The organism is Flavobacterium lipolyticum, from assembly GCF_020905335.1.
Taxonomy (GTDB): domain Bacteria; phylum Bacteroidota; class Bacteroidia; order Flavobacteriales; family Flavobacteriaceae; genus Flavobacterium; species Flavobacterium lipolyticum.
Genome location: NZ_JAJJMN010000001.1, coordinates 2,422,203 through 2,479,873, shown reverse-complemented (window position 1 = coordinate 2,479,873; position 57,671 = coordinate 2,422,203). Strand labels below are relative to the sequence as shown.

The 57,671-nt window shown below is 36.7% G+C and carries 44 protein-coding genes and 2 riboswitches (2 of these 46 cut by a window edge); of the genes, 7 read left to right on the top strand and 37 right to left on the bottom strand.

Features of this window, described 5'->3' with window-relative positions; all coding sequences use genetic code 11:
- The 4 genes from pbpC to LNQ34_RS10920 all read right to left on the bottom strand — a co-directional run.
- Positions 1-1,148 carry the 5' end (the start) of a penicillin-binding protein 1C gene (gene pbpC / locus LNQ34_RS10935; RefSeq protein WP_229999696.1) on the bottom strand. 1,228 nt of this gene lie to the left of the window's left edge, so 1,148 of the gene's 2,376 nt are visible here — the first part of the coding sequence; it begins with the start codon at positions 1,146-1,148; its stop codon lies beyond the left edge, outside the window.
- A gap of 236 nt (positions 1,149-1,384) precedes the next feature.
- Complete coding sequence (locus LNQ34_RS10930; protein ID WP_229999695.1) at positions 1,385-7,054, bottom strand: alpha-2-macroglobulin family protein; 5,670 nt, start codon at positions 7,052-7,054, stop codon at positions 1,385-1,387.
- 265 nt (positions 7,055-7,319) lie between these two features.
- Entirely contained in the window at positions 7,320-7,952 is a 633-nt protein-coding gene (locus tag LNQ34_RS10925; protein ID WP_229999693.1) for a hypothetical protein, read from the bottom strand.
- Between the two features lie 12 nt (positions 7,953-7,964).
- On the bottom strand, positions 7,965-8,408 hold the full coding sequence (locus tag LNQ34_RS10920) for a nucleoside deaminase (RefSeq protein ID WP_017497260.1): 444 nt from the start codon (positions 8,406-8,408) through the stop codon (positions 7,965-7,967).
- A gap of 61 nt (positions 8,409-8,469) precedes the next feature.
- Here LNQ34_RS10920 and LNQ34_RS10915 point away from each other — a divergent pair, with 61 nt between their 5' ends.
- From LNQ34_RS10915 to LNQ34_RS10900, 4 genes are read left to right on the top strand one after another with little or no spacing between them, the layout of a single operon-like run.
- Complete coding sequence (locus LNQ34_RS10915; RefSeq protein ID WP_229999691.1) at positions 8,470-9,234, top strand: energy transducer TonB; 765 nt, start codon at positions 8,470-8,472, stop codon at positions 9,232-9,234.
- Positions 9,235-9,270: 36 nt separating this feature from the next.
- Positions 9,271-9,510: an energy transducer TonB gene (locus LNQ34_RS10910; RefSeq protein ID WP_229999689.1), complete on the top strand. Its 240-nt coding sequence runs from the start codon at positions 9,271-9,273 to the stop codon at positions 9,508-9,510.
- Between the two features lie 58 nt (positions 9,511-9,568).
- Positions 9,569-11,356 (top strand): 1-deoxy-D-xylulose-5-phosphate synthase, encoded by a 1,788-nt coding sequence (locus LNQ34_RS10905; RefSeq protein ID WP_229999687.1) that lies wholly within the window; start codon positions 9,569-9,571, stop codon positions 11,354-11,356.
- Between the two features lie 31 nt (positions 11,357-11,387).
- Entirely contained in the window at positions 11,388-12,389 is a 1,002-nt protein-coding gene (locus LNQ34_RS10900) for a DUF3078 domain-containing protein (RefSeq protein ID WP_202700701.1), read from the top strand.
- 204 nt (positions 12,390-12,593) lie between these two features.
- Here the strand turns inward: LNQ34_RS10900 and LNQ34_RS10895 are convergent, their stop codons facing one another.
- The gene (locus LNQ34_RS10895; protein ID WP_229999685.1) at positions 12,594-13,940 is read right to left on the bottom strand and encodes a deoxyguanosinetriphosphate triphosphohydrolase; all 1,347 of its coding nucleotides are present in this window, start codon (positions 13,938-13,940) and stop codon (positions 12,594-12,596) included.
- Between the two features lie 704 nt (positions 13,941-14,644).
- On the bottom strand, positions 14,645-15,223 hold the full coding sequence (locus LNQ34_RS10890; RefSeq protein WP_202700699.1) for an outer membrane beta-barrel protein: 579 nt from the start codon (positions 15,221-15,223) through the stop codon (positions 14,645-14,647).
- Positions 15,224-15,367: 144 nt separating this feature from the next.
- On the opposite strand from LNQ34_RS10890, the gene gldA reads away from it, so the two are divergent.
- Together gldA and LNQ34_RS10880 are read left to right on the top strand one after the other, a co-directional pair.
- Positions 15,368-16,264 (top strand): gliding motility-associated ABC transporter ATP-binding subunit GldA, encoded by an 897-nt coding sequence (gene gldA, locus LNQ34_RS10885; protein WP_229999683.1) that lies wholly within the window; start codon positions 15,368-15,370, stop codon positions 16,262-16,264.
- A 467-nt stretch (positions 16,265-16,731) separates the two neighbouring features.
- Entirely contained in the window at positions 16,732-18,855 is a 2,124-nt protein-coding gene (locus LNQ34_RS10880; RefSeq protein ID WP_229999681.1) for an outer membrane beta-barrel family protein, read from the top strand.
- 599 nt (positions 18,856-19,454) lie between these two features.
- Here the strand turns inward: LNQ34_RS10880 and LNQ34_RS10875 are convergent.
- From LNQ34_RS10875 to LNQ34_RS10780, 20 genes are all read right to left on the bottom strand, one after another.
- On the bottom strand, positions 19,455-20,612 hold the full coding sequence (locus LNQ34_RS10875; protein ID WP_229999679.1) for a PepSY-associated TM helix domain-containing protein: 1,158 nt from the start codon (positions 20,610-20,612) through the stop codon (positions 19,455-19,457).
- Positions 20,613-20,703: 91 nt separating this feature from the next.
- Entirely contained in the window at positions 20,704-21,948 is a 1,245-nt protein-coding gene (locus LNQ34_RS10870) for a DUF4374 domain-containing protein (RefSeq protein WP_229999678.1), read from the bottom strand.
- Positions 21,949-21,978: 30 nt separating this feature from the next.
- Positions 21,979-24,324, bottom strand: a complete 2,346-nt coding sequence (locus tag LNQ34_RS10865; RefSeq protein WP_229999677.1) for a TonB-dependent receptor — start codon at positions 24,322-24,324, stop codon at positions 21,979-21,981.
- 293 nt (positions 24,325-24,617) lie between these two features.
- On the bottom strand, positions 24,618-26,027 hold the full coding sequence (locus tag LNQ34_RS10860) for a pyridoxal phosphate-dependent decarboxylase family protein (RefSeq protein WP_229999675.1): 1,410 nt from the start codon (positions 26,025-26,027) through the stop codon (positions 24,618-24,620).
- 305 nt (positions 26,028-26,332) lie between these two features.
- The gene (locus LNQ34_RS10855) at positions 26,333-27,556 is read right to left on the bottom strand and encodes a dicarboxylate/amino acid:cation symporter (protein WP_202700693.1); all 1,224 of its coding nucleotides are present in this window, start codon (positions 27,554-27,556) and stop codon (positions 26,333-26,335) included.
- 165 nt (positions 27,557-27,721) lie between these two features.
- Entirely contained in the window at positions 27,722-28,381 is a 660-nt protein-coding gene (locus LNQ34_RS10850) for a class I SAM-dependent methyltransferase (protein ID WP_229999674.1), read from the bottom strand.
- 200 nt (positions 28,382-28,581) lie between these two features.
- The gene (metF, locus tag LNQ34_RS10845; RefSeq protein ID WP_202700692.1) at positions 28,582-29,538 is read right to left on the bottom strand and encodes a methylenetetrahydrofolate reductase [NAD(P)H]; all 957 of its coding nucleotides are present in this window, start codon (positions 29,536-29,538) and stop codon (positions 28,582-28,584) included.
- A 133-nt stretch (positions 29,539-29,671) separates the two neighbouring features.
- Positions 29,672-32,347, bottom strand: coding sequence for a methionine synthase (gene metH / locus LNQ34_RS10840; protein WP_229999672.1), 2,676 nt, complete (start codon positions 32,345-32,347; stop codon positions 29,672-29,674).
- A 127-nt stretch (positions 32,348-32,474) separates the two neighbouring features.
- Complete coding sequence (locus LNQ34_RS10835) at positions 32,475-32,906, bottom strand: hypothetical protein (RefSeq protein ID WP_229999670.1); 432 nt, start codon at positions 32,904-32,906, stop codon at positions 32,475-32,477.
- A gap of 19 nt (positions 32,907-32,925) precedes the next feature.
- Positions 32,926-33,930: a homocysteine S-methyltransferase family protein gene (locus tag LNQ34_RS10830; protein ID WP_229999668.1), complete on the bottom strand. Its 1,005-nt coding sequence runs from the start codon at positions 33,928-33,930 to the stop codon at positions 32,926-32,928.
- A gap of 242 nt (positions 33,931-34,172) precedes the next feature.
- Positions 34,173-34,287: riboswitch (SAM riboswitch) on the bottom strand.
- A gap of 144 nt (positions 34,288-34,431) precedes the next feature.
- Positions 34,432-34,725 (bottom strand): type II toxin-antitoxin system RelE/ParE family toxin, encoded by a 294-nt coding sequence (locus LNQ34_RS10825; RefSeq protein ID WP_229999665.1) that lies wholly within the window; start codon positions 34,723-34,725, stop codon positions 34,432-34,434.
- Positions 34,716-34,943, bottom strand: a complete 228-nt coding sequence (locus tag LNQ34_RS10820) for a hypothetical protein (protein ID WP_202700687.1) — start codon at positions 34,941-34,943, stop codon at positions 34,716-34,718. The genes LNQ34_RS10825 and LNQ34_RS10820 overlap by 10 nt, the downstream gene beginning before the upstream one ends.
- Positions 34,944-35,060: 117 nt before the next feature.
- On the bottom strand, positions 35,061-36,113 hold the full coding sequence (locus LNQ34_RS10815) for an NAD(P)/FAD-dependent oxidoreductase (protein ID WP_202700686.1): 1,053 nt from the start codon (positions 36,111-36,113) through the stop codon (positions 35,061-35,063).
- A gap of 372 nt (positions 36,114-36,485) precedes the next feature.
- On the bottom strand, positions 36,486-37,067 hold the full coding sequence (locus LNQ34_RS10810; RefSeq protein WP_070905877.1) for a precorrin-2 dehydrogenase/sirohydrochlorin ferrochelatase family protein: 582 nt from the start codon (positions 37,065-37,067) through the stop codon (positions 36,486-36,488).
- A 130-nt stretch (positions 37,068-37,197) separates the two neighbouring features.
- Positions 37,198-37,971, bottom strand: coding sequence for a uroporphyrinogen-III C-methyltransferase (cobA, locus tag LNQ34_RS10805; RefSeq protein WP_229999663.1), 774 nt, complete (start codon positions 37,969-37,971; stop codon positions 37,198-37,200).
- The gene (locus LNQ34_RS10800) at positions 37,964-40,054 is read right to left on the bottom strand and encodes a nitrite reductase (RefSeq protein WP_229999662.1); all 2,091 of its coding nucleotides are present in this window, start codon (positions 40,052-40,054) and stop codon (positions 37,964-37,966) included. The genes cobA and LNQ34_RS10800 overlap by 8 nt, the downstream gene beginning before the upstream one ends.
- A gap of 194 nt (positions 40,055-40,248) precedes the next feature.
- On the bottom strand, positions 40,249-41,493 hold the full coding sequence (locus tag LNQ34_RS10795) for a sulfate adenylyltransferase subunit 1 (RefSeq protein WP_202700682.1): 1,245 nt from the start codon (positions 41,491-41,493) through the stop codon (positions 40,249-40,251).
- Positions 41,494-41,630: 137 nt separating this feature from the next.
- Positions 41,631-42,548 carry a sulfate adenylyltransferase subunit CysD gene (cysD, locus tag LNQ34_RS10790; protein ID WP_202700681.1) on the bottom strand — a complete coding sequence of 306 codons (918 nt, stop codon included), beginning with the start codon at positions 42,546-42,548 and terminating at the stop codon, positions 41,631-41,633.
- Between the two features lie 280 nt (positions 42,549-42,828).
- Positions 42,829-43,539, bottom strand: a complete 711-nt coding sequence (locus LNQ34_RS10785; protein WP_070905880.1) for a phosphoadenylyl-sulfate reductase — start codon at positions 43,537-43,539, stop codon at positions 42,829-42,831.
- Between the two features lie 27 nt (positions 43,540-43,566).
- Positions 43,567-44,469: a sulfite exporter TauE/SafE family protein gene (locus LNQ34_RS10780; RefSeq protein ID WP_229999661.1), complete on the bottom strand. Its 903-nt coding sequence runs from the start codon at positions 44,467-44,469 to the stop codon at positions 43,567-43,569.
- 310 nt (positions 44,470-44,779) lie between these two features.
- Between LNQ34_RS10780 and LNQ34_RS10775 the strand changes: the two genes are divergently transcribed.
- Positions 44,780-45,562: a sulfite exporter TauE/SafE family protein gene (locus LNQ34_RS10775; RefSeq protein WP_202700679.1), complete on the top strand. Its 783-nt coding sequence runs from the start codon at positions 44,780-44,782 to the stop codon at positions 45,560-45,562.
- Between the two features lie 106 nt (positions 45,563-45,668).
- Here LNQ34_RS10775 and LNQ34_RS10770 read toward each other — a convergent pair whose 3' ends face one another.
- The 11 genes from LNQ34_RS10770 to LNQ34_RS10720 all read right to left on the bottom strand — a co-directional run.
- On the bottom strand, positions 45,669-46,079 hold the full coding sequence (locus tag LNQ34_RS10770; protein WP_008466594.1) for an RrF2 family transcriptional regulator: 411 nt from the start codon (positions 46,077-46,079) through the stop codon (positions 45,669-45,671).
- A gap of 207 nt (positions 46,080-46,286) precedes the next feature.
- Positions 46,287-46,814 (bottom strand): dienelactone hydrolase family protein, encoded by a 528-nt coding sequence (locus tag LNQ34_RS10765; protein ID WP_229999659.1) that lies wholly within the window; start codon positions 46,812-46,814, stop codon positions 46,287-46,289.
- A 67-nt stretch (positions 46,815-46,881) separates the two neighbouring features.
- Positions 46,882-48,054 (bottom strand): trans-sulfuration enzyme family protein, encoded by a 1,173-nt coding sequence (locus LNQ34_RS10760; protein WP_202700677.1) that lies wholly within the window; start codon positions 48,052-48,054, stop codon positions 46,882-46,884.
- 290 nt (positions 48,055-48,344) lie between these two features.
- The gene (locus tag LNQ34_RS10755) at positions 48,345-48,773 is read right to left on the bottom strand and encodes an OsmC family protein (protein ID WP_202700676.1); all 429 of its coding nucleotides are present in this window, start codon (positions 48,771-48,773) and stop codon (positions 48,345-48,347) included.
- Between the two features lie 225 nt (positions 48,774-48,998).
- Entirely contained in the window at positions 48,999-51,413 is a 2,415-nt protein-coding gene (thrA, locus tag LNQ34_RS10750) for a bifunctional aspartate kinase/homoserine dehydrogenase I (protein ID WP_229999658.1), read from the bottom strand.
- Position 51,414: 1 nt separating this feature from the next.
- Positions 51,415-52,404 carry an alpha/beta fold hydrolase gene (locus tag LNQ34_RS10745; RefSeq protein ID WP_202700674.1) on the bottom strand — a complete coding sequence of 330 codons (990 nt, stop codon included), beginning with the start codon at positions 52,402-52,404 and terminating at the stop codon, positions 51,415-51,417.
- Between the two features lie 71 nt (positions 52,405-52,475).
- A riboswitch (SAM riboswitch) is annotated at positions 52,476-52,584 on the bottom strand.
- Between the two features lie 188 nt (positions 52,585-52,772).
- Positions 52,773-52,973: a hypothetical protein gene (locus LNQ34_RS10740; protein WP_026110069.1), complete on the bottom strand. Its 201-nt coding sequence runs from the start codon at positions 52,971-52,973 to the stop codon at positions 52,773-52,775.
- A gap of 603 nt (positions 52,974-53,576) precedes the next feature.
- Entirely contained in the window at positions 53,577-54,665 is a 1,089-nt protein-coding gene (locus tag LNQ34_RS10735; protein WP_202700673.1) for a homoserine dehydrogenase family protein, read from the bottom strand.
- A gap of 178 nt (positions 54,666-54,843) precedes the next feature.
- Entirely contained in the window at positions 54,844-56,148 is a 1,305-nt protein-coding gene (locus LNQ34_RS10730; protein ID WP_229999656.1) for an O-acetylhomoserine aminocarboxypropyltransferase/cysteine synthase family protein, read from the bottom strand.
- A 70-nt stretch (positions 56,149-56,218) separates the two neighbouring features.
- Complete coding sequence (locus LNQ34_RS10725; protein WP_202700671.1) at positions 56,219-56,407, bottom strand: hypothetical protein; 189 nt, start codon at positions 56,405-56,407, stop codon at positions 56,219-56,221.
- 406 nt (positions 56,408-56,813) lie between these two features.
- Positions 56,814-57,671: the 3' portion of a TonB-dependent receptor plug domain-containing protein gene (locus LNQ34_RS10720; RefSeq protein ID WP_229999654.1), read on the bottom strand. Its footprint extends 1,989 nt past the window's final position; only the last 858 of its 2,847 coding nucleotides appear in the window; its start codon lies off the right edge, out of view; it ends in the stop codon at positions 56,814-56,816.

Here is a 57,671-nt window from a genome sequence, read left to right as displayed (position 1 = left end):
TGCGGAGTATACCCGGCAATCTGCGTTGGAATATCGGCAACTAAAGTATTCGGCAATAATTCACCATCGTCCAGCATTCCGGCATATAAAAGAGGTTTCAAGATACTCCCTGTACTTCTGGGTGCGTCAATAATATCAACATCTTTTTGATGGTCTTTATCGGTTGGAGCATTCCCTACGTAACTGATTACATTTCGATTGGAAACATCAATGACCAAAATCGCCAGATTGTATACTTCATTCTGTTTGTATTGATTGTAATAATATCTTGCAATTTGATTGACTCTGTTTTGCAGCGCATAATCAATCGTAGTCTTTACCCTTGTTCCTTCCTGATCTTTAGCGGCTCTTTGCAATAAATGAGGCGCTATCTGAGGCAAATCATACGGTTTTTGAGGCAAAGGTTCTTCAATAGCAAGTTCATACGTTTGCTGATCGATTACGCCTTCTTTATGCAGTTTAAGAAGAAGTCGGTTTCGCTTGTTCAATAATTTGATCTGATTTTTTCCCGGATAGATTAGACTCGGTGCATTAGGTAAAACTGCCAAAGTAGCGTTCTCTGCCCATGATAATTGATTGGACTGAACGCCAAAATAACGCCACGAGGCCATTTCGAGCCCGACAACATTGCCTCCAAACGGAGCATGGGCCGCATACAACTCGAGAATTTCATCTTTAGAATAGCCTAACTCCAATCGCGTGGCGAGAATCATTTCAATCAATTTTTCAAAATAGGTTCTTCCTTTTCCTTTTCGGGACAATCGGATGACTTGTTGCGTCAGTGTGCTTCCTCCGCGAACTACTTTTCCTGCTTTTTGGTTTTGTTTGATGGCATTTACCATCGCAACCGGATTAAAACCGGGGTGTTTATAGAAATACTCGTCTTCAAAATAAACAATACATTTTTTGAATTTATCCGGTACACTATCCTGTGCCGGAAAACGCCATTGCCCATCAGGAGCAATTTTAGCTCCCAGCAGTTCTCCTTCTTTACTTTCGATAACCGTTGAGTACGGCTCTTTAAACAATGTTCGGGGAATGGAGAAATAATAAATCAGCAAAAGCACAAATGCAATTGCTGATTTTATTTTGTTCTTTTTGATCCAGTTTATAATGCGTTGAAGAAACGCTTTCAATTTATTTTTCAATCTTGTAATTATTTAACCGCAAAGGCGCTAAGTTATTCGCTAAGTCCGCAAAGTTTTTTTGCTCGCAGATTCCACAGATTTAGCAGATTTTACTCTATCTGCCTGATCTGCAAAATCTGCGAGAAACTTTATTTTTTTAGCCACAAATTCACGAATCAAACTAATTTAAATCCCTGAATTACTTCACCTGTTTGCTATCGCTTGAGTCATGGCAAAAAAATCTGTGATTTACCATTTTATTTCACAACCTCAACCCAGAATCCTTTTGTTCGGGCCAGGAAGGTGTTGTCGTACATCGCTTCGCACTGCAATCCCGGTAAATAATAATTTCCTAAATAGGATGCATTTAACAGAATTCGGAATACTTTGGTCTCTCTGGATTTCATTCCAAAATAGAAGTTGGTTCTGTCGTCGCGAATATCAATATAATCTGCAATATTATTGGTCGCGTCACCGTAGTCTGTGAAACGGGTATTAACGATTTCAAATCCTGAAGGCAAGATTTGTGACAGTGCCACATTCTGAACGCTTTCATTTCTTTGGTTTCTAACTGTAACTTCTGCAACAAATTCAGTTCCCTGACTGATTTTCGAAACATTAATAACACTTCCTTTTCTGTTTTTGAAAACAATATTCGCAGATACATCACTCTGAATCGCATTTTCCTGTCCGATTGGTAATATTCCGGTATTTAAAACTCTAACGTAAACCGTGTTGTTTTTAAGATTCTTCAGGACAACACTATTGGCACCTGTCTGAACTGTTAAACTTCTGTCGGCAATTGTTTTTTGTGTATTTATGGTTTCGCCTTTTCCATTTTTGCTGAATTGAAGATTAATTCCTTTAGGTCCGTTGCCAACAGCAAATTTAGACATGGCATACAGACAATAAGCAGTTGTTTGCGTACTCATCCATTGGTTGGTCGACATTTCTTTAGCCAGTTTAGAAGCCATAGTGAATGCTTTTTGTTTTTGCCCTAAAAGCAGCATCGTTTCTAAAGCCATCGCTCTGTTTCTCTCGCTTGATCCATAATAGTAATAATTGTACTCGCTGGACTCGCTGTCAATACTGGTGCGTAATAATAAATTTTGCCCTGCCGATTTTTGTCCGGCCAAAACATAGGCAGCAGCCAGACGAAGCCTACTTTCGTTTGAAATGCCTTTTGTTTCGCGCAATCTGTTCATCGAAGACAAATCAGCATTGCCTGCCAGCGCCAGCGTATACAATCGGTAAGCCTGAGCAAGATCATTACCGTACTTAGGCTCAAAACGCCATTGTTTGGCTTCTCTTTGCTGATAAGAAATCCATTTTGATTTAAAATTAATCGGTAAAACGTATCCTTTTTTCTCTGCTTCAATCAGAAAATGTCCGGCATAAGAAGACCCCCAATCATCGGCAGTGGTACTTCCCTGCCAATAAGTTAAGCCACCTGACGGCAATTGAAAACTTCCTAACTTGCTAATTCCGGCCGTTATATTCTTTTGAATGATTCCTTTTCGGGTGTTGTCCAAATCAACAATATCGCTTAAAAACAACTGTGGAAAAACAGACGAAGTGGTTTGCTCTACGCAGCCATGCGGATACTGAATGAGGTATTGCAGTCTTCCATTAAGATTGATGGTTGGCATTGAGGAAACTTCCAGTCTGGCTTTATTGCTTCCTGAAACTCCAAAGGTCTTCCAGGTAATGGTTTTGCTGCTGTTTGGAGGTAAAACAACATCCGTATACGTATTTGTAACCGGATTAGGATTGGTCATATCGATCTCTACATCATATACTGATTTCTCTTTTCCTGATGTCGCAATTACCTGCACTTTTCCAATTCCGGTAGCAGAACCTACTACCAGATTGAAGTAGGCCATTTTTTCGTCAGGTTGGGCAAAACTCAGACTTTGAGCAGCACTTCCCATTACTTTTAATCCGCCGCTTGTTCTAAGCTGAATCGTTACCTTCTTAATATTCTTTTCCGTCGCAAAAACGGTTACCGGAATGGTTACTTTTTCTGAAGGCGATATTTTTCGAGGCAATGAAGCCAATACCATCAACGGGCTTTTAACCGGAGTTGCTTTTTCGACACTTCCGTAGGCACTTGTATTGGCATCACCAGCAACGACCATGGTACGAACCGAACCTATGTATTTAGGCAGTTTCAGCTGATGTGCTTTCGTTTGACCTTTTTCTAATTTGAATGGTCCGTAGTACAACACTACTGGTTTAAATCGGTTGGCTTTTTTGGCTTTACCGCCACCTAAATCCTGATCCCCACCAATACTGAAAATTTGATTTATTTTTCCTCCGTATGCTCCGATCACATCGTCATAAATATCCCAGGTTTTAACTCCTAAGGCTTCACGAACATAAAAACTGTCCCAGGCATTTGGTGTTTTAAAACGAGTTAAGTCTAAAAGTCCTTCATCTACAACGGCAATGGTGTATGTCATTTCTTTTCCGGTTTTCTCTCCCACTTTTACGGTAAAAGTCTGCTCCGGTTTTAAAACATCCGGCATGGAGAGGGTCGGTGCCAGAATGGTGTTTTTATCCACCACTTCTATCGGAACGATTCCGTACATACGAATAGGTGAATCGTTTTTAGTTGAAGCGTGCGGCTGCAAGAGTGTGATGTTAAAATACACGTTTGGTGCCATGGCTGCCGTAATCGGAATTTCGACTTTAGTTTCTCCCTGTTTTGTTTTGGCCCAGATGGTCTGCACCACTTTTGAACCGTTTTCGATCGAAATCAAAGCGCGGCCTCCTTCACTGGAAGGAAAAGATATCTGTGCTTTTTCGCCTACAGCATAATTTTTCTTATCGGTAGAGAATACCAGCATATTAGCTGTAGAGGCATCTCTGTTGCGGGTTTTTCCGGACCAGATTGGCCAGTCAATATTTACGGTTAAAGCAGTGGCGTGTCCGTCTGTGTGATCGGCAACACGTATCAAATAGCGCCCCCATTCTTCATCGGTTAAAGAAAACTGAATACTTCCTTTTCCGCTGGAATCTGTATTGATCACAAAAGATTTATAAGAAGTGGTCGCATCCGATGAGTTGTAATTTGAAAGATTATCACTGGAAGCGTCCCACCACCAGCGCCAATCTACTTTATACACTTTTACCTCGAGATTTCTCACTGATTTTGGTCTTCCATTTTCATCCACCGTAACAATATCAAAACGGTTGTTCGTTCTGGTTTCCAGCATTCCATATTTATTAGGTTCCGGTGCTTTTATCCCAACATAAGTTTTGTAGGGTGAATAAGTCGTCGAAATAACATCAGTACTAAAATCACCTCCTTCTTCATATACTTTTGTAATGAAGGCGGCACGCAACATACCGGGAGCCTGCCCTTGTAGTTTTGGGTGGATATCGACTGATGCTTTTCCATTCTCATTTAATTTTCCGGAGAAAACATTAATTTCTTCTGAACTAAACTGACGCACCAAATCGTCAAAATTAAACTTCTCATATCCTTTAAATGTGGTGGTCTGCTGCGAAAATTTTGCCTGCATTTCTACATTCAGATTTTTTGCAATGGCACCATGAAGCCAGGTCACTTCAAGTGTACTGGTATTTGGATAAGAGGATGATAGTGTTTTTCTGGAGAAATTATTTTTGATTTTTAAACGATTTGGTTTAATCGTTTCGATTTTAATGCTTTTGTAAAACTTGGCCCCTCCCACACTTATCATTGCTTCCCAATTTCCTGTTGGCGCGTCGGCACTTGTTGGAACGATAAAACTGTAATGATTCAGGTCGTTTGTTTTCTGAATCGTCTGATAAGTTGTTTTACCATTCGGATCGTTTAATCTAAATTTAATCGGGTGTGATTTTGGAAGTTTATTCGACGCATCGTTTAAGATAAAGGACAAATACACGTTATCTCCCGGACGCCAAACACCGCGCTCGCCGTAAATAAAACCTTTTAAGCCTTTTTGCAAAGTTTCACCTGCAACATCAAAATTACTTACCGATAACGAATAACCGTCATCCAACTTCACATAAGTAGACTGATCTCCTAAAGTAACAATAGCAAAGTAAGCAAACTTATTGAGCTGAAACGTAGCAATTCCTTCGCTGCTTGTTGCAGCAGTTGCAATTTTTTGCTGTTGAAAGGTATACAGATCCACTCTCGCATTTGAAACCGGCTCTGTGGTTACAATATTATTGACTGCAAAGAGATACGATTTATTTTCGCCTCTTTTGGCTATAACCCCTAAATCAGTTGCCAAGATATTTGTCGCAATTCTGGCATTATAGTAGTACGATCCTGTACAAGGATCCTGACTCTCTCTCCAGTCGTAATCGTCATAATAGTAATCATCATACGAATTGCCACTGTAGTTCACATCATTTTCATCTACCTCTTCTTCCTCTTCCTCCGAACTCTCATCGGAGGTTTCGCATTTATAAAGCGAATATTTCTTTTTGTACACAAATTCTACACGGTAAATTGCGCCTGGTTCCGGCGTGATTATTTTAGATAAATCAAGAGCAAAGGTGTTCCACTTCGCCGGATTTATTAGTTTGCTTTCGACTAAATTCAGTGTGGTTTTGGCTATGGGTTGTGCGACTTTTTTGAGATTCTGACTTCCGTTCAGTTCATTATACTGCAAAAACTGAAGAATATTGTTCTTGTAAATTTTATACACCTTTACATCAACCGCACTTAGATTGACTGCTTCAAAATTCAATTTCAGATTGTTTGAACTTGGCAGAATCGTTCCGTTTTTAACGAATCGAACGTTAGGTTTTATTTGGTCAAAATTGATTTTCTCGGTATAATTGGCGTCCATCTTTTTGCCGTACTGACTTTCGATTCCCTGAAAAACTTCAAGTAACAATTCTCCCGACAAAACTGGTTCCGGTTCCTGAGTCTCTTCCTCGTTCTGAACCACTACCACAGCACTACTATCCGTAACAACTGCCGCAGAATCAACTACAACTGCTGCCGAATCAACCGCTAAATCTACCGTTTCTTCTACAGGTGCCGGAACTTCTTTTTTCTCCGGAGCTGTATTGCTAAAATATACTTTCAGGACATTCCCCTGAGTCGAAAATTTCAAATTGTTTGTATTCTGAATAGAGACCAATCCTTTAAAATCCTGCCCTTTTTCTAAAGGTTCCGAGAAATTAATTAAAAGAGACTGATTACTTCCTTCGGGAATATCGACTTTTACAATTTTAAATTCTTTTAAACCCGTAACCGCATAATCCAACTGCCCTTTCTGGTCGATATCAAAATCACTTCCGTCGTATTCGATTTCCAGATTCGAAGCTTCTAAAAACCTCTGAATACTGTCAATTTTGAAACGAAATTCTTTGGCTGTTCCCGTTTGTTTTTCGAATTTAATTTTAAGATCCTTCCCATTCTGATGAGCCTCAACTAATTTTTTAGCTGTTTCAACATCCATATTATCAGCCGTTTTTAAAACGCAGTTCAGGTACTGGTAATCTTTACTATACGATTGAATATCCTCCGTATTAATAGTAAAATCCTGTTTGATGGTTTTAACGGTAAAGTTGAACTTTGAAAGCTCCTTCTCTTTTTCCTTTGGAATGGTGATAAGTTTATCTAAGTTTAAAGTCACCTGATATTCTGTTCCTGCTTCCAGTTTTTTCTCCGGGATAAAAGCAATCGTATTGGTGGAGAGTGCTACTACTTTTCCACGTACATTTGGCGAGATATCAAATAAATCGTCGTCTAATTCCTGATTGACTTTCCATTCTTTTTTATCAAAAGCCAAAACAACTCTAATATCAGATTCCGAAGAGACGATGCCTCCCGTAAAACTAACAATGTACTCTTTGAATAATGAAAAATCGGAATTGAAATCGGCAGCTGATTTGCGACCACAAGATTGAAAAATAAAAAACGTACAAAACACGAGAAATAGTCCTTTTACTTTCACTTTTATTTAGAATTACAGGTTTACGAATTTGAAAATTGACAATGTACTTTAGCTTTTACCACTCTATAAATAAACTAGTGGTGTGTCAATTATATTGCATAAATATAATGTATTTTTCTAAATCTTTTAAGAGGAAAATTCTCCAAGGCAAAATATTTAAATGCTCTTAAGGGTAAAAATGATTACAGCATTTTCAGAGACTATTTGAGATTAGCCCTTTCATTTTTTAGTACTTTAGGAAGCCCTCTTTTCAAACCGCCTCTTTTTATAATTCTGTCCCAAGTCCGGACAATACTTTGTTCAATGCAACAAAATGTTCGTTTGTGTCAGCTGCATAAAACAGTTGATTCGCTGCCTGCACTATGACTACATCATCATCATAATTACCATAAAAATTTATTCCTCCAAGCCATTGTTTAAAAGAGAATCCTTTATTTCTGAAGTTTGCACGAACGAAGTTCAATTCATCTTCTTCCAATTCATAAAATGTATTACCCGGAAACTTTAAAGCAAAACCTGCCTGAAGAAAAGCCATTGCAGTAAAAAAATCACTTAACGTTTCCGTTTCCAGATTCCAGTCTTGCTCGTCTTCGCTCATGTATACCGGAGGGTCAGATTTTGACAAATCCTCTTTATGAATCCCCCAAACACAAGCCTTTTGATTTTCAGAATAAAATATCAAATAATCATTGTGTTTATAATATTGAAAACGCTCCGGTACGATTAATAAATCCTGTGTATGGTTTAGGTTTTGAATTTTACCCAATTCTGTATAGTAGTCCACAAATACCTCCGGAAGTGCTCCAAAGATATTTTTAACTGCCTCCATTTCACTATCTGCAAAACCATTAGATTCAGTGATGTGAAATAGTTTTTTTATGGTTGAAAAATTGGTCACGACTTACAGTAATTATTTCCTTCTCTCTACAAAAAAGCGTTTCATAAGATCAGCCGCTTCATTGGCCATCACTCCGGAAACCACAGTTGTTTTTGGGTGCAATTGGGTCCCCATTGTCATGAAACCCCGATGTTCATCGCGAGCACCAAAAACAATTTTCGAAATCTGACTCCAATACAAAGCTCCCGCACACATTTGACAAGGCTCGAGGGTAACATATAACGTACAGTCTTTGAGGTATTTTCCACCTAAGAAATTGGCAGCAGCTGTTATCGCCTGCATTTCTGCATGAGCCGTAACGTCATTTAATAATTCGGTTAAATTATGGCTTCTCGCAATAATTTTATCTGCGACAACAATGATTGCTCCAACAGGAATTTCGCCTTTTTCAAAAGCCATTTCAGCTTCCTGCAAAGCTTTTTTCATGAAGTATTCGTCGGTGAAAGGATTTATCATAAATACAAAAGTACATTTTTACTTAAATTTTTTATTACATTTAATTATTGAAATTTAAATCATGAATAAAAGACATCAAATCAATATTCCCGAGCCGTGCCACGAAAACTGGGACGAGATGACTCCAAAAGACAATGGGAGATTTTGCTTGAGCTGTACTAAAACCGTGGTAGATTTTACAAAAATGTTTCCTGAAGAAGTACAGCATTATTTTATTTCAAATCAAAATAAAAGTATCTGCGGAAGATTCAAAAATACACAACTTGATAATGTAATTATTCATATTCCGAGTCGTGTTTTATACTCGCAAACGCAATACCACAAAATGTTTTTACTAGCATTGTTTATTACAATGGGTACTACATTATTCAGCTGTCAGGATCAAAACGGTAATAAACAGAAAATTGACAAAGTCGAAGTAGTACCTGCGGAACATCGAAACTATACAACAGGTATACCGATTACACCTACAAATGATTCCGCATTAACAAACACACCAAATGGCACGTATGCTATTATTTACAACTCAAGTGACTTGGATGTTTTACCTGTTCCCGAAAATGGAATGAAAAAATTTCATAAGTTTTTCGTTAAAAATTATACTCCTCCAAGTAAAACGGGAATAGATCCGGACAAAACAACTGTGGTATTTGTAATAGAAAAAGATGGCAGTTTAACTAATTTCAATATTGTTAAAAACACATCAATAGAAAACGGAAAAGAAGCAATAAGAGTTTTAGAAAAAGGACCAAAATGGCTTCCTGGAAAATTTAAAAAACAAATTGTTCGCTCGACTTATACCTTATCGATTCCGTTTGAACAGTAAAAATAGCTACAAAACATAAAATCACTATTCAAAACTTTGTTTATAGTCGAAAAAGATGGAAGTTTATCCTATTTTAAACCAATAGAAAGCAGTAAAAATGAACTTGGAGAAGAACTTATAAGGGTTTTTAAAACAGCTGAAAAATGGAGTCCCGGTATGCAAAATGAAAAACTAACGACGACCAGATACCTTGCTGTTTTATCAATCAAAGCAGATACAATATCCAAAAATCTAATAACTCCTGGAATAGATGCCATATCTATTACCAAATATTAGACAATTTCATTGAACTGAATTTAATTTTAAAAACCGTAAATTTGCTTTTTACCTTACAATGAAAAGTAACTTACTCTCCAACATATACAATCCCGCTGATTTACGCTTATTATCCGAAGCGCAGCTTTCTCAGGTTGCACAGGAATTACGCGATTTTATTATTGATGTTGTTTCGGTTAAAGAAGGGCATTTAGGCTCCAGTCTGGGTGTAATCGAATTGACCATTGCACTTCATTATGTGTTTAATACTCCTGACGATTTATTGGTTTGGGATGTTGGACATCAGGCTTACGGACATAAAATCCTGACGGAAAGAAGGGAAATTTTTCATACGAACAGACAGCTTGAAGGCATTTCCGGTTTTCCTAAAAGAAGCGAAAGTATTTATGACACCTTTGGCGTGGGACATTCCTCCACTTCTATTTCGGCGGCACTTGGAATGGCCATTGCTTCAAAACTAAAAGGCGATTTCGACAAACAGCATATAGCCGTAATTGGTGATGCGTCGATTGCTTCAGGAATGGCTTTCGAAGGTTTGAATCATGCCGGGGTTACGGATACTAATCTTTTGGTCATTCTAAACGATAATGCTATCGGGATTGACCCAAGTGTGGGAGCTTTGAAAAAATATTTAACAGCGGTTAAAAACGGGAAAAATCCGAAACAGAATAACATCATCAAGTCACTAAACTTTGATTATTCCGGACCAATTGACGGTCATGATCTTCCTGCCTTAATCAAAGAGCTTAATCGCTTAAAGAAGATAAAAGGCCCTAAATTTCTGCACATCGTAACCACAAAAGGAAAAGGTTTACAGCAGGCTGAAGAAAATCAGGTAAAATATCATGCTCCGGGAAAATTTGATGCTTCAACCGGAGAACTTTATTCCAAATCAGAAGAGAATTTACCTCCTAAATACCAGGACGTTTTTGGTCTGACGATTTTAGATTTAGCCAAAAAGAACGAAAAAATCATCGGAATCACTCCGGCAATGCCATCCGGAAGTTCTCTTAAATTTATGATGGATGAGATTCCCGAACGCGCTTTTGACGTTGGAATAGCCGAACAGCATGCGGTAACACTTGCTGCGGGAATGGTTACGCAGGGAATGACGGTCTACTGCAATATTTATTCGACTTTTTTGCAGCGTGCTTACGATCAGGTCATTCACGATGTTGCACTGCAAAACTTGCCTGTTATTTTTTGTCTCGACCGCGCCGGGTTAGTAGGTGAAGACGGTGCCACACATCATGGCCTTTTTGATATTGCTTATTTGCGTGCAATTCCGAACCTGATTATTTATGCTCCCCTCAATGAAATTGCCCTGCAGAATATTTTATATACGGCACAATTGGGATTAAATCATCCCATTGCCATTCGATATCCAAGAGGCCGTGGCGTCATCTCAAATTGGGAAGTAGAAAATTTCGGACATTATAAAAAAATTGAAATTGGTGCCGCAACCTGCCTAAAAAAAGGAACAAAAACAGCCGTTTTGTCCACCGGAACAATTGGAAATAATGTGATCGAAGCAATAAACGAATCTCACAATTCCGCAACCATTGCCCACTACGACTTCTCTTTCATTAAACCACTAGACACCAATGCTTTAATCGATGTTTTCGCAAGTTTCGAGAGGATAATTACGGTCGAAGACGGTACTGTAAACGGTGGTTTTGGAAGTGCCATTTTAGAGTTTGCAGCCTCACATAATTTCAAAAATACCATCGAAGTTTTGGGTATTCCGGACAAGTTTATAGAGCATGGAACGGTTAATCAGTTACAACAATTGTGTAAAATTGACGTTAAAAGTTTAATAAATCTTTTTTCAAACGATACAAAATAATTATTTTGCGCTGTCAAAAAATAAAATCACAATGAAATTATTGCGTTCTACCCTTTTGCTTTTGCTGCTTTTGTGTACTTCAAATAACTTTGCTCAAATTATACAAACGACTTTGGATCCTGGCGAATTACCTGCTCCACCATCAAACTGGACCAAAAAAAATCAACTGGGCTTTGACATTTCCGAAATTGCTTTTGTAAACTGGAGCGCGGGGGGAACAAGCTCGATCTCCGGACTTTTTAAAGGTGAGTTTAACCGAACTTATATTAGAGGAAATCACAAATGGGCCAATGAACTTATTATAAAATACGGTCTAAACCAGCAAGATGGTACTGAACTCCGAAAAACTGATGATGCTTTTCTATTCAATTCGACTTACGGTTTTAGAAAAGATACGATCTCAAATTGGTACTACTCGGCGAAATTCAATTTCAATACTCAATTTACTGACGGGTACAATTACCCTAACAAAGATGTTGCGATCTCCAGACCTTTTGCACCAGCTTATGTCTTTCTTGGAGCAGGAGCTGAAAATTCAGATAAAAAGAAAAACCGAACCTTATATTTCTCTCCCATAACCCTAAAAACTACCTTAGTTCTGGATCAAACTTTAGCGAATCAAGGATCTTTTGGTGTGCGAAAAGCGACTTACATAGTAGATCCAATGGACCCGAATTCTAAAATTTTAGTTGAAAACGGGCAGAAGGTAAAAGCCGAATTTGGTATTCTGCTTACCGGATACATGAAAAGCGAGATTTACAAAAACATCTTCTACGAAAACCGATTGAGTTTGTATACTGATTATCTAAACAAATTTGGAAACGTCGATATCGATTATGATACCCGTCTGGATCTTGTGGTAAATGCTTATGTAAAAGCAAATATTGGCGTACATCTGGTGTATGATGATGATATCAAAACCAAAAAAGACTTTTTTGATCCTGCTACCGGAACAACTTCACAAGTTAACAATGGACCAAGAGCCCAGCTAAGACAAGTCTTAGGCGTGGGTCTCGTATATGCTTTTCAATAAAATATTAAACGTTGAAGTAATTCATTTTAACACATAGTGACATAGGCTCTGTGTCAATAAAAAAGACGTTTTACTTTATTTCAATACACATATCCTTCTCTGTGAAAGAAATGTATTTCTTTTTTAGTTCTCTTTTTACACCTGAAATCTATGTTCCTATGTGTAAAATCATTTTCTTGTCAATTACCTCTGCAGCTTAGCGTGTTATTTGTTTTTTCTGCCGTTAATGGTTTCAAACAGCTCCAGTGCATTCCCGTCTGTTAACAAAGAAACGTAATGACAGATATGCAGCAAACGTTCGTATAAATTGGTTTTCTCTAAGTGATGTTTTTCAGGCAGCATTTTCAAAAGCAGTTTATCGTAGTTTGAAGCAGTTCCTTCGTATTTGTTGTTGAAAGCAGTGATAAATTTATCCAACAGGGTTTGAATAATCTGATACCCTACAATTTCTTTTTCAACCACCTCGCGGCTTTGGTAGATTTTATCGACACTTAGTTTGATAATATCATCCATTTGCGCTTTGTATTTACTCTTATCTGTTAAAGCAAAAGGAAATTTCCCATCCAAAATAGCTTCTTCATTTTCAACAAAAACATTTACAGCGTCATTTATCAATGTTCCGATAGCCAAAGCACGTAAATAACTAATTCGGTCTTCTTTTGTTGTTAATGTCTTGTATTTGGCTACTCCGATATTGTCTTTCACCAGTTTGATTAAATACTCTAAGGCATAATCTTCTGAAACCAATCCCAGATTTATTCCGTCTTCAAAGTCAATAATGGTATAACAGATATCATCGGCTGCTTCAACCAAATAGGCTAAAGGATGTCTTTCGAAACCAATATCGTCTCCTGTTTTATTGACAATCATGCCCATATCTTTGGCAACTTCTTCAAAAAAAGATTTGTCGGTCTGAAAGAAACCGTATTTTTTGTCAGCGATATTCTGGGTAGGCTTTTTAGGCAAACTTTCTTTCGGATATTTCATAAAAGCACCAAGGGTAGCGTAGGAAATTCGAAGTCCTCCCTCAATTCCCGGACGGCTTGCTGTAAGCACCGAAAATCCATTGGCATTTCCTTCAAAATCAATTAAATCCTGCCATTGTTTTGCCGTTAATTGGTCTTTGTATTTCAAACCGTTTCCTATCGAAAAATACTCTCCAATTGCTTTTTCTCCTGAGTGTCCAAAAGGAGGGTTTCCTATATCATGCGCCAGAGAAGCCGCAGCTACTATAGCGCCAAAATCGTTCATGTGATACCCGTGAACTTCTTTTAGATGAGGATATTTTTCGATGATTTTTTTCCCAACCAAACGCCCTAGTGAACGTCCAACCACCGAAACTTCTAAACTGTGTGTCAATCTGGTATGCACAAAATCGGTTTTCGAAAGCGGAATAACTTGTGTTTTATCCTGTAAAGAGCGAAATGCTGCCGAAAAGATTATTCTGTCATAATCAACTTCAAAACCCAAGCGGGTATCGTCCTGTTCTACACGTAATCTTTTGCTGGTATCGCCTTGGCGTTTGAGTGATAAAAGTTGTTCCCAGTTCATTTTCAAATTTAGATTTTAGATTTTAGATTTTACGATCTAAATGCCAAAAATACGTTTTATTTTAGGATAATATTGAAGAAAAATTGGCCACCGATTAATTTGATTTAAAAGATTAAAAACTTTTGTTCGCCACGAATTCACAAATTAAGCTAACCGCAATGATTTGTGATAATTAGTAGAATTTGTCACAAAAAAACAACCGCAATGATTTGTGATAATTCGCGAATTCGTGGCAAGATATTATCTAAACACATAAAAACATAGATACTAACCGAAGACTAAAGGAAATCAAAAAAATACATTTCTTTCACATAACAGTCTATCTGTTTTTAAACAAGTGAAACGCTTTTTTAAGTTTACAAAGACTATGTTTCTATGTGTTAAAACAATTTCGCGCAACGAGTTTTTATTTTAAATATATTTTGTTGTTGTTTTTAGTACCAACCGGCGAAGTCGAAGTTCTTGTAGTTATGATTTCTTTTCGACTTCGCTATTGTTGGCTTTTTTTTTAGCAGCAGAAGATTTTTTTTTCAAAAGACCTTCAGTCCCGCTATCCGTTACATCTTTTATGGCGAACCCCGCCACAAAAGGATACCACTTCTATCGGGGCTAAACAACAAATTTTACTTTTCATAAGATAATCTGAAAACAAAAAAAGCACCCGCCGTGGCGGATGCTTTTCTGAAATTGAATACTATTTAAGATTAGAAGTTTTTAGAAACTCCAATGTTAAATGTTCTACCAAAATTAAAATCGAAGTTTTTAACTTCTGGTCCATTGTTATCATAGTTTAAAGTGTTGTACCCTAAACCTCCAATGTTAAAGTTTAAACCAAAACCTTTTTTCATGTCGATGAAAAGAGCTGGTGTAATACCAATGTACATACCGTCTGCTTTAGCAGTTGAAGTCATTGGTCCTGTGTACGTTTTTTGTTTTGCACTTTGAAAACCTGTTCCTAATTCAGCGAAGAAAGCGAAAGTTTGGTTCAATGGCATAGTGTAACGTAAAAATGCACCTAATTTAGTAGTGTTGTTTTTCACTTCGTTTACTCCACGCTCGTCTCTGCTTGAACCAAAAGAAGCCTCACCCCCTACAGTCCAGTTGTCGTGAAATTGGTAACCAACTTTTGGAGAAAAATCAAATTCATTCGTTTTAACCTCGTTGTTCCCTAAAGTTGTAGTTTGAGACTTGTAACCAATACCACCACCAACTAAGATTGTTCCTTTTTGTGCGTTTGCAAAGCTAACCATAGCTAATGCAAGAACCACCAACATTTTTTTCATTATAAATTATTTTAAATTTGATTTCCTTTTAACAAGAACGATGCCGTAACGACTGGCTTTTATATTTTTTTTATGATTTCTTTAAAAGACAAAAATGTAGCAATCGAGCGTATTTCTGTTTACTTTTGTAGCAAATAAAAAGTCATGTCGATAGCAGTAAACAACATATCAAAAAGTTACGGAACGCAAAAAGCGTTAAATGAAATTTCATTCTCTATTGAAAAAGGAGAAATCGTCGGATTTTTGGGGCCAAACGGAGCGGGAAAATCTACATTAATGAAAATTTTGACGACCTATTTACTGGCAGATAACGGCTCAGCCCTTGTAAACGGTCATGATGTCATGACGGACGCAAAGGCAGTTCAACGTTCTATTGGCTATTTACCGGAACATAATCCGTTGTATCTGGATTTGTATGTTCGTGAATATTTGGCTTTTAATGCCGATGTTTATCAGGTTCCAAAATCAAGAATTGAAGAAGTCATTCAACTGACAGGGCTGTCAGGTGAAAGTCATAAAAAAATAGGACAGCTGTCTAAAGGATACCGCCAGCGCGTGGGACTTGCCAATGCTTTATTGCACAATCCGGAGGTTTTAATTCTGGACGAACCTACTACCGGACTGGACCCTAACCAGTTAATGGAAATTCGAAATGTGATCAAAAATGTAGGGAAAGATAAAACCGTTTTTCTGTCTACTCATATCATGCAAGAAGTCGAAGCCATCTGCGATCGTGTCATTATTATTGACAAAGGACAAATTGTTGCCGACAAAAAATTAGACCATCTGGTATCTGAAAATGCGGAGCAAGTGATTGAGGTAGAATTTGATTATCAGGTAGAAGAACAGCTTCTGGCTAAACTTGAAAATATTACCGTCTACAAAAACACACACGATATGACCTGGGAACTAACTTTTGTTTCTGAAAAAGACATGCGTCCGGCTATTTTTGATTTTGCCAATGAAAATGGTTTAAAAACATTACAACTGAACCAGAAAAATAAAAATCTCGAAGCCGTTTTCAGAGAAATCACAAAGTAGGGAGTCCAACCTTACTTCCTTTTAAAATAAAAACCAATTTGTTCTATTATAGAATAAGTTGGTTTTTCTGCTTTTATTCCTCTCCTCCTTTTCCATTTTCTCAAACTCTGTGAAGTCTTGTTTTTACAGGCATTTTCCTCAAATTTTTAATATTTCACCAGATTTTACACTTTTCTTTCAAAACAGGAACCCTTCAATATCAATGCTTTACATTATTTGTCGTAAATTTTAACTATATTTATTTAGACTTATTATAAATAGTGTTATATTTGACAACTGAAACTTCAAATAATCACTCATGTTTTCAATACTTCCTCCTATAAAAGCCTCGATATACAAGCTCTCCAACCGATTAACAATTCTTCAAAACACCCTTTCTGACAAACTCGAGCAGCTCGTTCTGCAATAGCATACAGCTTCCGTAACCAAAATCAAAAATTACTTTACCCCCATCATTCCAAAATACCATGAAGAATATTATAACATCTATTGTACTTGCCTTTTCAGTCTACGGATATTCACAGACGGAAAAAGGAAGAGACAGCATTGTCGAAACCTCGATCAATGCATTAGATGAAATTGTAATCACAAAAAAGAAGGTTTTATATACTCAGAAATCAGATCGACTGGTTTTTAATGTAGAAAACAGCATTGTTTCTGAAGGCGGCACTGCTTTAGACGTTTTATCCCGTGCTCCGGGCGTTGTCGTTTCTCAGGACGGCGAATTATCGATTCGCGGACAACAAGGTGTCGGAGTGATGATTAATGGCAAGTTAACACAGCTTTCGCAAAAGGAACTTGCCAATTATTTAAAGTCAACTACCTCATCCAATATCAAACAAATTGAAGTGATTACGAATCCTTCTTCTAAATATGATGCGACTGGTAAAGCCGGAATTATTAATATTATTTTAAAGAAACCTAATGCGGGCGGACTTAAAGGAACAGTATTCACCAATTACGGAAGAGCCCGTAAGAACAGAACCAATTCAGGAGTTAATTTAAGCTACAACAAAGAAAAATTTGGCGTTTACGGAAATTACAGTTACACCTTTAGAGGTGAGGAAGAACGTAAAGAATTCGATCAGATTCAATATACTGATAATACACGTCAGACTATTTCAACAAAAAACCATCAGACCTCGGTTACAGACGAACCGCTGACTTCTAATAATTTTAAAATTGGAACTACCTACGAAGTTTCTCCTAAAACGAATTTAGAAGTGTATGTCGATGCCAAACTGGGGCGTTACGAGAACATTGCTAACGGAAGAAATACAGTGCTAAATGCTTCAAATGAGCTGCAATTTGATGCTTTAACCTTCAACGATAGTAAAGAAAAGTGGAATGATTATACCTATGGTTTTTCAGGAGTTCATAAATTTAATACCGAGGGCAAAAACATGTCTTTTGATTTCGAGTATGAAACGTCAAAGTTCAGATCGAATCAGTTTCAGAGTGCAAAAAATATAGATCCTGCTATTGCAGCTAACATTAATGATCGCAGGGGGTTCATTCCGTCGCAATTGAGTGTTTTTACAGGAAAAATTGATTTCGTCAATCCGTTAAAGGAAAAGCAGTCTATCGAATGGGGCGCTAAAGCCAGCGTTAAAAACAATGACAATCCATCAGTTTACGAGTATTACGACAATAATCAGTGGATCGTTGATCCTAACTCAACCAATCATTTTGAGTACAAAGAACAAATTTATGCTGCCTACGCCAATTACAAATACCAACTGGAAAATTTAAATATTCAGGGAGGATTAAGAACAGAATATACTGCGATTGAGATACTACAAAAAACCTTAAATGAAACCCACAAAGACGATTATTTAAAATGGTTTCCAAGTGTTTCTTTAAAATACGAGTTAAACAGCAATCATTCTCTACATGCGTCTTATAGTAAAAGAATCAACAGACCGAGTCAGTTTGATTTGAATCCGTTTCGTTTTTACGATGATTCTTTTAATTATTCACAGGGAAATCCGAATTTGGTTCCTGAGATTACACATTCGACAGAAATTGGATACGCCTGGAAAAGTGCTTTTATGGCTTCGTTGTATTTCAGTAAAACCAAAGATGTTTTTACAGAGGTTTACGATTACAATCCCGCCAACAACACTACTGTAACTTCCCAAATTAACGTGAGCAAATCCTTTAATTATGGTGTGAATATTACCAACACAGCCGAAATTTGCAAATGGTGGTCTGTTAATACACTATTCAACATTTTCGAGAATAAGTTTATGGGGAATGTGGTCAATATGGATAAAATTAATCCTATTGTTACTTTAAACTTAAGTGTTCAGAACTCTTTTACGATCACCGAAAGCCTGAAAGCTGAAGCTAACGCACAATATCAATCCAAATCGAATCTTGGTATTTATGAAAGAGATGCTTTTTTTGATTTTAGTATTGGAATCTCGAAACAGGTACTGGCTAAGAAAGGAAGTATCAAATTTAATATTACGGACATTTTTAATACCAATAATTTTCACATCAATTCAGTCATAGCTCAAACGAGCATCAATAAAAGATATGATCTGGACAACCGTATTGCTACTATAGCCTTTACGTACAGAATTTAATATTTGGATCTTTAGTTTCCTTGTTTTTGTTTTTTTTTTGAATGAAAGAGCCTGTTTGTAGTTAGCAGGCTCTTTTTATTTTCTAATTGTAAATGTCCCATAAAGCCACACCCACAAACTTCGGAAAATGTCATAATGCCACAAAATTTCAGAATGAAGATTAACGATTCTTGATTTCAGATGTTTGGAGCTGTACAAAATTGACCATTTCACTATTGACCATCAACAAATCAAAAATCGTTAATCAAAAATCTTAAATCTATATTTCTCCTGCAGCACACTGCCACAAATAAAAGGACCTTGAAAATAATATTGAAAACTTCGTCAGACTGAGCGAAGCCGAAGTCCTCCAAAAAAAAGTAATCCTGCATACAAAAAAACAACTTCGCTTTGCCTGACGTGTCAGACTGAGCGAAGTCGAAGTCCCCCAAAAAAAAGTGATCCTGCATACAAAAAAACAACTTCGCTTTGCCTGACGTGTCAGACTGAGCGAAGTCGAAGTCCGACAAAGCCAAAAAAAAGTCTTTTGAGGAATTTCACTTCACACAAAAGACTTTAAGGAAACTAACTAATACAAAACGGCTAAAATCAAATCAACACTAAGCTTTTGATTTTTGCTTTTTCTTTCTGCCCCACCAGATATAAAATCCGGTAATTGGCAAACTGGCGCAGATTAAACTGCCGATGAAATAAATTATTTTGGTAGACAATCCTCCTATTGCACCAATATGAAGGCTGTAATTGGATCGCATCAACCAATCTGAAAAACGCTCATTACCAATATATTTTTCTGATTTTGGAAGTAATTCAAGCGTTTTGGAGTCAAAATACAGATCTCTCCAAATACCTTTGTACATATCCGTACAGGCGTAAAAATCTTCTTTCGGATCATCGGGAAAATGAATGATAACCGCTTCTTTGTTTTCTTTGGCAATTTCCGTCCGAACCTTTTTCCAAATAAAATCTACAGCAGTCAGTTTGTCTAATTGCGCTTTGGACAAGGGCTCTTTTTTAACCGAAACGGTCTGCTCTTTTACCTCTGCCCATCCTCCACTAATCCAGTAGGTACTTTCTCTTAGCCAATGAAAACTCATTAACAATCCGGTAAAAGAAATCAATACTGCCAAAATGAGCACATAAAACCCCATTACATTGTGCAAATCATAATTGAGGCGTTTGAACTTAGCCTCCCACTTTATTTTAAAACTGCTGTTAATGGTTGTTTTGTTCCACTTTTTCGGAAACCACAATAGTAGTCCGCTAATCAATAAAAAGAAGAAAATAAAGGTTGCCCAGGCGGTTATCTGCGCTCCAATATCCCGCTCCAGCCAAAGATTCCGATGTCCTTCATCGATTATGTGAAAGAAATCTTCATGATCGACCATCCCGGTAATTTTACCGTTATAGGGGTTTACATAAATCAACGAATCCGATTCGATATCAACTTTAACTGATTTGTCTAAACCATTATACCAGAAACCATGAATTTCTTTGTTGGGCAGTACTTTTTGAACTGCTGCATAAATTTGAGAAGGGGGTAATAAGTGCTCAGGACTTTGAGCCTCGACATTGAGCCAGGGAGAGGTAAACTCTTTGATTTCGTGTTCAAAAACCAAAATACAGCCGGTAATTGCCATGATAAATACAATTATTCCGGAAGCGAGTCCCAGCCATAAGTGCAGCCAGGCATTGATTTTACTAAAGCGTGATTTTCCTTTATTGGGTGGTTTACCCGTGCGGTTTTTAATAATATTCATTAAAATAGTAATTTGAAACTAAGACAAAATTTATAAATAAAACGGCTTGAGGATTTTTAGTAATCCTCAAGCCGCTTAAAACTGTGGTAATTTAGTAGGTAAGTTTACCAATTGAAGGCAAATAAAGACCTTCTTTAATAAGTGCACCCGCTTTTGCAGTACCGGTTGCAATATCAATTTGGTACACACGAGCCTGATCGCCTGTTACAAAACTTTTATATGCTTTTCCGTTCTCTACAAACATACTTCCCAATCCGAAGAATTCATCTCCGCCATGATCCGGTAATCCCGTAACTGCTAAGATTGTTTTGGCAGATAAATCCAATATTGCCGATTTGAAAATTGTTTTTGTGTTAAGGAAGCTGTACACAGAATTGGCAGCGTCAACTTCGGTAGGGATATAGGAGATGAAAACTTTCTCTCCTCCTAAAGGATAAGCGGCAAGAACTTTCCCTTTTAACGTACTTGACTGAAGATCGAAAAAGTAACCCGGGTCAAACTTGGCATCGCCTTTTCTAACACGTAAAACTCCTGATGAAACACCCGTAACCGGATAACCTCCTGCACGTGCATTAGACGAGAACGTATAAATATCCCCTGATTCTGTCTGAACAATTCCAGTATTGGTATAATAAAGACCAATTGCAGTTGTTCTGGCATCTTTTATGGTGCTTACATATTCTAAAGAAGGGTATTTGTACACTCTCATAGTAGCATCAGATGATAATACTTTATTGGTTCCGTCGCTTACATCTTTGGTATACACCGGAACAAAAAGTTTATCTCCTGACACTGCCGCTCCGGTTGGCCAGTATAATATTTTTTTATTGGTTGGATTCACACTAAAATCGTTGAACTTACGGGCATCGATAGAAACAGTAGCAGGGTTGTAAATCATCAATTCGTAATCAGATGAACTACCGTCCCAGGTAGCACCAATATTGATCAGCTTTTTATCATCTGTATAACCTACAGCATACGATGACTCGAAAGAAATCTTATCTCCCGCTCCCAGCTTTCCGGAATTGTTCAGACGAAACGATACCGACCCTTCGTCTTCTGTACTTAAGGCAAAAAATGTATTGTTCACAGGAAAACAACTTCCTCCCTGCTCAATTCCAACTCCTTTTGCACTAATTTCTCCAGTCATTAACTGATCAGTAGAATTAAAATCTAATATATACTGCGTATAATCGGCCAGCCAGTAAGATGCTACATATTTAGTTCCGTTTACAGTTGGTGTTTCATCTTTAGAGGAATCATCACTGCTGCATGAAAAGATAGAGCATGACAGAAAAGCCAATGCAAAGCATTTTGCGAATTTGTTTACAAACATGATTATAATTATTTAGGATTATTATTTAAATTACTGTAGAAAGTATCTGAACTTTACTGAAAAAGCACGTCCCGGTTTTTGAACCTTAAAATAGTCGTATACCTTTATGTCGGTAATATTTCGGCATTCGAAAGCCAAATTGTATTTGCCGTTTAAAAAAGAATAGGCAACCATAGCGTTTTGTGTAAATTGTTCCGGAATAGCTTTTTTGGTTTCCAGACTTCCCAATACCGGCCAGGTCAGATAAAAAGCATCTATATAATTGGCGCTTACATTTAAAGAAAGTCTATCGTCCTGATGTCTGATGTTTTTAAAATTAAAAGTCAGATCAGCGTTTCCGTAGAAGATCGGGACGTTAGGCAATTGTGCGTCATACAAGGCATCAGGACTGGTTGTTCCGGCTTTATATTTGTTTTTGTTAAGGCTCTTTTGATACGTTCCGTTTACTTCAAAATTTATTAAGTCTTTGTAGCCGTATCTAAAAACACCGTCAATGCCTGTTATTTGCACGTTTTGAAGATTTTCAAAAACCGTTTTGTCTCCCTCCTGCTTTTCTCTGATAAAATCTTTTGCTTCTCTGTAAATGATACTCGTCTCAACATTAAAATGATTTTTGCTGTTCTGGGTATTAAAAGCCAGTCCCAGATTTGCGTTATCACTACTCTCAGGTCTTAATCCGATATTGCTGTTTACAGTAAGTCCGTCGCCCAGCATTTCTGTAGCAGAAGGCAAACGATACGCATGTTCATAGGAACCTTTAATTTGAAATTTATCTGTCAAATGGTATGCTGAAGTAGCGCCATAACCATAATTTGTTGATGAAGAAGATTGCGTTATGTTATGGGCGATCATTTGAGTTGCTAAATCAAACATTTTACCAAAACCTGAAATAGCCAGTCGATTATCGAGACCGCTAAAATTATAACTTAAACCCAGAATATTTTTGTCAATAGTAGGTTCTCCCAGTGCTACAACTTTTAAATACTCATTTGTTTCTTTACGTTTGTAGCCCAAATAAGAATAATTTACCGCTAACGAATGCTGCTCGTTTAACTGGTATTTTAAGTTTGTTGTCACCTGTGCATTAGCCTCGTCGTAAACGTATATGGTTTTGTTTCCTAATTCACCTTTATCATTTGCTCCTGCAAATTGTCTGTATATATAATTCCCTGTCCAGTCATACACTCGCGAAGAAGTATCTATCGAGCGGTTGTTTACTAAAGCATAAGTGGAGTTAACACTTAACGACAATCCTTTAGTAAAAAGATCACTTTTCTTGAATTTCAGCGAGGTAATAAAACTTTCACTATCTGTAAAAGCCTGCCCTACTACTTTTTGCATTGTTCTTCCCTGCTGAATTTCTTTTTTATTGCCTGCTACGGCAAAACCAACAAGCAGATAATCGGCAAAACTCTTGTTTTTAAATCCTGCTTCTGCCATTATGGTTCCTGATTTATAGGCATCATGGAAATGCTTGTATTTTTGTTCCGGTAAAAACTTCGAGGTATTTTTATCCACAACACTTACATCTACCTTATAATCATTGTCGGCATAATTTGCAAAAGCGTTAATATTGGCAATAAAACCATCACGACCGGAGAATCTCGTGTTTATTGCTGCTCTGTGAGTATTAAACGATCCGTAACTATAAGAAGCATCGATGTAACGGTTTACATTTTTGTTGGTTACGATATTAACAGCTCCCCCAAGTGCATCCGCTCCTAACTCAATAGGAACAACACCTTTGTAAACATCAATGCGTTCAGCCATGTTTACCGGAATATTGTTCAGCGTAAGAGCTGAACCATAACTGTCCATAGGCACTCCGTCTAAAAAGAATTTAACCTGATTACCGGAGAAACCATTCAGTGAAAAATTAAAAGCCGATCCTAATCCTCCATATTCCCGAATGCGGACTCCTGTGGTTTTATTCAACACCTGATTTAAATCCGCAGACGTATTGTAGGTTTTCTTTAAATCTATGGCTGTAATATTATATGCCTGTTCTCGTACTCTTTGAACTTTGGACTTTCCTGTTACTGCAACTTCGTTTAAAGCTGCCATATCTTCTTCCATCGTAATATCCTGAGTAGGCTTTCCTCCCAGCTTTAGAAAAATTGCCGTTTCTGTGGTTTTATACCCCACATGTGTAACCAGCAAAACATAATTTCCTGGCTTGGCACTAATTTTATACTCCCCTTTATTATTCGTCAGTGTACTGTATGCTGTTCCTTTTAAAGCTACCGAAACTCCTTCGGCAGTTTTCCCAAGATGATTAACAATAACTCCTGTTAAATTTACTTTGTCCTTTTGTGAATACCCTTGAAGTGAAATAAAAAAAAGAGCGATCAAGGACATTAATCTACTTATTTGCATCTAATAAATTTTGGTTTGAAAATTAAATTAGCAACAAAATTAGGCTCTCAAAAGGTTTTTTCCAAGTTATTTTTAATTATTCTAAATAAGGATAGTAATTAACTTTTAAATAACAGAAAACATAACAAACAGGTCAATACTTAAAGAATAATTAAATTTTACTTAATCTTTCCTTAAGAAATCATGAGATAAAAATTAAAAAATCCCAACCTACCGCATCTCAAATTTTCAAAAAAGGGCAAAAAAAAGCCCAATTAGCATCTAATCGGGCTTTAAAAATTTAGACTATCGAATTAAAAATCCAATTCCGTAATGGTCTTTTTTATCTCTTCGATAATTATTTTGATATCATTTTCGGTAGTGCGCCAATTGACAAAAGACGCTCTAATACCTTTTCGGTTCTGATAAACCGTTGGCGTCATAAACACCTTTCCTGTATCATTTAAATGCGTCAAAAACGCACTTACATGCTCCTGATTATGGTCTCCTTTTAATGTAAAACAAACATTATTCAGTCGGATTGGAGCCAACAGTTCGAAGTTCTCATCTTCGATAAGGGCGTTTGCAAAATGCAGTGCCAATGCCGTACTTTTCTCAATGATGTCTTTAAATCCTTCTTTTCCGTAAGCCAATAAAGAGAACCAAACCGGTAAAGCTCTTAATCGGCGTGAATTTTCAGGCAATACGTTCAGATAGTTAAAATTCTCCAGAGGATTCCCTAAATAAGGCGCATTAGAATTTTGGAACGTCTCGATTTGCAGTCCAAGATGCTCTTTTTTAATTAAATAAAAAGCACTTTCATAAGGCACGTTTAACCATTTATGGCAATCAATTGTAATACTGTCTGCACCTTCCCAGCCATCTGTAAGGTGTTTGAATTTTTCGGAAACTGCTGCAAAACCACCAAAAGCGGCATCAATATGCCACCAGAAATTGTATTTTTCTCTAAGTTTTGCAATAGCTGTAAAATCATCAAAATCGGCTGTATTAACCGTTCCCGCGCTCGAAATCAGGATAAACGGCTCTCCACTTAAACTTTCTATATTCTTCTGCAAGTCGTCGATATCAATAGCTTCTCTATTGCCTTCTGCTGTTTTAAGTACCGTATAATTATTACTTCCAATTCCCAGCATCGATAGTGTTTTTATGGATGAAGAATGAGGTGTCGCAGTTAAGATCGGTATGGCTCCGGAAACTCCGTTTTTAGCAAAATCTTTTCCTGACTGGGCACCAATCCACTGTCTAGCCACCCCTAAGCAGGTAAAATTTGACATGGTCGCTCCAGTCACAAATCCCCCTAAAAAAGATTCCGGAAGCTCTAATAACTGTCGCAATAAATGAATGGCCTCAAACTCGATTAGGGCCGAAGTTCCTCCCTGCGCTTTAACTGCCTGGGTATTCTGATCGTAAACTGTAGACAGCCAATCGCCTACAATAGAAGCTGGCGTTGATCCTCCGGTAACAAAACCTAAATACCTCGGCCCCGGAGAAGCTACCATCAATGGCGCCAGTCTCTCCTTAAATTCTTCCAAAGCCCCTAATGACCCTAAGCCTTTCTCGTTTAGTTTTCGGGTTGGATCCATTGTGTTTTTACTGGAAGTTGGAACGTTTTCAAGATTGTCCAAAAACGCTATTCCGTGCTGTTTTGCTTTTTCCAGAATGTTTTCAAGATCGTTCAGATCATTTTGAAGTATTGAATTCATTGTAAACTACTTTTTTATGCCTAGCTGTAAGACTTCCTTACTGCTAAAAATTAGCACACGGATTTTACAGGTTAAGCAGATTAACACTGATTTTAGTATTTAAGTTAATTCGTTGGGTATAATTTATTTTAACACATAGAAACATAGCTTTCTGCTTGAAATTAAGTCGTTTCACTTTTAATAAAACACAGAAACGGCATGAAAAAGAATGTATTTCTTTTAGACATTCTTTTCACATTTCACATCCTAAAATCGATGCTCCTATAGGTTAAGTCCTTTTTTTTTTTTGCTATGAAGGAAGCCCGCTACCACTTCGTTTTTTCGGAAAACCTCGAGACCACCATCGAACAAATGAGATCTCCATTGACATTTAGCAAAGTCGCTATCGGGTCGACGAGAGTTCCTAAAATCATGGCAACCGGCAGGGCTTGTTCCATTGGCAGTCCGTAAACTGTGATGGCCAGAACTTCTCCAATATAACCTCCATTTGGAATTCCTCCTTCTACAATTGAAACGATTACGGTAATTCCAAGCGCTAAAAGTAGGGTCGAAGGCGCCGTAAAATCTTTTCCAAACATGGCAAAAAGAACGGTTATTTTAAGGATAGAAGACATACTTGAACCGTCTTTATGCAAGGGCGCTCCAAGCGGAATGACCAAATTGCGAACGTGTTTAGGAATGTTCATTTTCTCAGCGGCTTCCAGATTCGCAGGGATGGTGGCAATACTGCTGCAGGTTCCAACCGCCGTTAAAGCGGGTGTGATATTATTGCTCCAAAATACCACAAAAGCTCTTTTCCCTCCGGCCACTAAGGCGTACAAACTAAAAAACACAAAGAAATAGAAAATACAGGCCGCATAATAAACCCCTAAAGGTTTGGCATAAACACCAAACAATTGCGGACCAAAAACTCCAACCTGATAGGCAAAATAAGCCCCCAAACCAATTGGAGCTAATTTCATAATAAGGTTCAAAAGCTGCTTCATGACTTCGTTACCGGAATCCAGAAAACTTCTGAAAGCGCTTCCTTTTTCTCCGGATTGCAGACTCGCAAAACCTATTAAAAAAGAAAAGATAATAAGCGCCAGCATACTTTTTCGGGACAGCAATTCAAAGAAATCATTTACGGTAACCAGCTGTGCTATTTGCTCGCCAATACTTCCTGATTGGATGTTTTCTATCGGGACTTTAGACACTATAATATTCTGATGGATTGGAAAAAGATATACTGCTAAAATCATCACAATTGCCGAAATTAAAATGGTGCTTAAAAAAACCAGAACCATGATTACAAACAGTTTGCCCAATTTCTCTGTTCTTTCCAGACTGGCAATTGAAGACGCAATGGTAAAGAAAATTAAAGGGATAATGGCCGTAAAGAGCAGGTTAAGAAAAATATCTCCAAGAGGTTTTATAACCTCCACTTTTTCTTTGAAAACCAATCCTAAAATACTTCCAAGCAGGATTCCTCCCAAAAGCAATAGAATACTGCTGTAACTTTTTAGAAAATCGATCTTTTTAATCTCCATAATTTTAGCGGATTACATTCCGAAATAGCAACATAAAATAAAGTCAATTAAATTACTCAAAAAAAGAGTACTAAAATTAACTGTGAAAATTTTTAATCCCAAAGAGTCAAATTCCTCCGGAATCTATGAAAATATGCAAAAAAAACGGTGAAGATGATCAGGTGATCAACGTTTGCCTAAAACCAAAGTAGTAAAAGCTCTGTCTACCAACTCACCCATTTTACTTTTTACTTTTTCAGTCAGTGTTTCTTTATGCACAACTTGGAAAGCTGTTTTTTCAATCAAACTTTCCGCTTTTTCAGTACTGTACAGATTGAATTCGAACTGAGTAAAAGGAAGCTGTTTCATAAAACTTTCTTCGGCAAAGGTGATGCAAAAAGTGCCTTCCGGTTTTAAAACTCTGTAAATTTCTGAGAGTAACTTCTCCGGTTCCTGCCAAAAGTAAATGGTGTTTACCGTGAATATTTTATCAAAAGAGGCTTCTTCAAATGGAATATTGGTTCCGCTATAAAGAGAAAAGTGAGCCTGTTTTTTAGCTACAAAAGCGATATTAATTTGTTGTGCTTCCTGAAACATTAACTCCGACATTTCAAGTCCGTAGTAAGTCAGATCCTGAGCCTGCTCTAGTACATACTCTAAATGTCCGGCATTTCCGTGACCTAATTCTAAAATTGCATTTCCCGATATTACGTGCAGATTTTGAACGGAATGACGCGTCATATTGATGTTGGTTTCATGCATCATATTCGCCATTTCTATTCCTTTTTCTCCTGTAGGATGCTTTAGCTGAGCGGCTATTGCCTGTAATTCTTCTTTTTTCATCATCTTTAAAATAAATTCAAAATTAATCCTAAAAAGTAATTATCGGTAAAATTTTGTCCTTTCGAGCGAAAGGAGACTCGAGCAATAGCGAATAGGGGGAGCAAATCGCACTATTAGCTCCGCAAAACAAAGTACCAATCTTTGTCGATTAGCGAGTGTGATTTCTCCCTTGGGTCGAAAGGACAAACCATATGCTTAAAGTCTTAAAAAATCTGCCTTGCAATCTGGCGGATATTCTCTGATTTCCCCATTGAGTAATAATGCAAAACAGGAACTCCCGCAGCCTTTAATTCTAATGATTGCTGAACGGCCCACTCGATTCCGACCTGCTTGATTTCGGCATTGTTTTTACATTTATCTACAGCATCAATTAAATCCTCCGGCAAATCGATTCTAAAAATCTGAGGTAAAATCTGTAAATGTCTTTGAACCGCAATGGGCTTGATTCCGGGAATAATCGGAATTGTGATGCCAATTTCTCTTGCTTTTTCTACAAAGGCAAAATATTTAGCATTATCAAAAAACATTTGGGTCACGACATAATCCGCTCCTGCATCTACTTTTTCTTTCAGTCTTTTTAGATCAGATTGCAAAGAAGGAGATTCGAGGTGTTTTTCAGGATACCCCGCAACACCTATACAAAAATCGGCTTTATTATCAGCATCCATTAATTCATGAAGGTATTTTCCGCTGTTTAAATTATTGATCTGACGCACCAAATCAATAGCGTAACTATTCCCACCGGCTTTTGGCACAAAAGATTGTTCGTCTTTCATAGCGTCACCGCGAAGTGCCATTACATTATTGATTCCTAAATACTGACAATCTACCAGCATGTATTCGGTTTCTTCCTGCGTAAATCCTCCGCAAAGCAAATGTGGCACCGTATCAACATTGTATTTGTGTTTTATAGAAGCACAAATTCCAAGCGTTCCCGGACGCATACGCGTTAGCTTTTTATCTAACAGTCCGTTTCCTTTATCAATATAGATATATTCTTCACGCGAAGTGGTGACATCAATAAATGGCGGTTTAAATTCCATCAACGGATCAATATTATCATACAATTCCTGAATGCTCTTCCCTTTTTGAGGCGGAATAAGTTCAAACGAGAATAATGTATTTCCCTTCGCGTTTTCTATATGTTCTGTTACTTTCATTTTTTAATTATGAGTTATGAATTATGAGTTTTGAAAAATGGTGTAAAAAATCATAAATCAAATATTGGTTGTTTCAAGTTTCAAGTTTCAGGTTGCCGCAAAAAACCTGAAACTTGAAACCTGAAACCTTTAGTTAATCTGCTATATTAGGGTTCAACCATTTCATGGCATAGTCGGTTGAAACACTGCGTCGTTTGGCATAGTCGACTACCTGATCCTCTTTTATTTTCCCCAGTCCGAAATATTTACTTTCCGGATTTCCAAAATAGTATCCTGAAACGGATGAAGCCGGCCACATCGCCATGCTTTCGGTTAATGTTACGCCTATTTCTTTTTCTACATTTAAAAGTTTCCAGATTGTTGGTTTCTCCAAATGGTCAGGACATGCCGGATAACCCGGAGCAGGACGGATTCCTTTGTACTCTTCAGAAATCATTTCTTCGTTAGTTAAACTCTCCTCTGATGAATACCCCCAGATTTCTTTACGTATTTTTTCATGAAGATATTCAGCGAAAGCCTCGGCAAAACGATCCGCTAATGCTTTCACCATAATCGAATTGTAATCGTCCAGATCTTTCTCAAATTCAGCTGCCCATTCATCAACACCAAAACCGGTTGTTACACAAAATGCTCCCATATAATCCACTTTCCCGCTTTCTTTCGGAGCGATAAAATCGGCTAATGCAATATTGGGTGCCCCTTTTGTTTTTTGCGATTGCTGGCGTAAAGTCAAAAAGGTCTGTAACGGTTTTCCGTTTTCATCTGTCAATTCGATATCATCATCGTTGATCTGATTGGCCGGAAATATTCCGTAGATCCCTTTTGCAGATAGTTTTTTCTCTGCTAAAATTACTTTCAACATCGCCTGTGCATCTTCAAAAACAGAAGTCGCCTCTTTCCCCACAACCTCATCGGTTAATATTGCCGGATATTTACCAAACAATTCCCAGGTTCTAAAAAACGGTGTCCAGTCAATATATGGAACCAAAACATCCAGCTCTACTTCAACAATTTGTTCCCCAATGATATTTGGCTTCACCGGATTGAAATTTTCCCAATCCAATTGTAATTTGTTTTTACGCGCGTCTTCAATGCTTAAGAAATTCTTATCTCTAGAACGATTCAAAAATGTTTCTCTAAAAGAATCGTACTCTGCACGAATATCGCTTGCATATATTTTACGGTTATGATCTAACAGATTTCCGGCAACAGTAACCGCTCTCGAAGCATCGTTTACGTGAATAACCGTTTCTCTGTATTGTGGTGCAATTTTCACAGCTGTATGCGCCCTTGAAGTGGTTGCTCCACCAATCATAATCGGAATTTTAATTCCTTGTTTGTCTAATTCTTTGGCCAAATACACCATTTCGTCAAGCGAAGGTGTAATTAATCCGCTTAGACCAATGATATCAACATTGTGTTCTATCGCAGCGGCAATAATTTTCTCCGGAGGCACCATAACTCCAAGATCTACAATCTCGTAATTGTTACAGGCTAAAACTACCGAAACAATGTTTTTACCAATATCGTGAACATCTCCTTTTACAGTAGCCATCAGGATTTTTCCGTTTCCTTGCTTGTCTCCCGCTTGTTTACTCGCTTCGATATAAGGCAATAAATAGGCTACGGCTTTTTTCATTACACGTGCCGATTTTACTACCTGTGGCAGGAACATTTTTCCGCTTCCGAACAAATCTCCCACGACATTCATTCCGGTCATCAAATTGATTTCGATTACCTCAATTGGTTTTGTAGCAGCCAAACGTGCTTCTTCTACATCTTCTTCAATAAAAGCATCCACTCCTTTAACCAATGAGTGCGTAATACGCTCCTGAACCGTACCTAAACGCCATTCCTGAATTGCTTTTTCATCTGATTTTACTTCTCCTTTTACGTTCTCGGCAAAATCTAAAAGTCGTTCGGTTGCATCGTCACGTCTGTCCAGAATTACGTCTTCAACGTGTTCCAGTAAATCTTTTGGAATATCGTCGTAAATCGAAAGCATTTCCGGATTCACGATTCCCATCGTCATTCCGTTCTTGATTGCATGGTACAAAAATACCGAGTGCATCGCCTCACGAACGGTGTCATTTCCTCTGAAAGAAAACGAAACATTACTTACCCCACCACTAATATGTGCATGAGGCAAATTATCGCGAACCCATTTTGTTCCTCTGAAGAAGTCCAGAGCATTCAAACGGTGTTCTTCCATTCCGGTCGCAACCGGGAAAATATTCAAATCAAAAATGATATCCTGTGGAGGAAAATCAACTTTGTTCACTAAGATATCATACGAACGCTGACAAATTTCAACTCTTCGGTCATAATTATCAGCCTGACCTACTTCATCAAAAGCCATGATTATGGCTGCAGCACCGTAACGCTTGATTAATTTAGCATGATGGATAAAGGCTTCTTCTCCTTCTTTTAATGAAATCGAGTTTACAACACTTTTCCCCTGTACTACTTTAAGACCCGCTTCAATGATTTCCCATTTCGAGCTGTCGATCATAATAGGCACTCGCGAAATGTCCGGTTCTGACGCAATTAAATTCAAAAATTTAGTCATTGCCTGAACTCCGTCAAGCATTCCCTCATCCATATTAATATCGATGATCTGTGCTCCTCCCTCTACTTGCTGCCTTGCGATATCAAGTGCCTCATCATATTTCTCTTCCTTGATTAAACGCAGGAATTTTCTTGAACCGGTAACGTTTGTACGTTCTCCAACGTTAACAAAAACACTGGTAGGTGTAATAATTAACGGTTCTAATCCTGATAATACAAGGTCTCTTCTATTTTCTGTCATTTTTCTTAAGGTACTAAGTTCCTAAGATTCTTAGGTTCTGAGTTTTCTATTCTTATTGGTCTCCTATAAGGTTTTTTAAAAGCTTGTAGGTATATCCGTTACCGATATGTTGTTCCTAACGGAACATTTATTTCCATTTTGATTTTTCTATGTATTTGCAGGTTACACCTGCATCATATATATAATATTTAGTTTTTACAAAGCCCGCTTTAACAAGCGAAAGTGAATCCGGTAACAATTCTCCATCCAGAATAAGCTCATTCTCTTCCGGATTATTCGGATTATATTTTATCTTATAAAACTTGCCCGATAAATCTTTATCATAGTCTTCACTTCTTAATGAACATTCTGATATAATCTTTTTGTTCACATAAAAATAGTATTTCAAACCACGTGTTTTATTGTGGTATTCTATTCTGGTCGATAATCCGATCGTTTCTTCTGTAAGCCGCTTTTTAAATTTCTCATTCTCAATATTGGAGTTTCTTATAGAAAAGAATAATACCCCAATTATCGTCAAGGGAACAATTATTTTTCCCCATTCGCTTAGATCCGCCAATGTTGTTTTTTCAACCATCTTATCCCAAAACCGGCGCCACTCTCGGTTTATAATCCTTCGCCACCTCAGCAATTAATCGAATATGATCCGGAGTTGTTCCGCAACAGCCTCCAATAATATTGATTAAGTTATCGTCTAAATATTCTTTGATTAAGGCTTGTGTCTGCTCCGGAGTTTCATCGTATTGCCCGAAAGCGTTTGGCAAACCTGCATTGGGATGTGCCGAAACATTAAACTGTGTATGCTGTGATAGTGTTTTCAGGTATGGTTTTAGCAAATCGGCCCCTAAAGCACAATTGAACCCTACACTCAATAACGGAATATGTGATACTGAAATCAGGAATGCTTCAACCGTCTGTCCTGAAAGTGTTCTTCCCGAAGCATCGGTGATGGTTCCTGAAACCATGATCGGAATATCCAGATTGCGTTCTTCTTTTACTTCTTCGATGGCAAAAAGTGCTGCTTTAGCATTTAGCGTATCAAAGATAGTTTCTACCAAAAGTAAATCACATCCACCATCCATTAAGGCTTCAGCTTGTTGTTTGTAAGCAATTCGCAAATCATCAAACGTTACAGCTCTGTACCCCGGGTCGTTTACGTCCGGTGACATACTAGCCGTACGGTTTGTTGGTCCGATAGAACCCGCTACGAAACGTGGTTTGTCCGGATTTTTAGCAGTGAATTCATCCGCTACTTCACGGGCAATTTTCGCCGATTCATAGTTCAGTTCATAAACCAAATCTTCCAGGAAATAGTCGGCCATACCGATCGTAGTTCCTGAAAAAGTATTGGTTTCTACGATGTCTGCACCAGCTTCAAAATAAGCGGCATGAACATCGCGGATTGCTTGTGGTTGTGTTATGGATAGTAAATCGTTGTTTCCTTTTAACGGATGCGGAAAATCTTTGAAACGCTCTCCTCTAAAATCTTCTTCCGAGAAGTTATAGCGCTGCAACATCGTTCCCATTGCTCCGTCAAGGATTAGGATATTTTTTTTTATTGCTTCCTGAATTGTTATTGACATATCTTTATTCTTTTAGCCACTAAGACACTGAGGTTCTACGATGCTAAGTTTTTTTATTAATTCTATTTTCACTTTAAATCCAACAGTTTAAAGAAAGCTGTCAGATCTAAAAAGTTCGCAACAAAAAGCAGGAAAGATTAAGCACAAAAAAATGCGTTAATGATTCGCTCATGATACTGAATTCAGTAAAATAATATTGTAAGGTTGTCAGGAAAAGTTTGAGAAATACGTGTAATGTATTTGTGTTATCTATCTTGAATACAAAGATGTTGTATTAAGTAGAATGTAGCACCTTCTTTATGATAAAGGGTTGCTAAGGTTTCATTGGGTCTTTCCCTCCGCCTTTCGTGATAACTTTCAATAATTTTAAGAACAGTGCAAAGTAAAGACATAGTCTCAACAATTGCAAGTGTTTTTTAAAGTTTCTGAGATGCTAAGGTTCTTTTTTAGGTACTTAGAAACTAAGGCTCTAAGATACTGAGTTTCTAAGTTTAAGTTTGCTTAGTAATTGCGCTTCTGCTTTGTTCCTCTAAAATTGATAATTTCAACAGTATTAGCTTCCTTATTTACGCGGTAAACTAAATAATTATTTTTGTCTACAATTGCTTTATGTATTGAACTGTATTTTTCAGATTTTGGAAATTGTTCCGGATTCAGATTGATTTGATTTAGTACTTGCTGAATTTTATTTTCTAAATTTGAGATTTCTTTTGCCGTCCATTTCGCTTCAAGATAATCGACAACTTTATTAAAGCCTTTTACAGCTTGGGAAGTCCAAATAAATTTTAATGCCATTTCGAAAACCTTTTCATGACATCTTCATGGCTTATAAATTCACCTTTCTCGGCTTGGTCTAATCCAATTTGAATTTCATTTTTCTCCAATTCTGATAATTCATCAAACCAATCATCTTGATTTGCTTTCAAAACCAATTCTAGTTTCTCTAAAACACTCTCATCTTCCACCTTAAACAATTTCTGAATAAATTGATATTTTCTAGCCTCTAAATCCATGATACTCAAAATTTATAATTACAAAGATACAAATAAAAAAAGCCCAAACTAAAAGTTCGAGCTTTCTCTATATAAAATCTTAGAACCTTAGCACCTCAGTACCTCAGCCCCTTAGAATTAAACTATCGCCTTAACAACTGCTTTTGGAGCTTCTTTACGAGTTCCGTCGAAACCATCTACACCTGAAACTGTAGTGTATTTTAAAACGTATTTTTTACCCGGATTGATGATTTGATAAGCGGCCTGACACATTAAAGTAGCTTCATGGAATCCACAAAGAATCAGTTTTAATTTTCCTGGGTAAGTGTTTACGTCTCCAATAGCGAAGATTCCCGGAATATTAGTTTGGTAATCTAATGCATTATTTACTTTAATGGCATTTTTCTCGATTTCTAATCCCCAGTCTCCGATTGGTCCTAATTTAGGTGTTAATCCGAAAAGCGGAATAAAATAGTCTGTTTCGATTTTACGGTGTGCTCCGTTTTCTTCGATATCTAATGATTCAACATGCTCAGCACCATTGATTCCGATCACTTCTGCCGGTGTGATTAATTTAATTTTTCCGGCTGTCTTCAATTCCTGTACTTTTTCTACAGAATCTAAAGCTCCTCTAAATTCATTTCTACGGTGAATTAAAGTAACTTCTGAAGCTACATTCGCTAAAAAGATACTCCAGTCCAAGGCTGAATCTCCTCCTCCGGCGATTACAACTTTTTTGTCTCTGAATTTCTCCGGATTTTTGATGAAATATTTTACTCCTTTATCCTCGTAAAACTCGATATCTTCAATAAGTGGTTTACGTGGCTCAAAACTTCCCAAACCTCCTGCAATAGCAATAACCGGTGCGTGAAATTTAGTTCCCTTATTTGAAGTTACAATAAAACTTCCGTCTTCTTGTTTCTCAATCGTTTCTGCACGCTCTCCTAACGTAAAACCAGGCTCAAATTGTTTGATTTGCTCCATCAGTCCGTCGATTAAATCTCCTGCCAATACTTCAGGGAATCCAGGAATATCATAAATAGGTTTTTTTGGATACAATTCTGAAAGTTGTCCTCCCGCTTGTGGTAAAGCATCTAAAATATGACATTTTAATTTTAATAATCCTGCCTCGAAAACGGCAAATAATCCTGTTGGGCCTGCTCCAATTATAAGTATATCTGTTTTAATCATTATGTTGTTGTTTATAATCATTCTTAATAATGCAAAGGAACGAATAATTTATTCTAATTTCAATGATTTTTGTCATTGATTTCCTTGCGGAATTTTTTACTCTTTATTTTTTATTGAAGCGGTTATTTCGTTTATCCATTGGGCTAAAACCCGACGTTACCATATGAACCGTTCTTTCAGAACTATTACTATTCCTTATTTTTCAATGAAACTGTAATCCCGTTCATCCATTGGGCTAAAACCCGACGCTACCATATAAACCGTTCTTTCGGAACTATTACTATTCCTTATTTTTCAATGAAGCTGTGATCTCGTTCATCCATCGGGTTAAAACCCGACGCTACAATATAAACCGTTCTTTCGGAACTATTACTATTCCTTATTTTTCAATGAAGCTGTGATCTCGTTCATTCTTTTCACTTTCTCTTCAAAATTACCTTTTAATGTCTTTCGATATTCATTAAGGTTTTCGACCATTTTATTGATATCCTCCGGAATTACCTCTTCAAAAAACTCACGAAGTCTTTTGGCTGTTGTTGGCGATTTTCCGTTGGTCGAAATGGCAATTTTCACATTGCCTTTGGTTACGATTCCACCTAAATAATAATCACATAAATCCGGTGTGTCCGCAATATTGCAAATCAAATAACGCTTTCGGGATAATTCATATACCTTTTTATTGACTTTTAAATCATCGGTACAGGCAATTACCATGTGGCGTTTTTTGAGCATTTTCTTTTTGAACTTCGATTTTGTCAATGTAATCGAAGGATGTTTCTCAGCCAAAACCTTTATTTCTAAATGAAAATTTGGCGCTACCACCTCAACATTTGCATTGGGACTCGACTTTAATAAAAAAGAGAGCTTTTCCAATCCTACATTTCCTCCGCCAACAATCAGAACATTTAGATTGTGAAGCTTCAGGAATACAGGATATAATTCGTTTTGTTCCATTTTAATTCAATTTCATCCAATCAAAATTAGATGATTTTTTGCTTTCATCAGGTTAAAAACCCAATTTTATACCCAAGACATTTTACCGACTGAAAATCAAGATTATGTGAGGAATCATTTTTACTGCACTTTATCTCATCATTTCTTTGGACAGAAATTCTTCGTAAAATCCTTTTAGTTTATTGCTTTCGCGAACAACTTCTCCAAGTACAATAATTGCCGGCGAACTCAGTTTCTTCTCTTCTACAATTTCCAGAATCGAATTTACGGTTCCTACACCCACTTTTTCATCGGGCATTGTTCCATTTTGAATGATCGCAACGGGCAAATTTCCTTTGTTTTCTTTTTGAAACAAATCAATAATCTGAGGCAGCTTGTGCATCCCCATCAAAATTACAACTGTTGCAGAGGACTGTGCAGCTAAAGCAACGTCTGAAGATAATTTCCTATCAGAAGTTGTACCTGTTATGGCCCAAAAACTTTCGGAAACCCCTCTTTTGGTGATTGATATGCCTTGGCTTGCCGGAACTGCCACTACCGAAGATATTCCGGGAACCACGAACGTCTCGATTCCAAAACTTTCGATGAATTCAATTTCTTCACTTCCACGTCCAAAAATAAACGGATCACCACCTTTTAAACGGACTACATTTCCGTAGGTCAAAGCATTATCCACAATCAATTGATTGATCTGATCCTGCGTGTAAGCATGATTGCCTATTTTTTTTCCAACAAAAATCCGAATCGCATTTTTAGGAGCGTGGGCTAATATCTCTTCATTGGCCAATGCATCATACAAAACCACATTCGCTCCAGCAAGTGCTTTTACAGCTTTCAGCGTAAGCAAATCCGGATCACCGGGACCCGCACCAACTAAAGTTACTTTTGGCTTGATATTAAGCATTTTCTAATTGTTGAGCTCTATATTTTTCTATCGTATCAAAAAATGCAATTCCTTCCTGAATGTATTGTTTTGCAAATGCTTCTGAAGGTTGTATTGCATTGATTTGATACACTAATTCTCTGAATGATGTTGCCAGTTCAATTTTACTGGTTGCAATGAAAACGGTATCAAACAAATCAACGATTCCTGCATGATTGTTTGTTTTTTCGTTTTCAGAAAGCAATAAAGCTTTTGCACCGTTTACAAATCCGGCGTAAGCATGGTAAATAGCATCTGACCATTTATTTTCGTCGAAAGATTCCTGTGCGAATGTTAATTTGTCTTTGGCTTCTAACAATAAGGTCGCCACCAAATCAATTACCACTCCGGCACATTCTCCAACTCCAACTGCTTTTACATAATTGTCTGCATTACCCCAATCTACGAAATCAGCTTCTGTTAAATTGGTTACATCAGCGTAAGGTTTTAAGATTTCATAGAAATATTTCTCGCCTTTTGTATCATAATAATCCAGAAACTTTTGTCCGCTTCCATTGGTATCAAAATCATTTAAGATCGTACGCAACGCATCCGGACCTCTACGACTTGGTACTTTAATTACTTTATCGGCAAAACGACCGGCTCCGTTTCCTAATCTTCCTCCGCCTAACAAAACCTGTAAAGCCGGAGCTACCAATTTTCCGGAATTGATTGACATTCCCTGGAAACCAATTGCCGACATATTATGCTGCCCACAAGCATTCATACAACCACTGATTTTGATTTCAATTTCACGATTGTTTAAATATTGAGGATATTCAGCACTTAATACTTTTTCTAATTCTTCTGCAATTCCGGTACTACTTGCAATCCCCAAATTGCAAGTATCTGTACCCGGACATGCTGTAATATCTGCCGTTGAATTATATCCTAAATGAACAAAGTTCAGCTTAGCCAATTCCTGATAGAAGAAAGGTAAATTCGCTTCTTTCACATGACGTATTACAATATTCTGACGCAATGAAAAACGAAGTTCATTTGCGGCGTAATTTTTAATTAAATCGGCTAATAATCGGGCTTTATCGGTGTAAAAATCTCCTAATAAAACTTTGATTCCAATAGCATAATAACCTTCCTGCTTTTGAGCAATTACATTTGATTTTTTCCAGGCTTCGTATGCTGCCTGATCTTCAATGGCAACTTGTGGCACTTCTAATAACGGTTCCGGAATTGGTCCGTCAAAAGCTGTGGTGTCAATTTCATATGTTTCAAAAGCTATTGCTTTTTTCTCTTTTTCAACCAGATCAAGGAAAACATCTCTTCCCATTTCTTTGATCAGGAATTTCATACGGGCTTTCATTCTTTTAGCACGTTCACCGTATCGATCAAAAATACGAACGATTCCTTCTGCTGTTGGAATGATCTGATTTGCCGGAACGAATTCGGAAAGTAATTCGGCATGAGCAGGCTGAGAACCTAAACCTCCACCAAACATGATTTTGAAACCACGCTCACCATTTACAATTTTTGGAATAAATCCTAAATCATGTAAATAACTCAAAGCGGTATCTTCATCAGAGGACGAGAACGAAATTTTAAATTTACGTCCCATTTCCTGACAGATAGGGTTTCTTAAAAGATATTGAAATAGAGCATGTGCATAAGGCGAAACGTCAAACGGTTCGTTTACATCCACACCTGCCAATTCGCTTCCTGTAATATTTCGAACAGTGTTACCACAAGCTTCACGCAAAGTAACATCGTCTTTGGCCAGATTTGCCCAAAGTTCCGGAGTTCTGTCCAGACTTACATAGTGAATCTGAATGTCCTGACGTGTTGTAATGTGGAGACGCCCTGTAGAATATTCATCAGAAACTTTTGTAATACGGATCAATTGTTCGCTGGTTACTTTACCATAAGGCAATTTAATACGAATCATTTGAACACCTTCCTGACGTTGTCCATAGATTCCACGTGCTAAACGAAGACTACGAAAACGCTCATCATCAATTTTTCCTCCACGGAACAAATGAATCTTTTTTTCTAAATCGATAATCTCTTTCTGAACTACCGGATTTTCTATTTCTGTTCTAAAACTTTCCATTTTTATTTCGCTTTAGGCTTTAAGCTTTAGGCTATAAGCTTTTTGACTTTCTTGCTTTAGGCTTTAGACAATAAGCTTTAAGCTTCCCTAAATACCTGATTTTTTTTATGCTGTAGGCTTTAAGCTGTATGCTTTAGGCTTTTTTAACTTTGTGTTTTTAGCTTACAGCATATGGCTTAAAGCTTATAGCAGGTTTACCTGATGAATCCTACTCCTGCTGTTGTATTCGTTGCGGTATCAATTAAGATGAATGCACCGTTTGATTTATTGTCATTATAGGCATCAAAATATAAAGGCTTGCTTAATTTAATGCTTACTTCTCCTATCTCGTTAATTGCTAACTGTGATGCCGGTGTTGTTCCTGAATAATCTGTTGCAATTGTATTTTTAATACTTTCTACTTTTGCTAAAACCGAATTGGTGTTGTGCTGAACGATATATTTTGTACCCGGAACCAGTTTTTTACTGTCCATCCAGCATACTGTTGTGTGTATTTCTTTTTCAATTTTTGGAAGCTCTGATGATTTTACAATCATATCACCTCTTGTCACATTGATATCATTTTCTAATTCGATGGTGATCGAAGAACCTGCAACGGCTTCATCAAATTGTTTGTCGAAAAAGTGAATTTTTGAAACTTTTGATTCTGTCAATGAAGGAAGTACTGTTACAGCATCTCCTACTTTTATTGAGTTTCCGTATAATTTACCGGCATAACCTCTAAAGTCGTGGTATTCTTCAGTCTTTGGACGAATAACGGTTTGAACCGGAAAACGTGCTTTCCCTGGCTCGTAAACATCATGAGAATGTAATCCTTCTAAATGCTCCAACACCGTTTGTCCATCGTACCACTTCATGTTTTCTGATTTGTCCACAACATTTCCTCCGTTGATGGCACTTAACGGAATGTAACTTACGTTTTGCTCCTTGAAAGTACTTTTGGCATTTAGAGCTTGGAAATCGGCTTTGATTTTATTGAAAACGTCTTCTGAATAATCCACTAAATCCATTTTATTGATCGCCACAATCACCTCTTTTACTCTCAATAAATTATTGATAAAAAAGTGACGGTACGTTTGTTCGATTACGCCTTTTCTCGCATCAATTAAGATAATGGAAACCTGAGAAGTTGAAGCTCCCGTTACCATATTTCTGGTATATTCTACGTGACCCGGAGTATCGGCAATAATGTAACTTTTCTTTGCAGTCGAGAAATAAATATGTGCCACATCAATTGTGATTCCTTGTTCTCTCTCCGCCACTAATCCGTCAGTTGCCAGTGAAAAATCAAGATAATCGTATCCTTTTTGCTTGCTGCTTTTCTCGATCGCTTCGATTTTATCTGTCGTCAATGATTTGGTATCGTACAGTAATCTTCCGATCAAAGTACTTTTCCCGTCATCTACACTTCCTGCTGTTGCTATTTTTAAAACGTCCATTCTATGTTATTTTGTTTCAGGTTTAAAAATTTAGTTTCAGGTTTCAAGTTGATTTCCTTTGAACTAAAGTTTCAAGCTGTATGTTTTTTTTTTGTTTTCTTGATTCTACTTTTTAATTATCAATTGTCAATTATCAATTAAAAATACCCTTGTTGTTTTCTCTTTTCCATTGCGGCCTCAGAACGTTTGTCGTCAATTCTGGCTCCTCTTTCAGAAATCGTAGAGCTTCTGATTTCTCCTACTACTTCTTCGATAGTTGCTGCATAAGATTCAACAGCTGCTGTACAGCTCATATCTCCAACGGTTCTAAAACGAACAATTCTTTCTTCGATTTGTTCGTCTTCTTCCTGGTACACAAAAGGAGAATGTGACCAGATCAAACCGTCTCTCAAAAAAACTTTTCTTTTATGTGAGAAGTAAATAGATGGAATTTCGATATGTTCTTTCTCGATATAACTCCATACATCTAATTCTGTCCAATTTGAAATTGGGAAAACACGAACGTTTTGACCATTCTCTATTTTTCCGTTCAAAATGTCAAATAATTCCGGACGCTGATTTTTTTCATCCCATTGACCGAAATCGTCACGAACTGAAAAAATACGCTCTTTCGCTCTTGCCTTCTCTTCATCACGACGCGCTCCTCCGATACAGGCATCAAACTTAAATTCTTCAATTGCATCTAAAAGTGTGGTCGTCTGTAAACTGTTTCTACTGGAATATTTACCGGTTTCTTCTACCACTTTTCCTTCGTCGATAGCATCCTGAACATTACGTACGATTAATTCTAACCCTAACTCTTCTACCAATTTGTCTCTGAAAGCAATAGTTTCCGGAAAATTATGTCCGGTATCTACATGCAAAAGAGGAAACGGGATTTTGGCAGGGAAGAATGCTTTTTGTGCCAAACGCACTAAGGTTATCGAATCTTTTCCTCCAGAAAAAAGTAAAACCGGTTTATCAAACTGTGAAATTACTTCTCTGAAAATATATATTGCTTCGCTCTCTAAAGCGTTTGTTTTTAATACTGAACTCATTTTGTTTTTTTGTTTCAAGTTTAAAGTTTCAGGTTGTTGTTTATCGTGAGTTTCCTAAAACTTTCTACTATTATTCTTTACTTTCTTTACTCTCCATCGGGTTAAACTCCGACGATATATTCTAAATCTTCTTCTTCCATTCCCATCGGATTAAAATCCGACGCTACAATATGGGGCGTTCCTTCCTCTTCATCGGGTTGAAACCCGACGCTACAATATCGGTCGTTCCTTCGGAACTCAAAAATCTATATTCTTTATTCTTTAATCTATTCTCTTGCCTCTAGCTTCTTTCTTCTACTTACTCTTTTTTAGCGCTATGCAATCCACATTCTTTATGACTGGATTCCCACCACCATCTTCCGGCTCTGATATCTTCACCCGGAAAAATTGCTCTCGTACAGGGTGCGCATCCGATGCTTACAAAACCTTGTTTGTGCAAAGCATTTTGAGGAACATTGTTTTCGGACAAATAAGTTTCAACCTCTTCTAATGTCCATTTCAGCAAGGGATTGAACTTTATAATTTCAAAACCCCCGTCGTATTCAAACAATTGTAAATCGTTTCTATTCTCGGATTGCTCTGCTCTTAAACCTGTAATCCAAACCGAATTTCCTGCTAAAGCTTTTCGTAACGGAACTACTTTTCGAATAAAACAGCATTCTTTTCTGTTCTCAACCGAATCATAAAAACTATTCGGCCCCTTTGACTGAAGTAAACTCTCTATGGCTGCTGCTTCCGGGAAATAAACCTCAATTGGCTTTTTGTATTTTTTTAATGTTTTATGAAAAACATCATAGGTTTCCTGAAATAATCTTCCGGTATCTAGTGTAAAAATGGCTATATCCTGATTGCTTTTGGCTATGAAATCAGTAATAACCTGATCTTCCTGTCCAAAAGATGTCGAAAAAATTACTTTTCCCGGATATTCATTTGCTAAGAAAGCCAATGTTTCGTCAAGTGAAAAATCTTTCGTTTTATCTAATAATGATTGTATAATCGTCGCACTCATATTCTCTTTCTTTCCTTCTAAAAAATGTTACAATAATTTAGATAATGTTTTTAAACTCAATAGTATAATTAAAACTCCAACTGCAATCATCATTGGTTTTCTTTTGATTTTATTTAAAAGATAAGCTCCCAATGGCGCTGCAATTACACCTCCTAAAATCAAACCTATAATAACCTGCCAACCGTGGATTCCACCAAAAAGCATAAAGGTTATACCACTTGCGAATGAAATTGCAAATTCAGCTGCATTTACAGAACCTATAGTGTATCTCGGGTTTCTGCCTCTTCCTAATAATGTTGAAGTCACAATCGGCCCCCAGCCTCCGCCTCCAACAGAATCCATAAAACCTCCAAAGATGGCCAGAAATCCTAATTTTTTAGTTTTCTTTTTGATGATCTTTTTAACTAAAGCTTTTCGAATAATTATAATAGCCAAAACAATCATATAAACTGCAATAAAAGGCTTTATAATATCTCCGTTAATAACATCCGATAGTAAATAAGCTCCCATTATTGAACCTAAAACCCCTGGAATTAATAAATGTTTGACCAATTTTTTATTGATATTTCCAAATCGGTGGTGAGAAAGTGCCGATGCTCCCGTGGTAAACATTTCAGAAACGTGAACCGCTGTACTGCTAATAACCGGCGGAACTCCGTATGCTAATAAAAATGATGTAGAAGTTGCTCCATATCCCATTCCTAAAGTCCCATCCACCAACTGTGCAAAAACTCCAATGGCAAAAAATACTAAAAATTCCTGATTAAAACCGTCAACAAATGCATTCCATGAAAATTCCGCATGGTGATTGTAGATCAAAGTCGTCAACAAACCTATCAGTAAAACTGCCGGTACCAAAACCCACAATTTTTCTTTAATTGTGACATCAGCCTTAATTGCTGCGGTATTTATTTTAAGTTCCTTTTCCATTCCTGTGACTTGTTTTAGCTTTAAAACCTATTACCCTATCGGGTTAGTAGATTGAATGGCAAAATTACTACTTATTTCTAAATATCAAAACAATATTTGATTTTTTTACATCCTCCATATTTTAATAGTTACGAAAAGGAATCTATATCAATTTCCATCAATCGTCAAACGGCTCAAAAAAACATACGGAACTGTATTACAGAACTATAAGAGCGAAAATTTCTTCATTTTTAAAATATCACTTTTAAAGTCTACCACATCCATAGGATAATTATAAAAATGTTGTTATTTTTACGACAAATATTTATCCATGGATTTCCAAATAGGTCTTATAATTGCAGGTTTAGCAGTAGGTTTTATAGTGGGGTTAACAGGTGTTGGAGGCGGTTCTTTGATGACTCCAATTTTGTTGTGGTTTGGTATACCACCAACAACAGCGGTTGGTACCGATTTACTTTATGCTGCTTTTACTAAAGCCGGAGGAGTCTTCGTTCACAACAAAAAAGGCAACATCAACTGGAAAATCACGGGCTGGCTGACTCTCGGAAGTGTTCCTGCCGCTTTGATTACTTTATGGATTCTGAACAGTATCAAAACCGACATTGAAACTATAAATCATGTTATCAAATACAGTTTAGGCTGGGCATTGTTATTTACTTCAGTTGCTATTATCTTTAAAAAGAAACTTTTAGAATTCTCTCAAAAACATGCCGGAGATAAATTTCACAGCGAAAGTACTACTCAAAACACACTAACTATTGCTATAGGTGTTCTATTAGGCGCTACTGTAACTCTAACTTCAATTGGTGCGGGAGCTTTAGGAACTGTCACTTTATTTTTTCTTTATCCCTTACTGCCAACCCCTCGTTTAGTCGGGACTGAAATTGCGCATGCCGTTCCCTTGACACTAGTTGCCGGAATCGGACACGCTTCAATGGGAAATTTAGATCTTGTCTTATTAGGACAATTATTGATGGGCTCACTTCCGGGAATTTATATGGGAAGTATGCTGAGTGGAAAAGTTCCGGATCAATTCCTTAGAAATGCGATTGCTGTAATGCTTTTTATGGCAGGATATAAATTAATTTTCTAAATGTATTATATTCTTTAAGATACAATCTGAATCTAAAAAGAAAAGACCATTTCATTAAAATATTGAAATGGTCTTTTTTATAGGAAATCGCAAAATAGAGATCTTATTAAAATGCAATATCTGCTAACGAATTACTCTCCAGTATTTTAAGTGTATTATCTCTCACTTCGGTCATTAATCGGCGTGCAGCGCAGGTAGATTCATCATCGCAGTCGTCACATCTTTCATAAAAATTATGACTGGCACAAGGCAACAACGCAATTGGCCCTTCCAGAATACGATAGACTTTAGCCATACTGATATCTTTAGGATCCTTTATCAGATAATAACCTCCGCCTTTTCCTTTTTTAGCCCCAAGAAATCCTGAGTTCCTAAGCAGCAGCAAAATACTTTCCAAAAACTTAATCGAAATATGTTCACTTTTCGCAATTTCAGCAATTTGTACTGGCTCATTGTTTTCACGTCTGGCCAGGTAGGTTAAAGCTTTGATTCCGTATTTTGTTTTCTTTGAAAGCACGTTTTATCTATTTTAATTGCTGATTGCCTATTTTAGACTTCTAACCTAAAGCAACAATCGTCTTGTTTTTCTGCCACAAAAATAAACTTTTTAAATGAGAATAGTAATAGAACGAAAATTTAAATTCTACTAAATTAGTATAGTTTAAATAAAACCCAATAAAAAATGGCCTTTAACTGTTTTTTTTTCCAGTTAAGGGCCATCATCTTAATAAAATTTCAAAATATCATTGCAAACCAAGAACGCATTATTTTCCGTTCTGTATAGCTGATGATTCTCTTTTTTAATCATTTTATGGACCACATTCAATTCAAAAAACCATTGTGAATCCGGTCTGTTTGAATCTTCTTCTCCAAAATATAATTTTATACTACAATTTGGGGCTTCAGTTTCGTATCTCAATCTTGTTGAAGAAACAGCAAATAGACAAACAATCTTCAATCCTTGTAAAGAAGCTTTCCAAGCGATTGTTCCTCCAATACTAAATCCTAAAACCATTACTTTGCCATTTTCTAATTTCAATAAAGCTTCAATTGCCCTATCTATTCCCCCACTAAGAAGCTGATTATGAACATCGCTTTCCACAAGGTTATCAGCATTAATACCAGCTAGTTCAAGCACATCGTAATACTGAATTTCAAATTCAGATTTTAATAAATCGACATAGATTTTTACCCACTCGGGATCTTTGCCTCCAAATAAATCTGATAAAATAATTAGTCTTTGTTTAGCCATATATAGAAGATACGATTTTAGATATCCGTTTTCAAAAATCTAATATCTAAAATCATCAATCTAAAATTTAACTAAGCGCCTGCTTCAAATCGGCAATTACATCTTCAACCGTTTCTAAACCTACAGAAACACGCACAAGACCTTGTGTAATTCCGACTGCCAATTGATCTTCTTCAGACAGCTTGCTGTGTGTTGTTGAAGCAGGATGCGTTACGATCGATCTCGTATCGCCAATATTTGCCGATAGGGAACACAGTTTTATTTTATCTAAAAATTTTCTTCCTGCTTCAATTCCGCCTTTAATTTCAAAAGCGATAATATTTCCTCCCAATTTCATTTGCTTTTTGGCAATTTCATATTGTGGATGCGATTTCAGAAACGGATATTTTATACTATTCACATTTGGATGCGCCTCTAAAAACTCTGCTACTTTTAAAGCGTTTTCACAGTGTTTTTCAACGCGAACGGCCAATGTCTCTAAACTTTTTGACAAAACCCACGCATTAAACGGAGACAAAGCCGGTCCCGTATTTCTGGAGAACAAGTAAATCTGCCTGATTAAATCTTCGCTTCCAACCGTAACTCCTCCTAAAACTCTTCCCTGACCGTCAATCAATTTGGTTGCCGAATGCACTACCAAATGCGCTCCAAACTTTATAGGCTGTTGAAGGTAAGGCGTAGCAAAACAGTTATCGATAATTAAAATCAGGTTGTGCTTTTTAGCAAGGTCCCCCAATAATTGTAAATCAATCACATCAACACCCGGATTTGTAGGCGACTCAGCGTATAAAATTTTTGTATTCGGTTTAATGAAGCTTTCGATTGTTTCCGGCTTCGTTATATCAAAATAAGAGGTTTCGATGTTCCATTTTGGAAAATACGTCATAAACAAAGCATGTGTAGAACCAAAAACACTGCTCGCAGACACAATATGATCACCTGAATTCAATAAGGCCGCAAAAGTAGAATATACCGCTGCCATTCCGGTGGCAAAAGCATAGCCCGCCTCTGCACCTTCCATTTTACAAATTTTGTCCACAAACTCTGTGGTATTCGGATTGCTGAAACGGCTGTAAATGTTTCTTTCTTTTTCTTCTGTAAAAGAAGCTCGCATGTCTTCTGCATCTTCAAATACAAAACTTGATGATAAGTATAATGGCACCGAATGCTCTAAATACTGACTTCTTTCTAATTGTGTTCTAATGGCCTGTGTTTCAAAACCAAATTCTTCTGTGTTCATTTTTTTTGTTTTTCTTGTTTCAAGTTTCAAGTTTTCAGCATTATTTAAAACAAAAACTTAAAATTTAAACGGTATAACGTTATTAATTAATCTTCATTTTGAAAATTATCTAATTCTCAAATTGACTAAAACACGAATTACACTGATTAGCACAAATTCGCTTTCTTTTATAAAATTTCACAAAGATTCACAAAACAAAACACAGCGTTTCGCCATAAGTTTAATGTGAATTTTGATTATATAAAAATGGTCCAAAAATTATCTAATTATCAAATTGACTAATTATCCAATTACTTTAATTCTTCGTCGTTCAATACAACTTTATATTTTATGGTAGCTGTAGGCTCAATTGTTTTAGAAACGGAGCAATATTTCTCAAAAGAAAGCTGGGCTGCGCGTTGTGCTTTTTCAGGGTTAATATCTCCCTCTAAATAAAAAACCACATTGATTTCTTTAAAAGGCTTTGCTTCACCAACTTGTACACGCTCTCCTTCCACCTCAGCGTTAAAGGAAGTGATTTCCTGACGTTGTTTTTTTAAGATCGAAATCATATCAATAGCACTGCATCCCGCAACCCCCATCAATACTAATTCCATTGGGCTTGGACCTAAATCACTTCCGCCAAATTCGGCTCTGCTGTCAACATCCACTATATGACCACGTTCGTTTTTAAGTTTAAAATGAAACGCGTCATTTACTCTGTTCAAAGTTACTTTCATTGTGTTGTTATTTTTTTTTTATTTTTTATTCTTTATAATCTTGTCATTTCGACTTAAGAAGACTCGAGCGATAGCGAACAGACGAAGTAAATCACATTAGATTGTCGACAAAGATTAGAATGTTTCGTTGCGGAGTTCCTGGTGTAATTTCTCCCTTCGGTCGAAATGACAAACTGGACCTATAAATCTGCAATCTCAAATCTCAAATCTACAATCTCAAATTCTTTACCCTTTATCTGACAATCTCAAAATATCACCAAATACTCCTCTCGCTGTTACAGCAGAGCCTGCACCTGCTCCCTGGATTACGATTGGACGGTCTCCGTAAGACTCTGTATAAATTTCAAAGAAAGAATCAGATCCTTTTAATCCGCCCAAAGCGGTATCAGAAGGCACTGAAACTAGCTTTACTTCCAAAATTCCTTTGTCGTTTTGCAAATCTCCCGACAATTCACCAATGTATCTCAATACGTGGTTTGGCTTTTGATCGGCTTTGATTTTTTCATAAATTGGATCAAACTCTTTTAATTTCGTTAAGAAATCTCCAACGTTGCCTTCACGCAAATGTTCCGGAATTAAATTTTGAATCGAGATTTCTTCAAATTCATTCTGCAAGTCTAATTCTCTTGCCAGAATCAATAATTTTCTTCCCACATCATTTCCGCATAAATCTTCACGCGGATCCGGTTCTGTGTATCCATTATCAATTGCTTCCTGCAAAATCTCACTAAACGGAACATCTTTTGCCGAAAAATTATTGAATAAATAACTTAGTGTTCCGGAGAACACTCCTTTTATTTTTGTGATGTTTTCTCCTGAAAGGTGTAATAATTTTATCGTATCAATTAATGGCAATCCGGCACCAACATTGGTTTCGTACAAATAATTCTTCTGATTTTCGGCTAAAGATTTTCTCAATTCTTTGTAAAAACCATAACTAAGTGTATTGGCTACTTTGTTAGAAGAGATCAGATCGAAACTACTCTCCACCAACGGAATATAATTCTCAACAAATTTTGCACTGGCTGTATTATCAATCGCAATCAGGTTTTCTAAATGATGTTGATTTGCATAAGCAATAATATCCTGAATGGTATAGGCAAGTCCTTCCTTTTCAATGTCTGTTTTCCAGTTCGAACTTACTCCGTTTTTATCTAAAAGTACTTTTTTGGAATTCGCAATTGCAAAAACATTCAGTCTCACGTCTTTTCGTTTTTCGATAGCGTCAGTCGATTCTAAAATCTGATTGATTAAAGTTCCTCCCACTAGTCCGTGACCAATAATGGCAATATTGATTTTTTTGGAAACTCCAAAAATCTCTCCGTGAATTACGTTTAAGGCTTTATGAAGCTCTGATTTTTTAACAACCAGACTCACGTTTTTACCCGTAACGGTGTTATTGAACAAAATCGGAACAATTTTATTTTTGATTAATGCTGTGTATGGTTTATGAAAAGTACTCAAATCCTGACCGATAATCGAAATTACCGAAACATTATCGGTTACCGTAATTTGATTTACATCTTTAGAATAGAAGTCATTTTCGAACTCTTTTTCTAATTCAACCATTGCCAATGTAGCCTTATCGGTCGCCACCACAAGACCAATGCCTCGCTCTGAAGAACCCTGCGAGATAATACTCACACTGATATTATGATCGCCCATTACTTTAAAAATTCGGGCATCTACACCCGATTTCCCCAATAATCCGCGGCCTTCCAGATTCACCAGCGACACATTCTCTAAAACAGAAAGCGTCTTAATTCCTTCTTTGGCTGAATCAGAGGTAATTAAAGTCCCACGATTTTCGTGATTAAAGGTATTTAAAATACGAAGCGGGATATTTTTTTCCAGTAACGGAATGATTGTTTTCGCATGCAAAATGGTAGCGCCAAAATTGGCTAGTTCATTGGCTTCATTAAACGATAGAAATTCAATTTTTTTCGCATCGGCAACCAAATCAGGGTTTGCTGTGTAAATTCCGTCAACATGCGTAAAATTCTGCAATTCTTCAGCATTCAGGTAATTTGCAATTAGCGACGCGGTATAGTTACTGCCATTTCTACCTAAAGTAGTGGTATCGTTATTATTGTTAGACCCAATAAAACCGGTCACGATGTTAACCGTTGATCCGTTGTGTTCTTTAAAATAATTGATCACATTTTTCTTAGAGAGCTGCTCCAAAGGCTGTGCGTCACCAAATTTAGAATCGGTTTTCAACAATTCTCTTGAATCTACAAAATTTGCAGGAACACCTTTTTCGATTAAAATGGCCGTCAGCAATTTAGCCGAAAGTAATTCTCCTTTTGATAAAATCTGATCTTTAATTTTATTGCTGTAATCACCAATCAGGCTTACTCCTTCAAAAAGTTTCTCGAGCACATTAAATTCTTCCGATAAATCGACCTGAGGATAATCTGAAACCTGATACGCTTTAAAATTCTCAAATAAGGGTTTATAATTACCGTTTTTCGCAGCAATTTTTAAAATGTATTCTAACTCGTCTGTTGCATTTCCACGGGCCGAAACCACAACAGCTATTTTTTCATTCTGCTGTACTTTATCCGTAATAATTGAAACTACTTTATTAAGTCCTTCTCCGTTTGATAACGATTTACCGCCAAATTTTAATATTTTCATTTTATTTTTCTATTGTTTCTGCCTTAAAAATATCGGCAAGTAAATGATCTAATTGTTTGTACTCGATTAAAAAAGCGTCATGTCCGTGAACCGAATCTATTTCGCTATAAGAAACATTGTCTTTGAACTTTTTTAATTCCTGAAAAGTCTCCCGATTTTCTTTGGGTATAAAAAACAAATCCGAATTGATTCCGATAATATGAATCGCAGCGTCTGTTTTGGATAACAAAGTCTCGAAATCCTCTCTGTTTCTGGTGATGTCTATGGTTTTAAGCAATTGGTTCATCAATTTATACGAAGCCAATTGATATCTTTTCTGTAGTTTTTCACCATGATGGGCCAACCAGCTTTCAATGTTAAAAACAGGACGGTTGGTATTGATGGTACGTTGAAATTTCTCTTTAAATGATTCCGGAGACCTGTAACACAACATAGCATGAATTCTGGCATCTTCGATAGGTTTTGAAGAATTGTTCAAAATTTGCTCTTGTAAATAGCAATTGGCGATCATCCAGTCGGTCGACTTCCAATCCGTTGCAATGGGAATCAGGTTTTGAGTAATGTTAGGTTCTAATGCAAGGATTTCCCAGGCGATGCCTCCTCCAACAGAACCACCAATAATAGTGTGTAGTTGGCTAATATTTAGAAGTTCTAAACCTTTTATAAAAATACGGGCAATATCTCTGGTAGTGAAATCCTGATAATTTTCGATAATAAAAGAATCATTCCCGTTTCCTGGTACATTAAAAGCCAGTACGGTAAATTTATGGGTATCGATTGTTTTCTCTTCCCCAATAAGGTCATTCCACCAGCCGTTTGCTCCGGTGACCTCTGCATTTCCTGTCAAAGCATGATTAACGAGAACAATAGGCGCACTATACAATGGTAAACCGGAAAGTGTAAAACTTAAGGGTAATGATGAGTAGGACACACCACTTTCGGTGATGAATTCCTGAATTATAATGGGACTTGGTATATTTTCCAATTTCAAATCTTTTTAATTTTGATTTGTATGTGGAAATATTAGAAAGAAAGTCTAGAGTGAAACCAGAAAATTTCTTGTTGTTATCTTTCCACGTTTAGGGGTGGTAGAATGCAGCACCTTCTTCGATTTAACGAAGGGTTGCTAAGGATTCATCGGGTCTAATCCCTCGTCCTTTCTTTATAACATTTCAATACGTTTTTGAACTTAAAGGTGCAAATTAACTACTAATTTCTCAAACAAACAAATTTTATCGAAACTGATTCCTCAATTTCTTAAACATAATTCAAACAAAAACTAGTGTACGCAAAAAATTACCGAACAATTTGCCCAGTAAAATTAAGCAGGTTTCCCTCTATTTTATGATGCTTTTAGATTTAAATAAAAAGCGTTTCATTTTCTTTTGAATACATCAAAAACAATAATGAATCCGGATTTTTTTTCTCCGCTTTTTTATTTGTTTCAGTCACCCCGAATCTTGAATCGGTCAATTCATTTGTTGGCGGTGCATTGTTTCTTTTAGCTCTAATGTTTTTCAATGTTGAAAAAGTCTTTGTTAGGTAGTTTATTGTGCTCATGACATTTAAGTTTATGTTAGTTTGCGTGTTATTATCTTTATTTTATGTTTATTTCTTTGTTATCGTAACCAAATGGAATAAAAAAACCCTTTTGGATTTGTAATACCAAAAGGGTTCAAGTTTTTTACAACTCATATATACTTTTAGTATCAACAGACGCATACACAAATACGTGCGACGTTAAACATCTTGTTCATCTGTAGGGACTTATTCATCTGGGACTTAATTACTATTTTAAAAAATTCTTGCATTTTTTCTATTTTAATAAACTTCTTTAAACTTTAGAAATATTTCTATTTTACTCTTCTTTTAATCAACAGAGTACAAAACTTTTGCCTCAATCGATGTAACTTTCATTCAGAATACTAAATTATTTCTTCTTTAGTTTTGAAGTCTTACAAATTTGCGAATATTTTATCAATTATGCAAGTGAGACTCAATAAATTAATCCCAAAAAACGTTAAAAAGCAACCTTTTTAGGTTAAAAAACATCTTACAAAATTAACATATCAATATTTAAAAGATAAATCTTACAAAAAATAACTTAAAAAACTTTCCTGTTTCATTATATCAAAGAACAACTTACTAGTATTTCGACACCACTTACAACCAGACTGCCTCTTTATTTTTGATCTTTTCAGCTACTTTCAAAATATCTGTAATTACACCCCTTGAAATGGCTTGCTTACAGGCCGAAGCACTTTGAATCACAATTGGAACAGCTGCATACGATTGTGTATAAATTTCGAAAATAGTATCTGATCCTTTCAACTGACCTATTGCTGAAGTAATGGGTTCTGAAACCAGTTTGACTTCTAATGTGTTTTTTACAACATCAAATTCTCCCACGTATCGCAGTACATGATCATCTGCCTGACTAATTTTAGCAATCTTAAACGATCGATCAATTGCTTCTTTATTCAGAATGCCGTTTTGCTCCAGATGCTCTTCGTTAATAAGGGAATTAATTTTTATATCTGACAGCTCAAAATCTTTTCCAATTTCTCTCGTGAGAATCAGTAATTTTCTGGCTGTATCATTTCCGGATAAATCTTCTTTAAAGGTGGAACGCATTAAACCGAGTAAACTCGCATCTTTTAATAAAGAAGAGAAGGTGGCTTCTTCGGCAGCAAAGCGATTAAAAACATAACTCAGATTATCTGAAAAAACACCACGAATCTTTGTGATTTTTTCGCCTGAATAATACAAGTCTCTCAAAGTTTGTAAAACCGGGAATCCGGTATCTACTGAGGTTTCATACAAAAACTCTTTGTCGTACTTTTTAAGGTTTGACCTAATCTCTTTGTATAAATCAATCGGCAATGTATTGGCTTTTTTATTTACCGCTACAATATTAAACCCGTTTTCGATCAATGTATTGTAGTGATGTATTAATTCATCGCTCGCAGTGGCATCTACAGCGATTAAATTTTCAAATTCATTTTCTTTGGCAAATTCAATAATATCCTGAACCTTAAAAGGAACGGCCAATTCCAGAAAATTGGTTTCCCAAGCATATCCTACGCCTTCTTTCTCGAAAAAAGCAACAGTTGAATTGGTGATAATTGGAAAGTGAAAATCGATATTCTTACTTTTGAGAAAAAACTCCTGACTTTCAATAATTTGATTAATCAAAGTACTCCCTATATTTCCAATTCCAAAAAGGATGATATTTATTTTAAGCTTTGACATAATTTTACTTTTTAATTTTTAAACCTTATAACTATTTTAAGTACACTGTAGCACTCTACATTAAACCTCAACACCTATAAGGTTTAAAACTTTTATACTGATTTGCTTTTTATAAAAAATCACCTCTAGCAGAACTCACGCTGCTAAAGGCAATTTTTCAAACAAAAAACAAAAAAACCTAGTTTTTATTAATGCTGTATTGTGACTCGGTCACGCTTGCAAAAACTGCTTGCAAGTCAGCAATTAAATCTTCTATATCTTCCAATCCAACGGAAAGTCGAACCAGATCTTTTGAAACTCCCGTTTCTAATTGTTCGGCATCAGACAATTGCTGGTGCGTTGTACTTGCAGGATGAATGATTAATGACTTGGTATCACCAATGTTGGCCAGAAGCGAGAAGAGCTGGGTTTCATCTACCACTTTTTTGGCTGCTTCAAAACCTCCTTTTAATCCAAAGGTAACGACACCACTTTGCCCTTTTGGCAAGTACTGCTGTGACAGGTCATAATACTTATTGTTTTTTAAGCCAGGATAGTTCACCCAGGCTACTTCTTCCTGTTTTTCTAACCAGGAAGCCAAAGCCAAAGCATTTTCGCTGTGTTTTTGAATTCGAATTGGCAGGGTTTCTAATCCCTGAATGATCTGGAAAGCATTAAACGGACTCAAAGCTGCTCCAAAATCACGTAATCCTTCGATTCTGGCTTTAGCAATGAAAGCGGCATTTCCTAAAGCTTCGTGATACACTAAACCATGATATCCCGGTGAAGGCTCTGTGAACTCAGGAAATTTACCATTCGCCCAGTCAAAAGTTCCGGCGTCGATAATGGCCCCTCCTAATGAGGTTCCGTTTCCTGAAATATATTTGGTAAGGGAGTGAATGACAATATCTGCTCCGTAAGCAATCGGATTTAATAAATAAGGAGTAGCTACTGTATTGTCTACAATAAAAGGAACCTTAAATTTTTTAGCCTCCACTGCAATCGCTTTCAGATCGAGTACATCTAATTTTGGGTTTCCTAAAGATTCAACAAAAAATGCCCGTGTGTTTTCTTTGGCAGCTTTAGTGAAATTTTCGGGTTTTGAAGGATCTACAAAGGTAGTTGTGATCCCTAAACGCGGTAAAGTTACGCTCAATAAATTATACGTTCCTCCGTACAAACTATTAGAAGCCACTATATGATCTCCTGCTTTTAGCAAAGTCAATAAAGATGTGGAAATTGCAGAGGCTCCTGAGGCTGTAACTACTGCCCCAATTCCACCTTCAAGCGCCGCAAGGCGTTGTTCCAAAACATCATTTGTAGGGTTGTTTAATCGGGTGTAAATGAATCCGGCTTCAGCAAGACCAAATAAATTAGCTGCATGATCTGAATTGTTAAAAACATACGATGATGTCTGGTAAATTGGAACTGCTCTGGTTCCTGCATTTTTAGTAACATCGTGTCCCGCGTGTAGCGCATTTGTGGCAAATTTTTGTGTGCTCATGATTTCTTAGTTTTAGGTATTGTTTATAGCTTTTGGTTTATTCTTTAATTATTACAGTCGTTTTTATATCTCAAATAAAAAGATCTTCTTCTTCGTGCAGGTACATTTGGAAAAGCAGAGAATTTGATTCACTCGAATAAAGCTCTCCTTTTATTTTAGCGGTATTCACTTTTCTATTTTTAACTGCAGCTGTAAATCGTTTATAATCGGTTTTCAATCTGTATAAAATCTCTCTTACTATAATATGTAGTGTTTTCATGATACTTGTTTTAGTTTTGGAATTAAAAAAGCCCTTTCGGATGGCGACCAAAAGGGCTTATAGTTCTAACTATAACAAAGATTTACTCTTTCACTTTTGGTAACAGCAATTTGGGATGCACATTTGCATCATCTCACAACACATCATCATACTATTTGCTATTGTTTTCATTTTTATTTGATTTAAAATTAATGCTTTTTTAATTCGACTAATTCTATAGAGTAAATGTAATAAGTATTTTCCTAACTACCAAATTAAATATCAATATTTAATGTAAAAATTTTATTACTCCTTGTAAATGCAGGCTTTACGCTAGAAAAAACAGCCACAGATTAAGGGATTAATATGATTATCAGATCAACGTAAATCCGTTTAATCCTTATAATCTGTGGCCAATATTATGGTCTTAGAACTTAAAACTCAATCTGGCGAAACCAAATCTTCCGTTTAATCCAAATTGTGATACTGCTCTGGAATAAGCAAACTGATTGGCGTTGCTTAAATCTGTACTTGGTGCAGGCGACAAGGTTGGCGTTGTATTGGTAAAGGCAGGTGTTGCCGGATTATTTCGGTCCGGATAAACATCTCCTATATTATTAAACCCAACGGTGAATCTGAATTTCTCGTTAATCTGATATCCGAAAGACAAATCAGTAACCAATTTTGCGCTGTATTCAGGATGTTCGTAAACAGAAGATGATCCGTCTAAATTTACATCAGTCGCTCCCGGGTCTGTCACTGCTCCGAAATAACTGTTTCTCAAATAAATATCCAGTTTTTTGATACTAAACGTAGTCATCAAATTGGCTTTCAATTTTGGAATGGCTTCTTCTAAATAAATTCGGCTTGACTCCGGAAAGAATGAATATTTAAAAGGCTCTCCACCTGCATTGATAATGGATTGAGGAACATTTAATTCTCCCACTCTTTTGGTAGTATTATAACTCAATGCAAAATCATTTCTGATGGTGAAATCCGGAATAACATTGTATTTATGTGAAATTACAACATCAATACCTTTCGTTTCAGAGTTGATTCCGTTGGTCCAGAACGAAGCTCTTTCCACACCTTTTAAATCAAATGCCTGTTGAAATAAGGTTAAAGCATCTTTTTGTTGCGGCGACGTTGCTGCATTTATCTGTGCATCTGTTGGTCTTGCATACTGCCCGGTTAATACCACTCTGTCGTCGATTCTGGTAAAATAAGCATCTGTTGCAATGGTAATATTGGCTTCAGGAATCTTGAATGTAAATCCGGTACTGAT

Coding starts and splice junctions, on each gene's coding strand:
- LNQ34_RS10810 (WP_070905877.1), bottom strand. CDS start 37,067: ATGGAACAAAACGAATTATATCCTGTATTCCTGAAGCTTCACAATCTA.
- LNQ34_RS10815 (WP_202700686.1), bottom strand. CDS start 36,113: ATGATTAAAACAGATATACTTATAATTGGAGCAGGCCCAACAGGATTA.
- LNQ34_RS10830 (WP_229999668.1), bottom strand. CDS start 33,930: ATGTCAATAACAATTCAGGAAGCAATAAAAAAAAATATCCTAATCCTT.
- LNQ34_RS10785 (WP_070905880.1), bottom strand. CDS start 43,539: ATGAGTGCGACGATTATACAATCATTATTAGATAAAACGAAAGATTTT.
- LNQ34_RS10735 (WP_202700673.1), bottom strand. CDS start 54,665: ATGTCAAAGCTTAAAATAAATATCATCCTTTTTGGAATTGGAAATATA.
- LNQ34_RS10860 (WP_229999675.1), bottom strand. CDS start 26,027: ATGAATTCAATACTTCAAAATGATCTGAACGATCTTGAAAACATTCTG.
- gldA (WP_229999683.1), top strand. CDS start 15,368: ATGTCGATAGCAGTAAACAACATATCAAAAAGTTACGGAACGCAAAAA.
- LNQ34_RS10775 (WP_202700679.1), top strand. CDS start 44,780: ATGGATTTCCAAATAGGTCTTATAATTGCAGGTTTAGCAGTAGGTTTT.
- LNQ34_RS10905 (WP_229999687.1), top strand. CDS start 9,569: ATGAAAAGTAACTTACTCTCCAACATATACAATCCCGCTGATTTACGC.
- LNQ34_RS10915 (WP_229999691.1), top strand. CDS start 8,470: ATGAATAAAAGACATCAAATCAATATTCCCGAGCCGTGCCACGAAAAC.
- LNQ34_RS10760 (WP_202700677.1), bottom strand. CDS start 48,054: ATGAACACAGAAGAATTTGGTTTTGAAACACAGGCCATTAGAACACAA.
- LNQ34_RS10820 (WP_202700687.1), bottom strand. CDS start 34,943: ATGGATTTAGAGGCTAGAAAATATCAATTTATTCAGAAATTGTTTAAG.
- LNQ34_RS10855 (WP_202700693.1), bottom strand. CDS start 27,556: ATGGAGATTAAAAAGATCGATTTTCTAAAAAGTTACAGCAGTATTCTA.
- metH (WP_229999672.1), bottom strand. CDS start 32,347: ATGACAGAAAATAGAAGAGACCTTGTATTATCAGGATTAGAACCGTTA.
- thrA (WP_229999658.1), bottom strand. CDS start 51,413: ATGAAAATATTAAAATTTGGCGGTAAATCGTTATCAAACGGAGAAGGA.
- LNQ34_RS10765 (WP_229999659.1), bottom strand. CDS start 46,814: ATGGCTAAACAAAGACTAATTATTTTATCAGATTTATTTGGAGGCAAA.
- LNQ34_RS10800 (WP_229999662.1), bottom strand. CDS start 40,054: ATGGAAAGTTTTAGAACAGAAATAGAAAATCCGGTAGTTCAGAAAGAG.
- LNQ34_RS10730 (WP_229999656.1), bottom strand. CDS start 56,148: ATGAGCACACAAAAATTTGCCACAAATGCGCTACACGCGGGACACGAT.
- LNQ34_RS10825 (WP_229999665.1), bottom strand. CDS start 34,725: ATGGCATTAAAATTTATTTGGACTTCCCAAGCTGTAAAAGGCTTTAAT.
- LNQ34_RS10725 (WP_202700671.1), bottom strand. CDS start 56,407: ATGAAAACACTACATATTATAGTAAGAGAGATTTTATACAGATTGAAA.
- LNQ34_RS10795 (WP_202700682.1), bottom strand. CDS start 41,493: ATGGACGTTTTAAAAATAGCAACAGCAGGAAGTGTAGATGACGGGAAA.
- LNQ34_RS10880 (WP_229999681.1), top strand. CDS start 16,732: ATGAAGAATATTATAACATCTATTGTACTTGCCTTTTCAGTCTACGGA.
- LNQ34_RS10870 (WP_229999678.1), bottom strand. CDS start 21,948: ATGTTTGTAAACAAATTCGCAAAATGCTTTGCATTGGCTTTTCTGTCA.
- metF (WP_202700692.1), bottom strand. CDS start 29,538: ATGAAAGTAACAGAACATATAGAAAACGCGAAGGGAAATACATTATTC.
- cobA (WP_229999663.1), bottom strand. CDS start 37,971: ATGCTTAATATCAAGCCAAAAGTAACTTTAGTTGGTGCGGGTCCCGGT.
- LNQ34_RS10865 (WP_229999677.1), bottom strand. CDS start 24,324: ATGCAAATAAGTAGATTAATGTCCTTGATCGCTCTTTTTTTTATTTCA.
- LNQ34_RS10920 (WP_017497260.1), bottom strand. CDS start 8,408: ATGATAAATCCTTTCACCGACGAATACTTCATGAAAAAAGCTTTGCAG.
- LNQ34_RS10890 (WP_202700699.1), bottom strand. CDS start 15,223: ATGAAAAAAATGTTGGTGGTTCTTGCATTAGCTATGGTTAGCTTTGCA.
- LNQ34_RS10875 (WP_229999679.1), bottom strand. CDS start 20,612: ATGAATATTATTAAAAACCGCACGGGTAAACCACCCAATAAAGGAAAA.
- LNQ34_RS10780 (WP_229999661.1), bottom strand. CDS start 44,469: ATGGAAAAGGAACTTAAAATAAATACCGCAGCAATTAAGGCTGATGTC.
- LNQ34_RS10850 (WP_229999674.1), bottom strand. CDS start 28,381: ATGATGAAAAAAGAAGAATTACAGGCAATAGCCGCTCAGCTAAAGCAT.
- LNQ34_RS10895 (WP_229999685.1), bottom strand. CDS start 13,940: ATGAACTGGGAACAACTTTTATCACTCAAACGCCAAGGCGATACCAGC.
- LNQ34_RS10740 (WP_026110069.1), bottom strand. CDS start 52,973: ATGAGCACAATAAACTACCTAACAAAGACTTTTTCAACATTGAAAAAC.
- LNQ34_RS10900 (WP_202700701.1), top strand. CDS start 11,388: ATGAAATTATTGCGTTCTACCCTTTTGCTTTTGCTGCTTTTGTGTACT.
- LNQ34_RS10755 (WP_202700676.1), bottom strand. CDS start 48,773: ATGAAAGTAACTTTGAACAGAGTAAATGACGCGTTTCATTTTAAACTT.